Below are 55688 nucleotides of genomic sequence, written 5' to 3' on the forward strand. Positions count from 1 at the left end.
CGGCGTGAGCAGCGCCGACCAGGTCGACGAGCCGCATGCCGAGCGCGCGGCACACCGCGCCGAGCACCTCGGACGACGCCTCCTTGCGGCCGCGCTCGACCTCGGACAGGTACGCGACCGAGACGCGCGCCGACTCCGCGACGTCGCGCAGCGTGCGGGACTGCTCCTCCCGGCGCGCCCGGAGCAGGGTGCCGACGAGGCGGCGCAGCAAGGGCTCGTCGCGTCCGTCGTGGGTCATCGCCCGTCCTCCTGTCGTCCCTGCGTGCCGTCCCTCGGCGACGGCACCGTCCGCCCGCACCCGCGGGAACGCGGCGACCCGTCCGCCGTCCCTCGTCACGCTAGCCGCGGCCCGGACGACGACGGGGCCGCGCACGTTCTGCCCGTAGCAGAACGGCGCGGCCCCGTCGGCCGGCCGGCTCAGGGAGACGTCAGTCGTCGCCCTCGAGCGCCGGGATGATCGTCGTCGGCAGCATGAACGCGAGCGTGACGATCGCGAGGCCGCCCGCGAACGTCCACGCGCGCCACGCCTCGTCCACCTCGAACGCGAGCGCGAACAGGCCGAGCCCGACGAGGAACAGGATGAACGAGGTCACGACGGCGACGGCCTTGCCCGCGGCGCCGGAACGCTCCTCGTCGCGCGGCTCGATCACGGGGTAGGTCATGGCGTGCTCCACAGGTGCGTCGGTGCTTCGAGTGTCGACCGCGCGGACCGATCCGTCCACGCGCCCGGTCAGGACCCTACTGGTCGTCCGTCCGCGTCGACCTCCAGCGGCCAGAACGGCCGGATCTCGATGCGGCCGAACCGTGCCATCGGGTGCTGCGACGCCGCCTCGATCGCCTCGTCGAGATCTGTGCAGTCGAGGATGTCGTAGCCGGCGATCTGCTCCCGCGTCTCGGCGAACGGGCCGTCGGTGACGAGCACCTCTCCGCGGCGCCAACGGACGGTCGTCGCGTCCTCGGGCGGCCGCAGCCGGTCGCCGTGCTGACGCACGCCGCGCCGGTCGAGGTCCTCGACCCACTGGCCGATCGTGTCGAACGCGGGGTCGTAGGGCTCGGCCTCCGGGTCGGTGCAGACGAACAGCATGTACTTCATGGCGACTCTCCTCGGCGCTCCGTCGGGCACTGTGCCCGATCCAACACCGTGACGCCCGGGCCGTCCCGTTCTCGACACAAGCACGCGTGCCGAACGTCCCGTCCGCCGCGCGCCGCCTGCCTGCGCCGGGCGGAGCGCGGCGAGCGCCAGGTCAGACGAGCGGGCGGGCCCGCGGGGCGCGCGGCCCGAACCGCGGCGGGCGCTGCGTCAGCTCGAGCAGGCGGACGACGCGTCCGCGGTGCCCGCGCCACGGCTCGAGCAGCTCGAGCATCCCCGCGTCGTCGGTGCGCACGCCGGTCAGCGCCCAGCCGACGAGGTGCGCGAGGTGGAAGTCCCCGACCGACACGGCGTCGGCGTCACCGAGCGCGCGCGACGCGACCTCCGCGACCGTCCACGGCCCGATCCCGCGCACCGTCGAGAGCCGCCGCCGCGCCTCCGCGAGCGGCAGGTCCGCGCGCAGGGCGTGGGCCACCTGCGCGGCACGGCGCACGGCCCCCGAGCGGGCGCCCTCGACCCCCGCCGAGCGCCACTCCCAGTCGGGCAGCGCGGCCCACACCGAGGCGTCGGGCGGCACGCGCAGCGGCACGGGCGTCGGCCCGGGAGCGGGCGTGCCGTGGCGGCGGACGAGGCGACGCCACGAGTCCTTCGCGTCGAGCCCGACGACCCGCTGCTCGAGCACCGCCGGCACGAGCGCCTCGAAGACGTGGCCGCTGCGCGGCACCCGCAGGCCCGGCAGGCGCCGCGCCGCGTCCCGCACGACCCGGTGCAGCGCGGGGTCGAAGCCGGTCGGGTCGTCGGCCGCACCGAGCAACGCGGGCACGCCCGCGACGGCCCGCTCGGCACCCGGCCCCCACGCCGTGACGCGCACCTCGCCGCGCACGGCGTGCAGGCGACGCGTCGCGGGCCCGTCGGGCGTCGAGGTGGCCTGCCAGACCGCACCGTCCGGCGCCCAGAACCACGCGGGGTCGCCGCCGCCGCGGCGCAGCGCCGAGAGCGTGAGGCGGAGGTCGAGCGGCAGCCGCGGGCGGTACACGTCCTCGACGAGAGGCTCCGCGACGGGCGCGTCGATGGGTGGCACGCACCCACTATGCGCCTCGCGCACCGACCGCCTGACCACCGCGGCCGCGCCTCGCCTCGCCGGCCCGCGCATCGTCCGCCAGCCTGACGGGGTGGCGATCCGGATCGGCATCTCGGGCTGGCGGTACGCGCCGTGGCGCGGCGCGTTCTACCCGCGCGGCCTGCGTCAGGCCGACGAGCTCGCGTTCGCCTCGAGCCGGCTCACGTCCATCGAGATCAACGGCTCGTTCTACGCGCTCCAGCGCCCCGAGTCGTACCGCGCGTGGGCCGAGCAGACACCCGAGGGCTTCGTGTTCTCGGTCAAGGGGCCGCGGTTCGTCACACACATGAGGAAGCTCGCGGATGTCGAGACGCCGCTCGCCAACTTCTTCGCGAGCGGCCCGCTCGCGCTCGGCGCGAAGCTCGGCCCGGTCCTCTGGCAGCTGCCGCCGACGCTCGGGTTCGACCCCGACCGGATCGCCGCGTTCGCCGCGCTCCTGCCGCGCACGACGGCCGCCGCCGCGCAGCTCGCCGCCCGGCACGACGAGCGGCTCGACGCCCGCGCGTGGACGACCACGGACGCCGACCGCCCGCTCCAGCACGCGCTCGAGGTCCGGCACGCGACGTTCCTCGACCCCCGCTTCCCGGCGCTGCTGCGCGACCTCGACATCGCGGTCGTCGTCGCGGACACCGCGGGCCGGTGGCCCGTCGTCGAGGACGTGACGAGCGACCGGCTGGTGTACGTGCGGCTGCACGGCGACACCGAGCTGTACACGAGCGGGTACGACGACGAGGCGCTCGACCGCTGGGCCGCGAAGATCGCCGCGTGGGCCGCGGGTGACGAGCCGCCCGACGCGCGACGGCTCGGCCCGCCCGCGCCGCACGAGCCCGCGGGGCGCGACGTCGTCGTGTACTTCGACAACGACGTGAAGGTGCGCGCACCGGTCGACGCGATGGCCCTCGCGCGCCGGCTCGGCGTGGGGCCGTAGCACCGGTACCGCCGGGTCAGTGGCCGCGGAGCCGCTCGATGAGCCGCCGGTCGCGCTTCGTCGGCCGTCCGGCGCCCCGGTCGCGCTGCGCGACGACTGCGACGTGCTCCTTGGGCGGCGGCACCGGCGACCGGTCGAGGTAGCACGCGACCGCGACGGCCGCGCCGACGCGTTTCACCACGAGCCGCTCGACGATCACGATCCGCTCCCGCTCGCCGCCGCGCACGTGCACCTCGTCCCCCGGCACGACGACGGTCGCGGGCTTGGCGCGCTCGCCGTTGACGCGCACGTGCCCGGCGCGGCACGCGGCGCCCGCGGCCGAGCGCGTCGGGAACAGCCGCACCGCCCAGCACCACGCGTCGACGCGCGCCCGCACGACCTCCGCCATGCCCCCGACGATCTCACGCCGTGGTGCGCGCTCCTTCACCCGGGCGGCTGCACCCCACCCGCCCGGGCGACTTTCGTGCTCGTCGGTGCCGCTGCACGGTTCGATGGTGACCGGTCCGGCCGCGAGGCGACCGCAGGGGAGCGGCAGGACACCGGATGATGCCGGTGCGGCGCGCCCGACGCGCGACACGGTGAGAGGGGACTCGATGCCTGGACGCCCGGCCGGCCGCCGGCCCTCGTGGAGCGCCGCGCTCGGCGCGGCTGCTGCCACGGCGGCGCTCGCCGTCGCGTGGACCACGCCCGCGCCCTCCGCACCGAGCGCCCTCGACCGGACGGCCACCGTCGCGGCTGATGCTGCGGCCGGCGACGCGGGTGGTTCGTCCGGCGCGACCCACACCCCGGGTGCGACCGCCCGTGCCGTGCCTGCTCCCGCGACCGCCCGCACGGCCGCCGCACCCGCGCACGGCGTGGCGGCGCCCGCGCCCGCCCGGGCCGCCCGCGCGGCGACGACCGCCACCGTCGACCCGTCCGCGCCGGGCACCACGCCCGCCGTGGTCGGCCCGGACGGCTTCGAGTACGACACGTCGGTCCCGGTCGCGAACCCGCCGAAGGCGCGCAAGCACGTCCGCGTGCTGATCGTTCCCGTGTACTGGAGCTGGAACCCCCGGGACTCGGCCACCACCTCGACGTTGCGGTCGCTGGGCGTCACGCAGCTCGACCGCTACTACCGCGAGGTCTCGCGCGGCCGCGTCGGCATCTCCGGCTCCGTCGCCCCCTGGACCAAGATCTCGGCGACCGGCCTCGCGTGCGAGGGCCTCGAGTCGCGGCTCGTCTCGCGTGCGCTCGCGGCGGCGAAGAAGAAGGGCTACAAGCCGTCGGCGTACGACCGCGTCGAGATCTACCACCCGTCCTGCAGCAGCTACTGGGCCGGCATGGCGCAGCTCGGCACCTCCTCGAGCCCGGGCCGGTACCTCGTGATCGACGGCACGCCGTACCTGTCGGTGTTCGCGCACGAGATGGGCCACACCCTCGGCCTCGACCACGCGAACGCGTACCGGTGCAAGGCGTCCGGCGTGCGCGTGACGCTCGCCGCCTCGTGCTCGGCCGCCGAGTACGGCGACGGCTTCGACGACATGGGCGACATCCCGTCGTCGGGGTCGTTCGCGACGCCGCACCTGGCGCAGCTCCACTGGCTGACGTCGACGCAGACGAAGGTCGTCACGCGCAGCGTCTCGAACGTGCGGCTCACGCCGCTGGTCGGGCCGTCGGCGGGCGTCAAGACGATCCGCGTGAAGGCGAGCCGGACGCGCACGTACTGGGTCGAGCTGCGCCAGCACGCGGGCGTCGACTCGAAGCTGTCTCCCGGCGGCGTCGGCGTCGAGGTACGCATGACGGACTCGCGCGTCCGCGCGGGCACCCGCGGTGCGACGCTCCTGCTCGACCTCCAGCCGCAGAACGCGTGGTCGTCCGTGACGCTCCCGGCGGCCTCCGCGTGGACGTCACCCGAGGGAGTCCGGATCACGGTGTCGCGGCTGACGAGCGCGACGGCGACCGTGTCCGTCCGGTACCACGCACCGAAGCCCACGCGACCGTCGCGCCCGGCCGTCACCGCGACGCCCGGCGACACGACCGCGCGCGTCACGGTCGCCCGGCCGGCCGGCAACGGCTCGGTCGTGCAGAGCTACACGGTCCGCGCGGTCCCGGCAGGCGGCGGCACCACCGTGACGAAGAAGGTCGACGCGGCCGCCGCGGCGTCGCGGTCCGTGGCGCTGACCGGCCTGCGGAACGGCACGGCATACGCCGTCTCGGCGACCGCTCGCAACGAGAAGGGCTCGTCGTCGTGGTCGGCCGCCGTCACGGTGACGCCCCTCGCGCTCCCGCCCGTCGTGACGCTGACCTCTCCGGCGGCCGGCGCGACGGTCGCCGGCGCGACCCTCGCCGTCGCCGGCACGGTCGCCCCGCGCGCGGGGTCGACCGCCACCCTCACGTCGATCGACCTCGACGTCTCGCAGCCGTCGGGCGGCGAGGCGTACTGGTCGACGTCGGGGTGGTGGACCGCGACGCACGCGTTCGGCACGTCGCTCGACGTCAGCTCGCTGCTCGACGGCCCGGCCACGCTGACGGTCACCGCGACGGACTCGAACAACCGGACCACGCGTGTGACGCGCACGGTCACGGTGAGGGGCCACTCGCCGACCCTCGCGATCGACCCGTCGACCATCACGGGCACGGCGGCCGACGGCTTCGACATCGCCTACACCGCCACACCGGCGACCGGCCGCTCGCTGACCTCGATGGAGGCGACCCTGACGGGGTCGGACGGGTTCAGCGTGTGGTCCGACTGGTGGCTGCCCGGCGGCGGTACGGAGACGTTCCACGCCGACCTCGGCGGCTGGTTCGTGGAACCGGGCTCCTACACGCTCGAGCTCGTGCTCTCCGACGGGTGGGCCACCGTGACGGTCGACGTCCCCGTGACGCTGACCTGACCGCGGGCCGCACGGGTCACGCGCGCCCGCTGTCCGGCGTCGGCGTCAGGCTGCCGGCAGACGCGTGATGCGCACGTGCCACGCGTCAGGGCCGTCGACGAGCACGACGTACTCGATCGGCGCGCGCTCGGCGAGCTGCGCGAGCAGCGGCCTCGGCAGGTGCGGCGCGACGACCACGAGCGCGTCCCCCTCCGCGATCGCGTCGAAGGCCCCGAGCACGGTCGCGTGGCGGATCGCGTGCGGGATGGCGCGCACGTCGAGCACGGGGTCGCCGTGGTCCTGCGCGCCGCAGTCGCACGTGTGCGGTCCGCAGCGCTCCTCGGTCGCAGCGGCGGACGTCAGGATCTCGACGGGCTCGGGCATGGTGCCTCCTCGGGGTGCGTGCCGACGATCGTCGCCCGGGTCGCCGCCGCGCAGCCAGGGCAAGTGCCGTGAAAAAACGTTCGTGTCGTCATGGCCGGGGGCCGTCTCGCGCGCCGTCGAGGTGCTGCGCGCGGACCGGGGCCGTGGGGACCGGACCGGCCGCCGGGGTCCGCGTGCCGGGCCGCCGGTCGAGCTCGAGGATGCAGTGTCGCTCGGCGACCCAGGGCTGGATCGCCACCGCGCGGACCGGGCCGCCCGCCGCCTCCAGCACGCCCGCGGCGAGTCCCAGGTGGACGTTGCACACGACCTCGGGCCGGGACCGGGCGAGCGCCAGGAACGGGCACCGCCACATGTGGAAGCGCGGCGCGGACTCCTCGAGCTCGGGGTCGAAGCCCATGCTGTCGAGGTGGTGCTCGAGCGCCAGCAGCTGGCGTGCCTCCGGCGTCGTGGCGGACGTCAGGTCGGCGTCGTCGACGGTGCCCCGCGCATCGGCAGCAGCCCGTTCGAGCGCCGTGTCGCGACCCGCGCGGACGGCCGTCTCCGCAGGTGACGCGGCCGATCGGCCGTAGTCGCGGAGCAGCGCCTCGGTCAGCGCGGCGCTCGCGATCGCATCCTCGAGCCGGCGTCGCGCGACGGGGTCGGCGCGCACGTCGTCGGCCGTGCGCGCCCGGTAGATCATGCGCGGCCGGCCACGCACGGTGCGGTGCTCGGGCGTCCGCACGGCGTAGCCCTCGTCCACCAGCCGCTGCAGGTGCTCGCGCGTCGTGTTCTCGTGCAGACCCGTCGCCGCGGCCAGCTCGCCGACCGTCGCCGGCCCGCGCTGCTGGAGCAGGTCCAGCAGCTCGACGCGGCTGACCGACGCGAGCGTGCGCGCGGCCGGCGTCCGGCGGGTCGTCATGCGCCGAGTATCACGCGGCCGCGGGGGCGCGAACCGGGACCTCGTCCGGGACCTCCGCGCGGCACGCGGCGGGCGTGGAAAAACCCGACCGCCGGTCAGCCGCGCAGCCGCAGGTAGGTCTCGATCAGCGACCGTGTCGACGCGTCCTGCGCCTCGAGCGCCGCGTCGTCCCCGGTCAGTGCGGGTGCGATCTCGAGCGCGAGCTTCTTGCCGAGCTCGACGCCCCACTGGTCGAACGAGTCGATGCCCCACACGACGCCCTCGACGAACGTGATGTGCTCGTAGAGCGCGATGAGCTGGCCCAGCACCGACGGCGTCAGCGCGGGCGCGAGGATCGAGGTCGTCGGCCGGTTCCCCGAGAACACGCGCGCCGGGACGATGTCCTCCGCCGTGCCCTCCGCGCGCACCTCGTCGGCCGTCTTGCCGAACGCGAGCGCCTTCGTCTGCGCGAAGAAGTTCGCGAGGAACAGCGAGTGGACGTCGGTGTCGCCGTCCTTGAGCGGGTGCGCCGGGTTGGCGACGGCGATGAAGTCGGCCGGGATGAGCCGCGTGCCCTGGTGGATGAGCTGGTAGAACGCGTGCTGCCCGTTGGTGCCGGGCTCGCCCCAGAACACCTCGCCGGTCTGCGTCGTCACGGGGGAGCCGTCCCAGCGGACCGACTTGCCGTTCGACTCCATCGTCAGCTGCTGCAGGTACGCCGGGAACCGGTGCAGGTACTGGGCGTAGGGCAGCACCGCGTGCGTGTGCGCCCCGAGGAAGTTGACGTACCAGACGTTGAGCAGGCCCATCAGCACGGGCACGTTCTGCTCGAGCGGTGCCGTCGCGACGTGCTCGTCGACCGCGTGGAACCCGGCGAGGAAGTCGCGGAACCCGTCCGGACCGATCGCGATCGCCAGCGACGTGCCGATCGCCGAGTCGACCGAGTACCGGCCGCCGACCCAGTCCCAGAACCCGAACGCGTTCGCGGGGTCGATGCCGAACGCCGCGACCTTGTCCAGCGCGGTCGACACGGCGACGAAGTGCTTGGCGACGGCCTCGCGGCGCGCGTCCTCGTCGTCCGGCGTGCCGAGCATCTCCCAGAGCCAGTCGCGAGCGAGGCGCGCGTTGGTCAGCGTCTCGAGCGTGCCGAACGTCTTGCTCGCGACGATGAACAGCGTCGTCTCGGGGTCGAGGTCCTTCGTCTTCTCCGCGATGTCCGTCGGGTCGATGTTCGAGACGAACCGCAGCTCGAGGCCTTCCTGCACGGACGGCCTGAGCGCCTCGTACGCCATCACCGGCCCGAGGTCCGAGCCGCCGATGCCGATGTTGACGACCGTCTCGACGCGCCGCCCCGTGACGCCCGTCCACGCGCCGCTGCGCACCTGCTCGGCGAACGCGTACACCTTCTCGAGCACCTCGTGCACGTCGTGGTCGACGTCCTGCCCGTCGACGACGAGCGCGGGCTGCACGCCGCGCGGGCGGCGCAGCGCGGTGTGCAGGACCGCGCGGTCCTCGGTGACGTTGATGTGGTCGCCGCGCAGCATCGCCGCGAGCCGGTCCGCGACGCCGACCTCGCCCGCGAGCTGGCGCAGCAGCGCGAGCGTGTCGTCCGTCACGAGGTTCTTCGAGAGGTCCACGTGCAGATCGGCGACGCGGAGCGTGAGGCGCTCGGCACGGCCCGGGTCGTCCGCGAACCACGCGCGCAGGTCCGGCGTCAGGGTCGTCGCGTGGTCGGTCAGGGCCTGCCAGGCGCTCGTGGTCGTGGCGTCGATGGGCTGCGTGGACACGGTCGATCCCTCTCGTCGAAAGGTGCGGTGGTCCCACCGTATTGCCCTGCCGGGGCGCGCTGCACAGGACGTTCGAGCACGTAGGGTGACGCCATGTCGCGCGTGCCCACGGCCCTGGTCGCCGCCCTCAGCATGGGGGTCGCGTTCGCCGTCGCGCAGGGCACCGGCAACCGTGCGCTGGGCGGCGTGGTGCTGCTCGCCGGCGCCGCGTGGTGCGCCGTGCGGGCATGGCGTCCGGCCGGTGCGGCGCGCACCGTCGCGGTGCTCGCCGCCGGGCTCGTCTGCTTCGCGGGCGCCCACCCGCTCGGCCACGTGATCGGTGCGTGGCCCGCCGTCGCGGTCGCCGCGCTCGTGCTCGGCGCCGTCACGTACGCGCTGGTCGACCGGCCGGCGGCGCGCACGGTCACGGCCTGAGGCGTCGCATGACCCCGAGGCGCGCCCCGCAGCGTCCCGCCCGTCTCGTGTGCTGCGGCCTCGCGACCCTCGACGTCGTGCAGGTGGTGGACGCGCTGCCCCGTCCCGACGAGAAGGTCGTCGCGCGTGACGCCGCGGTCACCTTCGGCGGCCCCGCGGCCAACGCGGCCGCGTCCGCCGTCGCGCTCGGCGTCCCGACCCGGCTCGTCACCGCGATCGGCGCCTCACCGCGCGGCGCGCTCGTGCGCCGCGCGCTCGAGGTCGCAGGCGTCGAGGTGCTCGACCTGCTCGACGCCGACCGCGACGCGGACCCGCCGCTCTCGACCGTCCTCGTGACGCGGTCCACCGGCGAGCGGGCGGTCGTGTCGATGAACGGCACCGCCACCCCCGACGCGGCCGACCTCGCCCGCGCCCGGCTCGACGACGCGCTCGCGGGCGCCACGGCGCTGCTCGTCGACGGCCACCACCTCGGCGCGGCCGTCGTGCTCGCCGCCGAGTCGCGCGAGCGGGAGCTGCCCGTGCTGCTCGACGGCGGCTCGTGGAAGCCCGGGCTCGACGCGCTCCTGGCGCAGGTCGAGCAGGCGGTGCTCTCGGCCGACTTCCGTCTCCCGGCGGGGCTCCAGGGCTCCGCCTCGTCCGGTGAGGTCGGCGACGTGGATGCCCTGCTCGACGCGGTCGCCGCGTTCGGACCGGCCGCCGTCGCGCGCTCGGCCGGCGCGGGACCGGTGCGCGTCCGGAGCGTCGCCGAGCTGCGGCCCGGCGGAGACCCGTACGCGTTCGCCGTCGAGGTCGACCGGTACGCGGTGGTGCCTCCGCAGGTGCCCGCGAGCGAGGTCGTCGACACGCTGGGCGCGGGCGACGTGCTGCACGGCGCGCTCGCCGCGGCACTGGCGCGGGGGGAGACGTTCGACACCGCGCTGACCGAGGCGATCGGCGTCGCGAGCATGTCGGTGCGGTACGCCGGCGCGCTCGGCTGGGTCCCGCACGCCCCGCGCTGACGGGCTCGCCTGACTGCTGCGGGCGCCTGCCAGGAGCTGTGGCCGCGGCACGACGGGCAGCCCTGGGATGGCATGTGGCCAGGTCAGAGCCCCGTCGGCCGGCAGGCGCGTGTCCGACCTGTTTCCGTGCCCGCCGCGTACGTCGGTCGTGTGAACGGTTCATCACGATGTGATCACGGTCACCGACCGGGCTTGACTCGGATTAGTAAGGAAGGTCTACTAACAAACGTGACAGCGACGACGCAGCCGCTCGCCGCCCCGACGCAGGGGGTGGGACGAGCCCTCCGCCCCACCGCCAAGGTGCTCCCCGAGCACGCCCGTGCGCACAACCGGTCCCTCGTCCTCGCGCACCTGTTCCACGAGGGCCCGTCGTCCCGCGCCGACATCGCGCGGAGCACCGGCCTCACGCGCGTCACCGTCTCCGGCCTCGTCGCGGATCTGCTGGGCGAGGGCCTCGTCGAGGAGCTCGGCCAGCGCACGGAGAGCCGCGTCGGCAAGCCCGCGACCCTCGTCGGGATGCGGACGCAGGACTTCAGCATCGTGGCGGTCGACCTCACGGACGAGGAGCGCATGCACGGCGCGGTGCTGACGCTCACGGGCGCCGTCGTGCTCCGCCGCGACGAGCCGCTCGAGGGGCGCACGGGCCAGGCGGCGCAGGACCAGCTCGAGGCGCTGTGCCGGGAGCTGCTCGCCGGCGCGCCCGCCCCCGTCATCGGCGTCGGCGTCGCGTCGCCGGGTGTCATCGACCCCGACGGTCGCGTCGTGCAGGCGCCCAACCGGGGCTGGTACGACCTCCCCCTCGCGGAGGTCCTCACCGCGAGCCTCGGCGTCCCCGTCCACGTCGCCAACGACGCCAACACGCGCGCCCTCGCCGAGTTCACCTACGGCGGCGCCGCGGGCTCCGGCTCGATGGTCGTCACGGTGGGGGAGGGCGTCGGCGCCGGCATCGTCGTCGACGGCGCGCTCGTCCGCGGCCGGCACCACGCGGCCGGCGAGCTCGGGCACGTCACCGTCGTCGACGACACGACGCCGGGCGAGGACCCGCGCGCCTGCGCGTGCGGCCGCCGCGGCTGCCTCGAGACCGTGCTCAGCGTCCCGGCCCTGCGCCGGCGCACCGCCGGCCTCACCCCCGAAGACTCCGACGCCGCGCTGGCGTCGGTAGGACGGTTGCTGGGCGTCGCCCTCGCACCCGTCGTCAGCGCCCTCGACCTCGCCGAGGTCCTGCTCTGCGGCCCTTCGGAGCTGCTGGACGGGGCTTTGACCGAGGCGGCGCTGGATACCGTCCGCAGCCGGACCATGCCGGTGATCGGTCAGGAGCTGGCCCTGCGGATGGGCTCGCTCGACGAGGACGGGACGCTCGCCGGTGCGGCGGTCCTGGTCCTGTCAGGTCAGCTCGGGGTCACGTGACGACCCCGAGCCGACCCCTAGCAGGTCGGAAGCACCACCCTCGGCGGGCGCCGTCCGGCGACCGCCTCGCTCACGGGAGGAACCCCAACGTGAAGATGCTACGTTTCGCGGCCGTCGGCGTGGCGGCGGCGCTCGCGCTGACCGCCTGCAGCTCCGGCGGCGACAAGGGCACGCAGTCGACGTCGACGGGCGGCGCGACCAGCGCCGCGCCGGAGGCCGCCACCATCAAGCTGTGGCTGAACGGCACCGACACCCCGCAGGCGCTCCGCGACTACCTGGTCTCGGAGTTCGCCAAGGAGAACCCGGGCTCGACGCTCGTCATCGAGCAGCAGGACTGGAACGGCCTGGTGCCGCGTCTGCAGACCGCCCTCACCTCGGCGGACCAGACCCCGGACGTCGTGGAGATCGGCAACACGCAGTCGGCGACCTTCACCTACGCCGGCGCGTTCAAGGACATCTCGGACCTGTACCAGCCCCTGGGCGGCGACAAGCTGCTCCCCGGCTTCGTGGCGGCGGGCAAGGCCGACGGCAAGCTCTACGCGGTGCCCTACTACTCGGGTGCGCGCGCCGTGTTCTACAACAAGGACATGTTCAAGAACGCCGGTGTCGACGTCCCGACCACGCTGGACGAGTTCACGGCCGCGGCGAAGAAGCTCACGAGCAGCAAGGTCTCGGGCTTCTGGTTCCCCGGTCAGGACTGGTACAACGGCGCGGCCTGGATCTACACCAACGGCGGTGACCTGGCGACGCAGGACGGCGACACCTGGAAGGGCGCGCTCTCGTCCGACGCCTCCATCAAGGGTCTGACGACGGTCCAGGACCTGTTCAAGAACGCGAACCACGCGCCGGCGGACAGCGACTCGAACAACCCGTGGGTCGCGTTCAACGCCGGCCAGGCCGCGATGTTCTCGGCGCCGACCTGGGCGCGGTGGAGCATCAACCTGACCGAGTGCGACAAGAAGGTGGACCCGAAGGACACCTCCGACGCCGCCAAGGCCAAGCTCGCCGACCAGCAGAAGTGCAACGAGGCGCACACGGGCGTCTTCCCGCTGCCGGGTCTGACGGCCGGCACGTACGCGACGGCCTTCGCGGGCGGTTCGAACCTGGGCATCTCCGCGAAGTCGAAGCACCCCGAGCTCGCCAAGAACCTGCTGAAGATCATCTTCTCGGCGGACTTCCAGAACCAGCTCGGCAAGAACGGCCTCATCCCGGGCAACACGGACTACGCCGCCTCGATGGGTGACGACGTCTACGCCAAGGCCGCCGTCGCCGCCGCGCTCAACGCCAAGCTCACCCCGGCCGCCGAGAACTGGGCGACCGTCGAGGGCGACCGCGTCCTGGAGGACTTCTTCCAGAAGATCGCGACGGGCGCGGACATCAAGTCGTCCGCGCAGAACACGGACAAGCAGATCGAGGACATCCTCAACGGCTGATGCTCCTCGGGCCGGTGGCCGGCCGTCGCTCACGACGTACCGGCCGGCCACCGGCTCCACGTGCCACCGCACGTGCCCCCGCGCCGGGCCCTCCGCCCGGCGAGCTGAACCCGGTGCGGCCGGGCCGCCGCGACACGGCGGGTCCGGCCGCACCACCAGACAGGAGCCTCCGTCATGGCAGCCACCGCTCCCAGCCTCCCGGACCGGGCACCGACGCCCGACGGGCGCCGGCGCCGGCGCCCCCGCTTCGGCGTGTACGCCCTGCTCGTCCCCGCGAGCGCCGTCATCGCCGTCGCCCTCGGCTACCCGCTCGTCCGCCAGTTCGTCATCTCCTTCCAGGAGTACGGCCTGCGCCAGCAGTTCGGCGCGCCCGCCGAGTGGGTCGGCCTCAAGAACTACCGCGAGCTGCTCACCGACTCGTACGTGTGGACCGTCATCGGGCGATCGATCGCCTTCTGCCTCGTCAACGCGGCCCTCACGATGCTCATCGGCGTGGCCTTCGCCGTGCTGATGACCCGCGTGACCCGTGGTGCGCGCATCACGATGCAGGTCGCGATGCTGCTCGCCTGGGGCACGCCGGTGCTGGCCACGATGACCGTCTGGCAGTGGCTGTTCGACACCAAGTACGGCGTCATCAACTGGGTGCTGAGCAACGTCTTCGGCCTTCACGGCATGGAGGGGCACTCCTGGATCATCGATCCGACGTCGTTCTTCTTCGTCGCGACCGTGATCGTCGTCTGGATGTCGGTGCCCTTCGTCGCGTTCTCCGTCTACGCGGGCCTCACGCAGGTGCCCGGCGAGACGCTCGAGGCCGCCGAGATCGACGGCGCGTCGGCGCGTCAGCGGTTCTGGAACATCACGATGCCGATGATCCGGCCGGTCCTGTCGATCGTCGCCCTGCTGCAGGTGATCTGGGACCTCAAGGTGTTCACGCAGATCTACACGCTGCAGCGCGCGGGCGCCCCGACGCACGACACCAACCTGCTCGGCACGCTCATCTACTCGTTCGCCCGCGACTTCGCCAAGGCCGGCGCGCTCGCGACGATCATGCTCGTCATCACGCTCGCTCTCACCGGGTTCTACATCCGGCACATGCTGAAGGAGGACGAGCTGTGAGCACGCTGTCCGCCACCACCGCCCCGGGCCGCACGCGCCGCGCGGACGGCGCCGTCAAGTCCCGGGCGCCGCGCGAGGCCTCGACCGGACGCACCCAGCCGCGGACCTCGCGCACGATCTGGAGCGTCGTCGCGGTCCTCGTCTCGCTCGCGTGGGTCTTCCCGATCTACTGGATGATCAACAGCGCGTTCCTGCCGCTCGACAAGATCGAGAACCCGACGCCGACGTTCCTGCCGTTCGGCGGCACGTTCTCCAACGTGCGGCGCGTGCTCGACGACGACTCGTTCTGGGCCGCCATGCGCATCTCGGTGACCGTGGTCGTCATGGTGCTCGTCGCGGCGCTGCTGTTCGCGTTCGTCGCCGCGCTCGCCATCAGCCGGTTCCGGTTCCGCGGCCGCAAGGCGTTCATCCTGACGATCCTCATCGTGCAGATGATCCCGGCCGAGGGTCTGTTCATCTCGCAGTACAAGGTGCTCGACGGCTGGGGCCTCGTGAACCGCTCGGCCGGCCTCGCGCTCGTCTACACGGCCGCGATCCTCCCGTTCACGATCTGGATGCTGCGCGGCTTCGTCGCGGGCGTGCCGATCGAGCTCGAGGAGGCCGGCATGGTCGACGGGCTGTCCCGCGTCGGCGCGTTCTTCCGGATCACGTTCCCCCTGCTCGCCCCCGGGCTGGTCGCGGCCGGCGTGTTCGGGTTCCTCCAGGCGTGGAACGAGTACACCCTCGCCCTCGTGGTCATGACGGACCCGTCCCAGCGGACGCTCCCGCTGTGGCTGCAGGGCCTGGTCGAGACGAACAAGGCGACCGACTGGGGCGTGGTGATGGCGGGTGCCGCGGTCATCGCCGTCCCGGTGATCGTGTTCTTCCTGTTCGTGCAGGGTCGGATGACGTCGGGCCTGGTGTCCGGGGCGGTGAAGGGCTGACGTGAACGCCTACGACGAGGCATCCCTGGACGGGATGCCGGGCCGACCGCGCGCGGCGACGCCGCTCGCCGGACGGTCGGGGGGCTGGGCCGTAGGCCTCGACATCGGCGGCACGAAGGTGCTCGGCGTCGCGGTGGACCCCGACGGCGTGCCGCGCCACGAGGTCCGCACCGCGACGGTGCGGGGGCTCGACGGCGTGGTGACCGGCGCGGCCGACGCGGTCGAGCGGCTCGCCGCGCTCGCGGGGATCGGGGTAGGCGAGCTCGTCGGCGTCGGGATCGGCGTGCCCGGCGTGGTCGTCCCCGGCGACGGCAGCGTCGAGCACGCGGTCAACCTCGGCATCGCCGGGCGCGTGCCGCTGGCGGCGCACCTGCATGACCGCCTCGGCGGCGTCGTGCCGGTGCGCGTCGAGAACGACCTCAACGCCGCCGTCGTCGGCGCTGCGGCCGCGACCGACGGCGCGCACGGGCTCGCGCCCGACGTCGCGTTCCTCGCGCTCGGCACCGGCGTCGCGGCGGGTCTGCTGCTCGACGGCCGCCTGCGCCGCGGCGTGCGCGGGTCGGCGGGGGAGATCGGCCACCTGACGCTCGTGCCCGACGGGCTCCCGTGCAAGTGCGGCCGCGCGGGGTGCCTCGAGCAGTACGCGTCGGGCTCGGCGCTGGACGCCGCCTGGCCCTCGACGGACGGCCGGCCCTCGCCGGCGCTGGTCTTCGAGGCCGCCGAGGCGGGGGACGCGGTCGCGGTCGCGCTGCGCGACCGGTTCGCGTGGGCGGTCGGATCCGCGGTCCGCATCCTCGTCCTGACCTGCGACGTCGGCCGCGTGGTGATCGGTGGTGGCGTCGCCGCGATCGGGGAGCCGCTGCTCGACGTCGTCCGCGCCGCGCTGCTGGCCGAGTCGCGGCAGTCGCCCTTCCTCGCTTCGCTGGACCTCGCGGAGCGCGTCACGCTCGCGCCCGCCGGGGTCCCGGTCGGGGCGCTGGGCGCGGCGCTCGTCGGACGCGGCACGTACGCGTGAGCCGCCGGGTGGTCCGCGGCGCCCGCGTGGAAGAGGAGGTGCGCTGATGGAGGTCGTCATCGCGCCCGGGCCCGCGCTCGCGCGGCTCGCGGCTGACGCGATCGAGGCGCTGCTGCGCCACCGGCCGGACGCCGTGCTCGGGCTCGCGACGGGCTCGAGCCCGCTCGCGGTCTACGACGAGCTCGCCCGGCGGCACGCCGAGGACGGCTTGTCGTTCGCGGATGCGCGCGCGTTCATGCTCGACGAGTACGTCGGGCTGCCGGCCGGGCACCCGGAGCGCTACCGCAACGTCATCGACCGCGAGATCGCGTCGCGCGTCGACTTCGCGCCCGACGCGGTGCAGGGCCCGGACGGTCTGGCGGCCGACCTCGCCGACGCGTGCGCGCAGTACGAGCGCGCGATCGCCGACGCCGGCGGCGTCGACGTCCAGCTGCTCGGCATCGGCACCGACGGGCACGTGGCGTTCAACGAACCGGGCTCGTCGCTCGCGTCGCGCACGCGCATCAAGACGCTGACCCGGCAGACGCGCGAGGACAACGCGCGGTTCTTCGACGGCGACCTCGACCAGGTGCCGACGCACTGCCTCACGCAGGGGCTCGCGACGATCATGTCGGCCCGTCACCTGGTCCTGCTCGCGACGGGACGGGGCAAGGCCGAGGCCGTGCACCAGCTCGTCGAGGGCCCGGTCAGCGCCATGTGGCCCGCGACGATCCTGCAGCACCACCCGCACGTGACCGTGCTGGTCGACGACGCGGCCGCGTCGCGGCTGCAGCTCGCGGACTACTACCGCGAGACCTACGCGGCGAAGCCGGCCTGGCAGGGCCTCTAGCGCGGCAGCCCGCCCAGTAGCCCGCCCAGTAGCCCGTCCGGGACTGCCTCGAGCTCTGTGCTCCCTGCCGGGACCTGTGGTCGCGACCACCGAACTCGGCGCGGAGCACAGAGCTCGTCGCGCTTCCGCGCCGGCCGCCCGGCGGACGGGTGCCTGGTCGGGACGCGATCGCGTGGCCGGCCTGGTCGGCGGCGCGGGCGGACGGGCGGCTGTCGTGTCGGTGGGGCTACGTAGACTCGCCCGCATGAGTGAGCCGCTGTCGCCGAGCACGCCGACCCCCGAGCCGCAGCCGGCGCCGATCGGGCCGGACCAGCAGACCGCGACGAGCGTGCTGGAGCGCGAGGAGACGCGCGAGCAGGTCGAGCCCGGCGACCACGAGCGGTTCGCGCACTACGTGCGCAAGGAGAAGATCCTCGAGTCGGCGATGTCCGGCAAGCCGGTCGTGGCCCTGTGCGGCAAGGTCTGGGTCCCCGGGCGCGACCCGAACAAGTTCCCGGTCTGCCCCGTCTGCAAGGAGATCTACGAGGGCCTCCGGGAACCGCAGGACGGCGAGGGGCAGGGCGGCCAAGGCGGCCAGGGCGGTGCCGAGGGCGGCGGCGGCTCGGGCGGCGGACGACGCTGGGGCTTCGGCCGCGGCTCGTCCGGCAAGTGAGCGCGGCACAGCGGCCGTCCTCCAGCACCTCGCACGCCTCGGCGTCGGCAGCCTCGAACCTGCCGCCGGCGTTCCCTGCGCGTGCGCCGTGGGGGACGGCGGGCAAGCTGCGGGCCTGGCAGGCCGAGGCGCTCGAGCTCTACCGGGAGCGCTCGCCGCGCGACTTCCTCGCCGTGGCGACGCCGGGCGCCGGCAAGACGACGTTCGCCCTGCGCATCGCGACCGAGCTCCTCGAGGCGCGGGTCGTGCGGCGGGTCACCGTCGTCGCGCCCACCGAGCACCTCAAGCGCCAGTGGGCGGACGCGGCGGCGCGGGTCGGCATCCGGCTCGACCCCCACTTCACGAACGCGCAGGGTCGGCACGGCCACGGGTTCGACGGCGTCGCCGTGACGTACGCGCAGGTGGCGAGCAAGCCCGCGCTGCACGCCGCGCGCACCGCGGCGGCCCCGACGCTCGTCATCCTCGACGAGGTGCACCACGGCGGCGACGCGCTCTCGTGGGGTGACGCCGTCCGCGAGTCCTTCGAGGGCGCGACCCGCCGGCTGTCCCTCACCGGCACGCCGTTCCGCTCCGACACCGCCGCGATCCCGTTCGTGGTCTACGCGCCCGACGGCGACGGCATCCGGCGAAGCGTCGCGGACTACACGTACGGGTACGGCGACGCCCTGAGAGACCACGTGGTCCGGCCGGTGCTGTTCCTGACGTACAGCGGCTCGATGCGGTGGCGCACGAAGGCCGGCGACGAGATCAGCGCGCGCCTCGGCGAGCCCCTCACCAAGGACATGACGGCGCAGGCGTGGCGCACCGCGCTCGACCCGAACGGCGAGTGGATCCCGAGCGTGCTCGCCGCGGCCGACCGCCGGCTCACCGAGGTGCGGCGGACCGTGCCGGACGCGGGCGCGATGGTCATCGCGACCGACCAGACCGACGCGCGCGCGTACGCCGGCCACCTGGCGCGGATCACGGGGAAGTCGCCGACGGTCGTGCTCTCGGACGACGACGGCGCGAGCGACCGGATCGACGAGTTCTCCGCGAGCGACTCCCGCTGGCTCGTCGCGGTCCGCATGGTCTCCGAGGGCGTCGACGTGCCGCGGCTCGCGGTCGGCGTGTACGCGACGAGCACGGCGACGCCTCTGTTCTTCGCGCAGGCGGTGGGCCGGTTCGTCCGCGCGCGCAGGCGGGGCGAGACGGCGTCGGTGTTCCTGCCGAGCGTGCCGCAGCTGCTGGTGCTCGCGAACAGCCTCGAGGCCGAGCGCGACCACGCGCTCGACCGGCCCAAGACGGCCGAGGAGGAGGGCGCCCTGTACAACCCCGAGGACGCGCTCGTCGCCGAGGCGAACACGGAGCGCCACGGGGCCGACGCGCTCGGGCCGGACGGCAAGCAGGGCGCGTTCGAGGCGCTCGAGGCGCAGGCGTCGTTCGACCGCGTCCTGTTCGACGGCGGCGAGTTCGGCACGGGCGCCGAGGTCGGCTCGGACGAGGAGCTCGACTTCCTCGGGCTGCCCGGCCTCCTCGACCCCGACCAGGTGTCCGAGCTGCTGCGGCAGCGACAGGCGGACCAGCAGGCGGGCAAGAAGCGCGCACGGTCCGGGCCGACGCCCGAGGAGATGGACCACCGCCGGCAGGCCGAGCTCCGCAAGGAGCTCGCGCAGCTGGTGGGCGCGTGGGCGCGCCGCAGCGGTCAGCCGCACGGCTCGGTGCACAGCGAGCTGCGCCGGCGCTGCGGCGGGCCCGAGGTCGCGCTCGCGGACCCCGGGCAGCTCGAGGCGCGCGTCGAGATGCTGCGCGGGTGGTTCGTCGGGCGGCGCTGAGCGCCGCGGGTCGCGCGCGATACGCCTCGCGTCACCCCCGTCACAAGGTCCGTCTCGCGATGTGGACGCATCGAGCGATTCTCATCCGTGCAGGTCAGCGCGCTGGACACGTGTCTGCATAACACCTGGCGCGATTCGTGCAACCGCACGTTCGGCGCGCGCACGGCGGTCGGCGCTGCCACTCTCGAATCAGGTCGACGGCCCCCCGAACCCGCGGGGGACGCCGCTTCCGGACCTCGACACAAGGAGGCTCGACATGCCGCTGTGGCTCACTCTCATCGTCGTCGGCATCGTGATGATCGTTCTCGGCGTCGCGACCAGCATCGGTTCGTTCCTGCTGTGGCTCGGAGTCATCGTGCTCGTCGTGAGCCTGATCATGACCTTCGTGACGCGCAGCCGGACGACTGTCTAGCCCACAAGGCGTACCACCAGGCGGCGGGGCGTCTCCCCTCTGCATCCCGCCACCGCACAGCGGCCCGCGGCCTCCCGGCCCGGGCCGCTGTGGTGCGTGCGGGGACTCTGCGGTGCGTGCGGGACGCTGCGGGGGAGGACGCCGTCGACGTCCGGCGGGCGAAGCGTCGGCGTCGCGCCGTCACCCGACGCGGAGCGTGCCGGTCGGCACCGCGGCCTCGTCGGCGGAGAGGCGTCGCGCACCGCGCGGCAGCTCGTCACGCGACGTCCGGTGCCGCAGCCGCGCGGCGTCGACCCCCGCCGCGCCCGCCCACCGCTCGTCGACCACGCCGTCGGCCACGAGCGGCACGTGCAGGGCGCGCACGCCGTCGCCCGGCTCCCACGCGCGCACCGCGTCGTCCGGTCCGACGACGAGCAGCTCCTCGGTGGCCCGTCCGTCCGGCCCGAGCCGCCGCCCGGCAGACTTGCGGCCGCCGACCGACGTCTTGGACGTCGACGCCTTCGCGACCGGCTCGAGCGCGCCGGAGCGCCCCTCGCGGGCCACGAGCTTGTAGACCATGCCGCACGTCGGAGCGCCCGACCCTGTCACCACGGAGGTCCCGACGCCGTACGAGTCGACCGGCGCGACGGCGAGCGACGCGATCGCATGCTCGTCCAGGTCGGACGTCACGACGATCTGCGTCGCGCGTGCTCCCGCCGCGTCGAGCTGCGCGCGGACCTCGTGCGCCAGCACGCCCAGGTCGCCCGAGTCGAGCCGCACGGCCCCGAGCGACGTCCCCGCCGCCGCGAGCGCGCGCTCGACGCCGCGCCGCACGTCGTACGTGTCGACCAGCAGCGTCGTCCCCGTCCCGAGCGTGGCGACCTGCGACGCGAACGCCGACTCCTCGTCGTCGTGCAGCAGCGTGTACGCGTGCGCTGCGGTGCCGATCGTCGGCAGCCCGTACCGCCGGCCGGCCTCGAGGTTCGACGTGCCGGCGAAGCCCGCCACCACCGCCGCGCGCGCCGCCGCGACGGCTGCCTCCTCGTGCGCGCGGCGGGAGCCCATCTCGAGGCAGGGCCGGTCGACGGCCGCGCTCGTCATGCGGGAGGCGGCGGACGCGACGGCCGAGTCATAGTTGAGGATCGACAGCACCAGCGTCTCGAGCACGACGGCCTCGGCGAACGTGCCCTCCACCACCAGCAGCGGCGACTGCGGGAAGAACGCCTCGCCCTCGGCGTAGCCCACCATCGAGCCGCCGAACCGGTAGGCGGCGAGGTACTCGAGGGTCGCGTCGCCGACCACGCGCTCGCGCGCGAGCCACTCGAGCTCGTCGGCGCCGAACGTGAAGTCGGCGAGCCGCTCGAGAACGCGGCCCGTCCCCGCCACCACGCCGTAGCGGCGTCCGGCCGGCAGGCGCCGGGTGAAGACCTCGAACACGCACCGCCGGTGCGCGGTGCCGTCGGCCAGCGCGGCCTCCAGCATGGTGAGCTCGTACCGGTCGGTGAGCAGCGCCGCGCTCGTCATGGGCGTCACGCTAGGCCCGGTGGCCGACCCGCGCGCTGCCGACGCGGCGCGCTCGCGGGCGCGCTGCCTACAGTGGGACGCGTGCCGGCCGGGACCTCGACGCAGGAGCGCGAAGAGACGCGCGAGGAGGCCGCCGTCGCCGATCCGTGGGTGACGATCGTGTGGAACGACCCCGTGAACCTCATGACCTACGTGACGTACGTGTTCGAGACGTACTTCGGCCACCCGCACGCCAAGGCGGAGAAGCTCATGCGCCAGGTCCACGAGGAGGGCCGCGCCGCGGTCTCCAGCGGGTCCCTCGAGCAGATGGAGGTCGACGTCGAGGCCATGCACGGGTTCGGCCTGTGGGCGACGCTCCAGCGCAGCGGCCAGTGATGCGCGCGTTCAAGGAGCGGCGCGGCGCATTCGTCGCCCGGGTCGGGCGCGACGAGCGCGAGGTGCTCGCGTCGCTCGTCGCTGACGTCGCGGAGCTGCTCGGTGGTGTGCGGCTCGAGGGCCTGGGCAGGGCCGAGCTCGACGCGCTCGTGGCGAGCGGGGACGACGCCCCGCGCCTGCGCACCGCGCCCGTGCCTGCGCCGGACGACCCCGCGGTCCGCCGCCTGCTGCCCGACGCGTCGCGCGAGAACCCCGAGGTGTCGGCCGAGTTCCGCCGGCTCACCGAGGACGACCTCCGGGCGCGCAAGGTCGCCCGGCTCGCACGGCTCTGGTCGGACCTGTCCGACCCCGCGGGCGACGACGCGCTCCGCGTGCCGCTCGACCGCGCGCCCGAGGTCGCGGCGACGTTCACCGACGTGCGGCTCGTCGTCGCGGAGCGGCTCGGCGTCACGACCGACGACGACGCGGAGCGCCTGTACGAGGAGGCGGCCCGTCCCGGCACCGACGCGACGCGGCACTACCTCGTCTCGGTCTACGCGGCGCTCACGTGGCTCCAGGAGTCACTGGTCACACTCATGCTCGAGCGGCACCGGCGCGGCGATGACGACGATTAGGCTCGCCCCGTGAACGACGCCCCCATCGGCATCTTCGACTCCGGCGTCGGGGGGCTCACGGTGGCCCGCTCGATCCTCGACCAGCTGCCGCACGAGTCCACGCTCTACATCGGCGACACGCTCAACACGCCGTACGGCCCGAAGCCGCTCGCCGTCGTGCGCGCCTACGCGCTCGAGGTCATGGACGACCTCGTCGACGCCGGGGTGAAGGTGCTCGTCATCGCGTGCAACACGGCGTCGTCGGCGATGCTGCGCGACGCGCGCGAGCGGTACACGCTGCGCCGGGGGATCCCGGTGGTCGAGGTGATCCTGCCCGCCGCGCGGCGCGCGGTGGCGGCGACGCGGTCGGGGCGCATCGGCGTCATCGGCACGCGCGCGACGGTCGAGTCGCGGTCCTACGACGACGCGTTCGCCGTCGCCCCGGGCATCACGCTGACGACGCAGGCATGCCCGCGGTTCGTCGAGCTCGTCGAGGCGGGCATCACGTCGGGGCCCGACGTGCTCGACGCGGCGCGCGAGTACCTCGCGCCCATCCAGGCGGCCGACGTCGACACGCTCGTGCTCGGCTGCACGCACTACCCGCTGCTGACGGGCGCGATCTCGTACGTGATGGGCGAGGGCGTGACCCTGGTCTCGAGCGCCGAGGAGACCGCGAAGGACGTGTACCGCACGCTCGTGGCGCACGGCCTCGAGCGCGACCCGTCGCTGGGCCCGGCCGAGCACCGGTTCCTCGCCACCGGGGACCCCGTCGACTTCCAGCGCCTCGCGCGCCGGTTCCTCGGGCCCGAGGTCGAGGCCGTCGAGCCCGCGGGGGTGCTCCGGTGAGGCTCGTCGTCGTCGGCTGCTCGGGCTCGTTCCCCGGGCCGGACTCGGCCGCGTCGTCGTACCTGGTCCAGGCGGAGGACGCCGAGGGTCGGACGTGGTCGGTGCTGCTCGACCTCGGCAGCGGCGCGCTCGGGCCGCTGCAGCGGCACGTCGACCCGCGCACGCTCGACGCCGTCGCGCTGTCCCACCTGCACGCGGACCACGTCGCGGACCTCGCGGTGCTCAACGTGCTGCTCCGGTACCACCCGGAGGGCCCCCGCGGGCTGCTGCCCGTGCACGGTCCGGCGGGCACCGCGGAGCGCGTCGCGCACCTCGCCGGCAAGGACCCCGCCACCGCGGTCGACGGCCAGTTCGAGTTCCACGACTGGCAGCCGGGCGCGCCGGTGCAGGTCGGGCCGCTGACCATCGAGCCGATCCCGGTCGCGCACCCGATCCCGTCGTTCGGCATGCGCGTCACCGGCCCGTCCGACGGCGACCCCTCCCGGCGCGTCACGCTCACCTATACCGGCGACACCGACGACTGCGCAGGGCTCGACGTGCTCGCGCGCGACGCCGACCTGCTGCTCGCCGAGGCCGGGTACGTCGAGGGGCGTGACGACGCGCTGCGCGGCGTGCACCTGACCGGACGGCGCGCCGCGGACCTCGCGCAGCGCGCTGGCGCCAAGCGGCTCGTCCTGACGCACGTCCCGCCGTGGAACGACCCGGCCGTCCCCGCGACGGAGGCGATGGCGGTGTACGACGGCCCGATCGCCGTGGCCGCGCCGGGCGCCGTCTACCCGCTCTGACGCACCGGGCTGGCGGACGCGCCGGGCTCGGGGCAGCCGTCCGGACGTCAGAGCGTGTCGCGACGTCCGGGCCCGTCCCGCCGCCGTGGGCCGCCGTGGACCGCCGAGGGTCGCGTCGGAGCCCGCCGGTAGGGTCGGCCGCATGACGAACGCCTCTGCCGCCCAGCCCGCCGGTGCCCTGCGCGCCGACGGTCGCGCCCCCGACCAGCTGCGCCCGGTGACCCTCACGCGCCGCTTCCTGGAGGCGGGCGAGGGCAGCGTCCTGGTCGAGTTCGGCGGCACCAAGGTGCTCTGCGTCGCCTCGTTCACCGAGGGTGTGCCGCGTTGGAAGAAGGGCTCGGGCGAGGGCTGGGTCACAGCGGAGTACTCGATGCTGCCGCGCGCGACGTCCACGCGGTCGGACCGCGAGTCCGTCAAGGGCCGCGTCGGCGGCCGCACGCACGAGATCTCGCGCCTCGTCGGCCGGTCGCTGCGCGCGATCATCGACGTGGCCGCGCTCGGCGAGAACACGATCGTGCTGGACTGCGACGTGCTCCAGGCCGACGGTGGCACGCGCACCGCGTCCATCACGGGCGCCTACGTGGCGCTCGCCGACGCCGTCACGTGGGCGACGCAGCGGGGCCTCGTCGCGCCCGGTCGCACCGTGCTGCGCGACTCGGTCGCGGCCGTCAGCGTCGGCATCGTCGACGGCGTTCCCGTGCTCGACCTGCCCTACGTCGAGGACGTGCGCGCGGAGACGGACATGAACGTCGTGGTGACGGGCTCCGGCACGTTCGTCGAGGTGCAGGGCACGGCGGAGCACGCGCCGTTCGACCGCACCGAGCTCGACGCGCTGCTCGACCTCGCGGTCGCGGGCACGGCGCAGCTCGCGGCGCTGCAGGAGGCCGCGCTCGCGGCCCCGCCGGCGGACGGCTCGGCGACGCGGTCGGTCGTCGTCGCAGGGCAGCCCGCATGACGGCCCCGCGGCTGGTGCTCGCCACGCACAACGCGCACAAGATCGGCGAGCTCCGCGCGATCCTCGCGCCCGCGCTGCCCGACCTCGACGCCGACGCGGTCGTCGGCGCGCGCGACGTCGGCGCGGCCGAGCCGGTCGAGGACGGCGTGACGTTCGCGGAGAACGCGCTCATCAAGGCGCGTGCCCTGGCGGCGTTCACCGGGCTGCCCGCGGTCGCGGACGACTCCGGCCTCGCCGTCGACGTGCTCGGCGGCTCGCCCGGCATCTTCTCGGCGCGCTGGGCCGGCCGGCACGGCGACGACGCCGCCAACCTCGCGCTGCTCGTCGCGCAGGTGGCCGACGTCCCGGAGCGGCACCGCGGCGCGCGGTTCGTGTGTGCCGCCGCGCTCGTGACGCCGGACGGCCGCGAGGTCGTCGAGACGGGCACGCTGGAGGGGACGCTCGCGTTCGCGCCGCGCGGCGAGCGCGGCTTCGGGTACGACCCGATCCTCGTGCCGGCGGGCGAGACCCGGACGTGCGCCGAGCTGACGGCCGGCGAGAAGAACGCGATCAGCCACCGCGGCCAGGCGTTCCGCGCGCTCGCCCCGGCGATCGTGGCGGCGCTGCGCGGATGACGGCGGTGCGCCGGTGCGCCGGTGCGCACCTGACCGGCGGGACGGGCTCCGCCCGCGGGGCCGGTCCGTGGACGTGACGGGGCACGCCTCGTGACGGCGACCACGCCGAGCGCGGCGACGGTCCAGCTCGTCGCCGACGCCGTGACCTTCGGGTACCCGGGCCGCCCAGTCCTCGACCGGCTCGACCTCGTGGTCAGCGCGGGCGACCGGGTCGGCCTCGTCGGCGAGAACGGCGCCGGAAAGACCACGCTGCTGCGCGTGCTCGCGGGCGACGTCGCGCCCACGTCGGGCGAGGTGCGCCGCGTCGGGACGCTCGCGACGGTCGAGCAGGAGCTCGTCCCGCAGCGCGGCGCGACGGTCGGGACCCTGGTCGAGTCGGCCCTCGCCGCGGTGCGGCACGCTGCGGACGAGCTGCAGGCCGCGGTGGCCGCGTTTGACCACGAGAGCGGTGACCTGTCCGCGCTGGAGCGTGCCGTCGCGCGGTTCGAGCACCTCGCGGCCTGGGACGCGGACCGCCGCGTCGACGAGGCGCTGACCCGGTTCGGCGCGCCACGGGACCGCGGCCGCGCGCTCGACGGCCTGAGCGTGGGGGAGCGGTACCGGGTGCGGCTCGCGTGCCGCCTCGCGGAGCGCACCGACCTGCTGCTGCTCGACGAGCCGACCAACCACCTGGACGCCGCGGGCATCGACTACCTCACGGAGCAGCTGCGCGACTGGCCGGGCGCGCTCGTCATCGTGACGCACGATCGCGCGCTGCTCGACGCGGTGATGACGGCGATCCTCGACCTCGACCCCGCGATGGACGGCCGGCCCGCGCTCTACGGCGCGACGCGGTACGCGGACTACCGGTTCGCGAAGGACCAGATGCTCCGGCGGTGGCGCGCCCGTTTCCGCGCCGAGCGCAAGCGCGCCGACCGCCTCGCGGAGCGGCTCGACGCCGCGTACGAGGGACTCTCGGACGAGTGGCGGCCGCCCAAGGGCTCGAACAAGCACCGCCGCGCGACGGGCGCCCGCCTGCACGTCAAGGCTGCGGACCGGCTCATCCAGCGGCTCGAGGCCGACGCCGTCGAGGTGCCCGTGCCGCCGCCCGCGCTCGCGTTCCCGGACCTGCCGTCGATCCCGCGCCCGACGGTCGACGGCGCGGTCGAGGCGCCCGCGGGCTCGGGGCTGCTCGGCCCGCTGCTCGAGCTGCGGGCCCCGCGCGTCGACGGCGGCCCCGGTCGCCCCCGCCTCGACCTGCCCGGCGTGCGCGTCGACGTGCCGCCGTGCGGGCGGCTGCTCGTCACTGGCCCGAACGGATCAGGAAAGTCGACGCTGCTCGCCGCGCTGTCAGGGTCCGTCGCGCTGGACCGCGGCGTGCGCACGGTCGCTCCGGGCGTCCGGCTCGGCGTGCTGGCGCAGGAGGGCCCGACCGAGCACGCCGACGCCGAGGAAGAGCGTCGGTCCGCGTTCGACGCGTACGCGCGGCACGCGCTCGACCTGCTCGCCGCGGGCGCGCTCGACCCGCAGCAGCTGGTTCCCATCGCCGCGCTCGGGCTGCTCGCCGACGACGACCTCGACCGCCCGCTGCGCGAGCTGTCGGTGGGCCAGCGCCGGCGCTTCGACCTGGCGTGCGCGCTGCTCGCCGCACCACACGTGCTGATCCTCGACGAGCCGACCAACCACCTGTCGGTCGGGCTGGTCGACGAGCTGACCGAGGCGCTGCGCGTCACGTCCGCCGCCGTGGTCGTCGCGACGCACGACCGGCGGATGCGCGCCGACCTCGCCGACTGGCCGGAGCTGAGGCTGGACTAGGGCATGCGCCCGACGAAGGCCATCGCCTGCCGCAGCAGCAGCCCCTGACCGCCGTTCATCTCGACCTGGACCTGCTCGGCGCACGCCTCCTCGGGCGTCAGCCACGCGAGGTCGATCGCGTCCTGCTGCGGGCGGCAGTCGCCGAGCACCGGCACCACGAACGCGAGCGACACGGCGTGCTGGCGCGGGTCGTGGTACGGCGTCACGCCCGGAGTCGGGAAGTACTCCGCGACGGTGAACGGCTGCGGCGACGCGGGGATCTGCGGGAGGGCGACCGGCCCGAGGTCCTTCTCGACGTGCCGCACCAGGGCGTCGCGCACGCGCTCGTGGTACATCACGCGGCCGCTGACGAGCGCGCGGGACATCACGCCTTCCGGCGTCACGCGCAGCAGAAGGCCCACCGCGACCACGTCGCCCGAGTCGTCGACGCGCACCGGCACCGCATCCACGTACAAGATGGGAAGCGTCGTCCTGATGCGGGCGATCTCTGGGGCGGGGAGCCAGCCGGCAGGGCGCTCCGGCTCGCGGGGGAACTCGGCGGACGCGGTCACCGTGTCTTTCTACCCCCCGGCGCGTCGGCGGGCCGAACGGCTCGCAGGGCGGCGCCTGTGACGCGGCCCACCGGGAATACCCGCGGGGCCGCGCTTGCTCTACCGCGTGGACACCGACGACAGGAGGAACCATGGCGACCAGCCACCTGACCGCTGAGACGATCGGCCAGACGATCAACGAGAACGACATCGTGCTGGTGGACTTCTGGGCGGAGTGGTGCGGGCCGTGCCAGCGCTTCGGTCCCGTCTTCGAGGCGTCGTCCGAGCAGCACCCCGACGTGGTGCACGCGAAGGTCGACACCGAGGCGGAGCAGCAGCTTGCGGCCGAGCTCCAGATCTTCTCCATCCCGACGCTGATGGCGTTCCGCGAGGGCATCCTGGTCTTCAACCAGGCGGGTGCCCTGCCGGCGCCGGCGCTCGAGCAGGTCGTGAAGGCCGTCAAGGACCTCGACATGGACGAGGTCCGGGCCAAGATCGCGGAGCGCGAGACCGCCGACGCCTGATCGACGGCGCGAGCCACACAGCCACACCGGCGAGGCCGGGTCCCCTCGGGGGCCCGGCCTCGTGGTCTTGCGGCGGCGGTGCTCGCGTCGGCCGGGGACCTCGAGGCCCGGCGCGATCCGCGGCTGACGGCGCGGTCTCAGCCGCGGATCTCGAACCCCGTCGGCGCGCCCCCGGGCTCGTCCTCCTGGGTGAGTGCCTCGACGCGCGCCCCGGGCGGCCCGGACCGCAGCCAGGAGACGAGCGCGCGCAGTGCGGCGTCGTCGCCGTGCGCCGACACCTCGACGGATCCGTCGGCCACGTTGCGCACCCAGCCCGTCACGCCGAGCCGCTCCGCCTCGCGGCGGCACGCCCAGCGGAAGCCGACGCCCTGCACGTCGCCCGTCACGCGGATCCGGCGGCCAGTCATCGGGCCAGTGTGCCGCCGGCCGACGGCGCCACGCGCGTCGGGCGACGGCGCTGTCGTGCGCGGCCGCTCGCGCTCCCCGCTCGTGCTCGGCCGCGCGGACCCGGCGTCGGGTGCGCGAGGCGGGACTTGAACCCGCACGCCCTCGCGGGCACCAGGACCTAAACCTGGCGTGGCTGCCGTTTCACCACTCGCGCGCGGTGCGAGTGTCCCACAGCGATCCGGCGCGCGGCCGTCAGGCGGCCGCGTCCACCCCCAGGTCGCGGCGGAGCTTCGCCACGTGCCCCGTCGCCCTCACGTTGTACTGCGCGAGCCGGACCCGCCCCTCGGGATCGACCACGACCGTCGACCGGATGACGCCGACCACCTTCTTGCCGTACAGCGTGCGCTCGCCCCACGCGCCCCACGCCTCGAGCACCGAGTGGTCGGTGTCGGACGCGAGCGGGAACGTCAGCTGCTCCGCCTCGACGAACGCCGCGAGCCTGTCGACGCCGTCGGGCGAGACGCCGACCACCTCGTAGCCCGCGCCCTGGAGCGACGCGAGCGAGTCGCGGAAGTCGCACGCCTCCTTGGTGCAGCCCGGCGTCATCGCCGCGGGGTAGAAGTACACGATCACCTCGCGTCCGCGCAGGTCGGACAGCGTGACGGAGCCACCGTCCGCGGTCGGGAGCGTGAAGTCGGGAGCGAGGTCGCCGGGGGCGAGTCGGGGCACGGGAACCTCCAGGGTCGCGGCGCGAGCGGCGCCGCCGGACGGACGGGGACGCGTGCGTCAGCCTATGTCGCGCGAGGTACGGTCGGGCCGTGACCGCCCCCGCCTCGGACGCCCGCTCCGGCCCGCCGATCCGCATGCTCAACGACCGGCTGCTGGTCTCGCTCGACGGTGACCAGGCCGAGCGCCGGTCGTCCGCCGGCATCGTCATCCCGGCCACCGCCGTCGTCGGCAAGCGGCTCGCGTGGGCCACGGTCGTCGCGATCGGCCAGCACGTGCGCCAGGTCGAGATCGGCGACCGCGTGCTGTTCGACCCCGACGAGCGCGCCGAGGTCGAGCTCGAGGGCGCGACGTACCTGCTGCTGCGCGAGAAGGACGTGCACGCCGTCGCTCAGCCTCGCGGCGGGGGCGAGGGGACCGGGCTGTACCTCTGACGCGGTCGCTGCGCGCAGCCGCGACGGCGGCGAGGCACCGCGCTGTCTCTCGGACGCCGTCTGGTCGCGGCCGGCGGCGGCGGCTGCCGGTGCGTCCCGGCGTCTCGTACCGCGGTGTCCGGAGCACGCGGCGCGTGCGCGGCGTGGGGTCTTGCGCCGGGTTCGTCTCGGTGTTGCCCTGAACGTGGTGGGGGTGAGGCGTGGATGACGAGAAGCCGGATGTCGGCGTCGTGCACGAGCCCGACGGCGACCCCGCGGACGAGGCGGGTGATGGGTCGCGCGACGACGCGGCCGACGCCGTCCGACGCGTGCGCGAGCTGCTCGCGCAGCACGTCCCGCTCGCGCTGATCGCCGACCTCACCGACGACCTCCCGCCCACCGCGGCCGACCTGGCGCACGACGAACGGGACGCGCCGGACGAGTCGCCCGGGGGCGCGAGGCACTCGCGCGGATCGGGCCGGGGAGAGGGCGCGTGAACCGCGTCACGTCGGCCCGGTCGGCGCCACCCCGATTTCCGTCCACCGCCAAGAGCCTGTAACGTTCTGCACCGCGCGCACCGCTAGCTCAATTGGCAGAGCAGCTGACTCTTAATCAGCGGGTTCAGGGTTCAAGTCCCTGGCGGTGTACAGCAGAAGGCCCCTGACCAGCGAAAACGCCCGGTCAGGGGCCTTCGTCATGTCCGTTGCCTCACCCCGTTGCTGACCACCGTGGCCACCGACCGCCTCGCGCGTCGAACCGTGGCACGCCCGAGGCGCGCGAAGCGGGTGCTGCCGTCCTGTCGAACCACGGTCCGGCCGCGCGTCATACGGTCGTCAGAGGAGCACGACCCGAGGAGAGCGAAGATGCCCCGATACCTGCTGATCGTCGACTTCCAGCCCGGGTGGGACGACACGCCCATGTCGCAGTGGGCGCCCGAGGAGATCGACGCCCACCTGGCCTACTACGGCGCACTCAACGACGAGCTGCGGGCGTCGGGCGAGCTCGTCGGCGGCGAGATCCTCGCCGGCCCCGACCACGCGGCCGTCGTGCGGTCGGACGGCGCGCGCTCGACGGTCAGCGAGGGGCCGTTCGCCGAGGTGTCGGAGTGGATCGCCGGGTACCAGATCGTCGAGGTGGCGTCGCGGGAGCGGGCTCTCGAGATCGCGGCCCGGGTCTCCGCCGTGCCGGGTCGAGGCGGTCGTCCGCTCGGGCAGCCGATCCAGGTCCGCGAGGTCGTCGGCGAGCCGCCGTCGAGCTCCGCCGAGATGGACGACTACCTGGCCGGCGCGACGTCCGCCGAGGGCTGAGCGGCTCGCGCTCTCGGCCGCTCCGACCGGGGTGCGGGCGCGCTGATTGGCTGCCCCGAGCTGCGGGTCGGACTGCGGGCACGGCGGCGGCGCGTGACGATGTCCCTGCGCGCCGGTCGGCGCCGCGACGGCGACGATCGGAGCGCACCATGACGGAGCAGCAGCACGGCGAGCAGTTCGACGTCGTGGTCGTCGGCGGGGGAGCGATCGGGGAGAACGTCGCCGACCGCGCCGGACGGACCGGTCTCCGCGTCGCGCTCGTGGAGCACGGTCTCGTCGGGGGCGAGTGCTCCTACTTCGCGTGCATGCCGTCGAAGGCGCTGCTCCGTCCCGGTGGCGCGCTGGCCGCCGCGCGTGCCGTCCCGGGGGCCGCGGGTGCAGTGTCGGGCGGCGTCGACGCCGCCGCCGCGTTCGCCTGGCGCGACGAGACGACGCACGGCTGGGACGACAGCTCGCAGGTCGCGTGGCTCGACTCCACCGGGATCACGCTGCTGCGCGGTCACGCCCGCTTCGTGGGGCCGCGGACGCTCGAGATCGCCGGTGGAGACGCGCCGCGCCGGGTCCAGGCGCGTCACGCCGTCGTGCTGGCGACGGGCTCGTGGCCGGTCATGCCCGACATCCCCGGGCTCGCCGACGTCGAGCCGTGGACGAGCCGCGACGCCACCTCGGCACACGCTGTGCCGCCCCGGCTCCTGGTGCTGGGCGGCGGCGTGGTGGGCGTCGAGATGGCGACCGCGTACACCGAGCTCGGCAGCCAGGTGACGCTGGTCGTCCGCGGTCCGCGGCCGCTCGCGGGCGCCGAGTCGTTCGCCGGCGACCAGGTCGTGACCGCGCTCCGGGAGCGCGGCGCTCGCGTGCTGCTCGGTTCGGAGGTCGCGTCGGTCCAGAAGACGCCGACCGGCATCGCCGTCACGGTGACCGGCGACGGCGCCGGGACGGTGGAGGTCGACCGCGTCCTCGTCGCCGCGGGCCGCCGCCCGGGGACCACCGAGCTCGGCGTCGAGACGATCGGCCTCGAGCCGGGACGGCCGATCCAGGTGGACGACGCGCTGTGTGCGACCGGCGTCGACGGTGGCTGGCTCTTCGCCGCGGGCGACGTCACCGGCCGCACCGGGACGACCCACCAGGGCAAGTACGACGCCCGGGTGGCGGGTGACGTGGTGGCCGCGCGGTTCGGGGGTGAGGACGACGGGCGCGCCGCCGAGTCGGGCGCGAAGCCGTGGAGCAGGTTCCGGGCGTCCGCCGACCACCAGTCCGTGCCGCAGGTCGTGTTCAGCCACCCGGAGGTCGCGTGGGTCGGGCTGACCGAGGCCGGTGCGCGCCAGGCGGGGCTCGACGTGCAGGTCGTCGACTACGACCTGGCCGACATCGCCGGCGCGTCGGTGTTCGCGAAGGACTACACCGGCCAGGGCCGGCTGGTCGTCGACCGCGCACGTGGGGTGGTGGTGGGCGCGACGTTCGTCGGCCCCGAGGTGGCGGAGATGCTGCACGCGGCGACGATCGCCGTGGTGGGCGAGGTACCGCTCGACCGTCTGTGGCACGCGGTCCCGGCGTACCCGACGGTCAGCGAGGTCTGGCTCCGCTTCCTCGAGTCCGCAGGACTCTGAACCCGGCGGACGCCTGAGCCGGCGCCCAGCCGCCCCGGCGTCGAGGCACCCAGGCCACCCGAGCGGCGGCCCAGGCCACCCGAGAGGCGCCCAGGCCACGCGAGCGGCGCCCCGGCCACCCGCCGAGGCGCGGCCAGGGCACCAGAGGCGCGGCCGGGCCGCCAGAGACGCGGCCAGGCCGCCAGAGACGCGGCCGGGCCACCGACGGGCGGTCGCGCGGCCCACGGGACGGCCGGTCGGCGCGCGATCCGCGTCGTCCGGCCGCCCCGGGGCGGAGCGTCAGCCGGCCAGCGCGCCGTCGCTCGAGAGCACCAGTCCGATCGCGGCGTCGCCCTTGAGGATGGCGGCGTCGATCAGGCCGAAGTCGTACGACTTGAACTGCGAGAACGTGAGGCCGTACGTCTTCTCGAGGCCGGGCTGGCAGAACGGACGGTCCGGGCACTCCGCGGGACCGGCGAGCACCAGCGAGCCGCACGCGGAGGCGAGGTCGCTGAGGGTCTTGACGTTGTGCTGCGTCGCGAACTTGTCGGTGACCGCGAAGGCGTTCTGGTCCTGCGCCGCCGACGCCTTGCCGACCGTGAGGCCGGCCTTGTCGGCGAGCGGGGTCAGCGCCGCGACGGTCTTGTCGATGTCGGAGGACGCGACCGACGGCGCGCTGGCGCCGTTCTCCTTCGTGTTGAGGAAGTCGGCGAGCGTGGCGGCGTACTCCGGCACGACCGAGATCGTGCCCTTCTCGAGCGCCGGGAGGTACGTCTCGCGGTTGCCGATGGTGCGGACGTCGACCTTGTAGCCCGCCGACTTGAGCACCTCGCCGTAGATCTCGGCGAGCGTCGAGCTCTCCGAGAAGTTCGCCGCGCCGACTGTCACCGAGACGCCCTTGCCGGACTTGTCCGTCGCCGCGAGGTTCTTGTCCGTCACGAACTGCTTGGCGACGTCGCTCGAGGTCTGCCGGTCGATGTCGACGGACTTGTTCAGCGAGATCAGCGTGGGCGTGTCGAGGACGTCCGAGACGGAGTTGAGCAGGTCGATGATCGCGGGGCTGTTCGTCGCCGCGGCCTTGTTGACCGCCGGGATGATGTTGTCCGAGTTCTGCAGGCCCTTGTCGTCGGTGAGGACGACGAGCTTGTCGCCCGCGACGGGCGCGCAGGCCGCGGCGGCGGTGGCGCCGGCGCTCGTCTCGGGGGCGGCGGCCTGGGTCTTGCCCCCTCCCGAACCCGGCGATCCGCAGCCGGCGAGCAGGAGGGCGGCCGTCGCCACCACGGTCACGGCAGAAAGTCGTGCGACACGCATGAGGTGCTCCTCAGGATGGGGACGGTCGAAGGGGAGTGGTCCATTCGAAACCGGACAAGGGCAGTCCGGCAACTGTTTGACGTGCGCAATCACCGCGACACGCCGTGCGCGGCGGAACTCGGCCGCCGACGCGGGGCCTCGCGGTGGGCCGACTGGCACTCGGCCGCCGCGCGGACACCGAACGCCATGCGCCGCCCTGCGTCATGCGTGCACCGTCTCGGCGTCTGCCGGAGACTCGGCGGCCACGTGCCGCCGCCTGCTCCACGGCGACCGTCGGCCGGCGCGCGGGAGGCCGTCGCGGCCCAGGGCGCGCAGCCCCGGGGGGGTGACGACGCGCTGCACGATCGCGAGCAACCCTTCCGCCACCAGGCACAGCGCGGCAACGAGCAGACCGCCGGCGAGCACCTGCCCGTACCGCTGCGTGCCGAAGCCCTCGACGACGATCGACCCGAGCGAGCGCCCGCCCACGAGCGCCGCGAGCGGGACCGTCGCGAGCACCTGCACGGCACCCGTCCGGATCCCGGCGGCGAGCTGCGGCACGGCCAGTGGCAGCTCGACCGACCACAGCACGCGCGACCCCGCCATGCCGACGCCACGCGCGGCGTCCCGCACGTCGGCGTCGACCTCGCCGAGCCCGACGACGGCCCCGGAGAGCAGCGGCGGCACCGCGAACACCGCGCACGCGAGGACTGTGGCGGTGTTGCCGAACAACCCGCTCGCGGCCAGCAGCGTCAGCAGCGCGAGCGTGGGCAGCGCGCGGGTCGTGTTCGCCACGACCACGCCCGCCACCCCGCCGCGTCCGCGGTGACCGAGCCAGAGCCCGATCGGCAGCGCGACGGCGGCGGCGAGCAGCACCGCGAGCACCGACACCTCGACGTGCGCGATGGCGAGCGCGATCACACCGTCGGGCCCCTGCCAGTTGAGGGGGTCGTTCAGCCAGCGGAAGGCCTCCGTCAGCACGTCCACGGCACACCCCCGAGCAGGCGTCCGGCCCTCGTCGCGCGCGTCATACCGGCCTCGTCCCCCGCGTGCCGCGGGTCCACGGCGTGAGCCCGCGCCCGATCGCCGCGATGGTGAGGTCGAGCACGAGCGCGAGCACGAGGCACAGCACCGTGGCCGTCATGATCTCGGCGTGGTAGTCGCTGCGGAACCCGCGGAACATCAGCTGACCGAGGCCGCCGTACCCGACCACGACGCCGACCGTCACGAGCGCCACGGTCGTGACCGTCGCGAGCCGCACGCCCGCGACGATCGTCGGCACCGCCTGCGGCAGCTCGACGCCGAACAGGAGGCGAGCGCGCCCGTAGCCCATGCCGCGGGCCGCGTCGCGCACCGCGGGGTCCACCCCCTGCAGCCCGACGAGCACGTTGCGGACCAGCACCAGGAGCGCGTACGCGACGAGGCCGATCAGCACCGTGGTGCGGCCGATGCCGGTGTACGGGGCGAGCACGGCGAACAGCGCGAGCGACGGGATCGTGTAGAGCACGCCCGCGGTGCCGAGGAACGGACCGGCCAGGCGCGGACGCAGGTGCGCGAGCGCGCCGAGCGGCAACGCGACGACGAACGCGATCGCGATCGCCTCCAGGGTCAGCGAGACGTGCTGCTCGAGGGCCTGGCGGATGTCGTCGGCGTTGCGCGTGACGTACTGCCACGAGAACCACGGGTTCGGTGGCGCGTCGGCGAGCACGGCGATCAGCACCCGGCGAACGTACCCACCCGGTCCGACACGCGCTGGCCGACAGGACGTCCTCGCAGGTCACGGGCTTGCGTGCCCGACCGGTGGACCGGAACGACCATCCCGAGCGGCGCCTGTCGGTGGCTGCGGCTAGCGTCCGGCGGGTGAGCACCGAGCCGACCATCAGCTTCGAGCACGTGCGCAAGGAGTACGACTCCGCGCGCGCCGCCGCCCGAGGCGCAGCCGTCGACGACCTGAGCCTCGACGTCCGCCCCGGCGAGGTGCTCGTGCTCGTCGGCCCGTCGGGCTGCGGCAAGTCGACCACGCTGCGGATGGCGAACCGGCTCGTCGAGCCCACGTCAGGCCGCATCCTGCTCGAAGGGGAGGACGTCACCCACGTCGATGCCGTCGCCCTGCGTCGGCGCGTCGGGTACGTGATCCAGCACGTCGGTCTGTTCCCGCACCGGACTGTCGCGCAGAACGTCGCGACGGTCCCGCGGCTGGTCGGGTGGGACCGCAAGCGCACCGCGAGTCGTGTCGACGAGCTGCTCGCGCTCGTGGGGCTCGAGCCCGCCCGGTACGCGCGTCGGTACCCGCACGAGCTCTCCGGCGGCGAGCGCCAGCGGGTCGGCGTGGCCCGCGCGCTGGCCACCGACCCGCCGGTGCTGCTCATGGACGAGCCCTTCGGTGCGGTGGACCCCGTCGGCCGGCGCCGGCTGCAGGCGGAGTTCGCGCGGATCCAGCGCGAGGTGGGCACGACGGTGATGCTCGTGACCCACGACATCGACGAGGCCGTGCGGATGGCGGACCGGGTCGCGGTGCTGAGCCGGGGCGCCCACATCGAGCAGCTCGCGTCGCCGCTCGACATCGTGGCGCGGCCCGCCACGGACGCCGTCGCGGACCTCGTGGGGCGGGGGCGGATCGCGCGCCTGCTCGCGCTCGGCCGGCTCGACCGTGCGGATCTCGACGCACCGGCGTCCGGTGGCGCCGGTGACGGGGTCGAGCTCGGTGCCGAGCTGGGCGACGTGCTCGCGGCGTTCGTCACCGGCGACCGCGCGTCCGTGCCGGTGCGCGAGGGCTCGACGGTCGTCGGCTCGGTGACACCGGCCTCGGTGCTGCGCGCGCTGCGGCGCCTGACGGACGACGCGCCCGACACCACGGGCGCCGCGGAGACGGGTGCCGGACCCACCGAGGGCGCCGACGAGCCCGTCGGTACGCTGCCCTCGTGACCACCGCCGCGGGCTCGACCCACCAGCGCACGGCACGTCTGGCGTTCGCGACCTGCGCCGGCCTGCCCGACCTCGACCCCGACGACCACGAGCTGCGCGAGGCGCTCGACGCCCAGGGCTTCCCGTCGGACGTCAAGGTCTGGGACGACCCGACGGTCGACTGGGCCGCGTACCCGCACGTCGTCATCCGCTCGACGTGGGACTACACCGACCGGCCCACGCAGTTCGCCGACTGGGCCCGCCGCGTGCAGCGCACGAGCACGCTGCTCAACCCCGCGGCGGTCGTCGCCTGGAACCTCGACAAGACGTACCTGCGCGACCTGGAGCGCGCAGGGCTGCCGATCGTCCCGACCATCTGGCTCGACCCGGAGCGCAACCTCGACGCGCGCGCGATCCACACGCGCTTCCCGGCGTTCGGCGACTTCGTCGTCAAGCCGACGATCAGCGCCGGCTCGCGCGACACCGGCCGGTACGAGGCGGGTCAGACGCAGTCGCGCTCCCTGGCGATCACGCACGCGAAGAACCTGCTCGGAGTCGGGCGCCGCGTCATGATCCAGCGCTACCTCCAGCGCGTGGACACCGAGGGCGAGACCGCGCTGATCTTCGTGGAGGGCGAGTTCAGCCACTCCGTGCGCAAGGGCGCGCTGCTCGAGGGGCCGTACCGAGCCGAGGAGCACGAGGGCACGCTCTACCGGCAGGAGGCGATGACGGCGCGCGACGCGAGCGAGGCCGAGCTCGAGGTGGCCAAGCGCGTGGTCGCGGCGCTGCCCGAGGTCGTCCCCGGCGTCGACGGCCCGCTGCTGTACGCGCGCGTCGACCTGATCCCCGACGCCGACGGCCACCCCGTGGTGCTGGAGCTCGAGCTGATCGAGCCGTCCTTCTTCTTCCACCTCGCGCCGGGCTCGGCGCAGCGTTTCGCCGACGCGATCGCCGCGCGCCTCGGCTGACCCGCGGCGGGGAGCCGGACCCGGACGGCGATTCGGAGGCGGTCCGTCGAGCCGGTACACTTCTCGACGGCTCGCGGCGTACGCGCCGGGTTCCGATGGTGGCTATAGCTCAGTTGGTAGAGCACCTGGTTGTGGTCCAGGGGGTCGCGGGTTCAAGTCCCGTTAGCCACCCCACACCTTCGAAGGGCGTCGACATCGCGGTCGGCGCCCTTCGTCGTCGGTGCCAGTCGTCGTCTGTGCGCGGCGGGGTGCTCAGGCCTCCGGCAGGACGCCCCGCTTGACCGTGGTGGCCACGACCTCGGCCGCGATCGCGCGCGCCGACGCCGAGTCCGGCCCCGGCGAGGCGGGCATCAGGGCCGCACGGTAGTAGCGCAGCTCGTCGATGCTCTCCAGGATGTCGGCCAGCGCGCGGTGACCGCCGACCTTCGGCGGCGACGCGAAGTAGACCCGCGGGTACCAGCGCCGGGCGAGCTCCTTGATCGACGACACGTCGATCACGCGGTAGTGCAGGTGGCCGACGAGGCCCGGCATGTCCCGGTCGAGGAACGCCTTGTCGGTGCCGACCGAGTTCCCGGCGAGCGGCGCTTTGCGGGGCTCCGGCACCCAGCGGCGGACGTACTCGAGCACCTGGGCCTCGGCGTCCGCGAGGCTCGTGCCCGACGCGAGCGCGTCGAGCAGTCCGGACGTCGTGTGCATGGTCCGCACGAAGTCGCCCATCTGGGCGAGCGCGGTGGCCGGCGGCGCGATCACCACGTCGACGCCCTCGCCGAGCACGCGCAGCTCCGAGTCCGTGACGACGGCCGCCACCTCGACGAGCGCGTCGGCGCCGAGGTCGAGCCCCGTCATCTCGCAGTCGACCCACACGATCCGGTCGGCGCTCTCGTGGCCGTTGGTCTGCTGCGGCACGGCGGCCGCGGACGGATCGGGCGTCGCTGCGCTTGTCACGCCGGTCAGCCTAGGGGCTGCCACCGCTGCGCGCGGGCCGGGGTCGTGTCGGTGGCCGGGTCTAGCGTCGCGTCATGGCCTACGACGAGGTGCTGCTCGGTCGGCTGCGTGACGAGCTTGCCGACGTGCTGGACGTGAGCGAGAAGCGGATGTTCTCGGGCGTCTCGATGCTGGTGGCCGGTCGCCTCGCGGTCGCCGTCACCAGTCAGGGGCTGCTCGTCAGGGTCGGCCCGGACGGCGCGACGGAGGCGTACGCGCGGGGCGCCGAGCCCTTCGTCATGCGCGGACGGCCGATGACGGGCTGGGTGCTCGTCACCGACGAGGGCCTCGACGACGACGCCCTGCACGCGTGGGTCACGCAGGCGCGAGCGGTGGTGGCCGAGCTCCCGCCGGAGCCCGAGCGTCGCCAGCGCCGTGCGCCGGCGTCCGGCTAGTGGTGCCGGTCGGAGGCGTCGTCGGACGAGCCGTGCGCGTGGCCCGGCACCGTCGACGCCACCCACGCGAAGAGCGGGACGGCGACGAGCGCCGCGCCGCCCACCAGCAGGGCGGTGCTCCAGCCGACGTCGGCCCACCGCAGCACGAGCAGCGTCACCGCACCGGCCGCGACTCCGAGCCCGGCGCGCTCGAGCCAGGTGACGACCTGCGCCCGGCGCCGGCTGCGCGGGTCCGCGACCGGCTCGGCGCCCGAGGCGTGCCGACCCATCAGCCCTCCCGCGGGGCAGCGCAGGGGCGGGCGGCACGCGGCATGGCGTCATGGTGGCACGTCGACCGCGAACCCGACGCGTGGACGGGTCGCGTCGCGGCGGTGCCGCCCGATCAGGGCCTCGCGGACGCGCCCCCGGCAGGACTCGAACCTGCAACCGACGGATTAGAAGGCCGTTGCTCTATCCGTTGAGCTACGGGGGCTGTGCTTCGGCGACCAGCGTAGTGGGCGGCGGTCGCCGGCCCGCCCGCCTCGAGGCCTCGTGGGACGCCACGAGCGCGGTCGTCCGAGGCGTCGGCAGACGACAGATCCCGACAAACCGTGCCTCTCACCCGCGTGGCATGTTTTGCCAGGTCAGGCCGCACCGGGAGAATGGCGGGTGTGAGCGTGCAGCCAGGGACCGCGGCGCCGCCGGAGCCCGTGCACCCCCGGCACGTCGCCGACGACCCGCGTGCCGTGCTCGCTCGACCGCTCGCCGCCACCTCTCTGCTCGACGCGGTGAAGGACCTGCGTCGCGACGTCGAGGCGACGTCGTTCCCGCTCGACCTGCCGGGCACCGACTCGGCGCGGGCGTCACGCGCCCGGCTCGTGGACCAGCTGGGGGAGCACCTGATCCCGCGGCTCACGCAGCTGTCGGCGCCCGCGGTCGTGGTCGTTGCCGGCTCGACGGGCGCGGGCAAGTCGACGCTGGTGAACTCGCTGGTCGGCGCCGAGGTCAGCGCCGCCGGGGTCCTGCGGCCGACGACGCGCCGGCCCGTCCTGGTGCACCACCCGCTGGATGCCGAGCTCGTGGCGCACCTGCCCATGCTCGACGCCGTCGACGTCGTCACGTCGGACCTCGTGCCTCGCGGGGTGGCCATGCTCGACGCGCCCGACCTCGACAGCGTGCTCGAGTCGAACCGCGACCAGGCGCACCGGCTGCTCGAGGCGGCCGACCTGTGGCTGTTCGTGACGACCGCCGCGCGCTACGGCGACGCGCTCCCGTGGCGGGTGCTCGAGGCGGCCGTGCAGCGCGGAGCGTCGATCGCGATGGTGCTCAACCGCGTGCCGCCCGCATCGCTGCCCACCGTGCGCGGCGACCTGCTCGACCGGCTGCGGGCGCACGGCATGGACGGCTCGCCGCTGTTCGTGGTGCCGGACCTCGGCCCGCACGAGGGGCTCCTCGACGCGGCCGTCGTCGCGCCCGTGCAGCGGTGGCTGACGAACCTCGCGGGTCCCGACCGGTCGCGCACCGTGATCGCCCGCACGTTGCGCGGGGCGTTCGCCGCGCTGCGGCCGTGGGTCGACGAGCTCGCGGAGGCGGTCCAGGACCAGGTCGACGCGGCGGCGGGCATCGCGGCGGCGCTGGACGACGCCGTCGTCGCACCCGTCGACGCAGCGCAGAGCTCGCTGCGGGGCGGCGCCGTCGCCGACGGGGCCGTACGAGCCCGATGGGCGGGGCTGACCGCGCCCGGCGCGCCGCTCGCGGGGCTCGTCAAGGGATCCGGCCGGGTGGCGGGCTCGGCGCGCGACGCGACGGCGCGCGCGGCGGCGGTCGAGCCGCTCGTGGACGAGCTGCGGCGGGCCGCGGCGGCGGCGTTCGCTGCTGCGGGCGGCCACGCCGAGGAGGCGCTCGCGGACGTGCTCGAGGGTACGGGCGCTCCCGTCGGGGCGGCGTCGGTGCGTGGCGCGTGGGACCGCCGCGCCGTGCGCGACGACCGAGGTCGCTCGGCCGAGCGCGCGGCACGCGAGTGGACGGCGCAGGGCGTGCGGGCGGTCCGTCTGTCGCTGACGACCGCGGCCGACGACGGTGACCGGTCGCGCGACGCGCAGCGCGCGGCCAAGCGTCGCCGGCAGGTCGAGAAGGCGGTCGGTGTCGACACGCTGGGCGGGATCGCGCTCGCCGCGGCGGCCGGTGTCGACGAGGCCGCGACGCTGCTGCGCACGCTCGTCGGCGACGATGTCGCGGACCGCGCGGTCGCCTCGCTGCGGGACGACCTGCTGGGCCACGTCCCCGCGCTCGTCGCGCAGGAACGCGCCGCGGCCGCCGCGCCGCTCGCGCAGGAGGACCTCGCGGACGACGCCGCCTCGCGGCTGAGACTCCGGCTCGCGGTCCTCAAGGGGCTCACGTGAGCGCCGGGTCGCTGGGCGAGGACGGCGCGGAGCTCACCGCGCGGGTCGGCGCGCTGCGTGAGGCCGTGGCCGTGGGCGGCGACCGCCTCGACGCCGCGGTCGTCGAGCGCGTCACCGATGCGGTCGACCGCGTCCAGGCACGGCTGTCCCTCGGCGTGGACCACACGATCGTCGCGCTCGTCGGCGGCACCGGCTCGGGCAAGTCGACGCTGTTCAACGCCGTGTCGGGCCTCCAGTTCGCCGAGGTGGGCGTCAAGCGTCCGACGACGTCGGAGGTCACCGCGTGCGTGTGGGGCGGCGACGCGCCCGAGCTCCTCGACTGGCTCGGCGTGGCGCGCGACCGGCGCATCCGCCGCGAGAGCGAGCTCGACGGGGAGACCGAGGCGCCGCTGCGCGGGCTCGTGCTCCTGGACCTGCCCGACCACGACTCGATCGCGCCCGAGCACCGCGAGGTCGTGAACCGGCTGCTGCCGCAGGCCGACCTGCTGATGTGGGTCGTCGACCCGCAGAAGTACGCGGACGACGCGCTGCACACCGGGTACCTGCAGCGGCTCGTGGGCCACGAGGGGTCGATGGTCGTCGTGCTCAACCAGCTCGACACCGTGCCGGAGGAGCAGCGCGAGGAGCTGCTCGCCGACGTCGAGCGGCTGCTGCTCGCCGACGGCCTGACGGGTGTGCCCGTGATCGCCGCGTCGGCACGCACCGGCACCGGGGTCGGCGCGCTGCGGGGATCGCTGACGAACGTCGTCGCGTCCCGCTCCCTGGCCGCGCAGCGCGTCGGGGCGGACGTGCGCGACGCGGCGGACGAGCTCGCGACGCAGGTCGCGGACCGTGAGCCACCGCCCGGGGCTCTGGTGACGAACGACGCGGTCGACACGCTCGCCGGGGCGACGGGCCTCCCGGCCGTGGCGTCGGCGGTGGCCGCCGGCGTGCGCGGCGTGGACGCCCCCGGACGCGGGTTCGGCCCGGTGTCGCACGACGTCGCGGCCCTCGCGCGCGCGCAGTGGCTCGGTGCCGCGACGAGCGGGCTGCCACGCCGGTGGGCGGGCGATGCCGACGCGCGCGCGGCGAGCGCCGCCGAGCTGCGGGACGCGGTGACGGCCGAGCTCGCGAGCGTGTCGCTCATGGCGCGGCGATCGGGGCTCGCGCTCGGCCTGACCGTGCTCGCTGTGCTGCTCGGGGTCGTCGCGCTCGGGTTCGCCGCGGTCGGGGTCGGGTCGCGCCTCGGCGGGGGTGGCGGCGCGTGGTGGCCGCTCGTGGCGGCCGGGGTCGCGCTCGTCGCGGGGGTGGCCGCCCTGCTCGGGGCCGCGGCAGTCCGGCGCGCGGCGGCGGGGCGGCGGGCCGCGGCGGTGCTGCGGGACGGGCGCGCGGCGGTCGAGCGCGCGGTTCAGGCGCGCCTCGTGGCGCCCGTGCGGCAGGTGGTGGACGAGCACCGGCGTGTGCGGGAGCTGACGGACCGCGCGCGCGGCTGACGGAACGCCCAGGCCGGCGGACGCCGCACGACGCTGACGGAAGGCCACGCGGCGCGAGGCGACGTGGACGACGACGGATCGCGGGCAGGGTGCGGCTGCCACGCGGCGCACGAGCCGCCCACAGCCCCGTGATCGCGTGCCCGCTCCACGGATCGGGCACGCGCGCCGAGGCGATCGGGCCCGCGCTCCGAGGCTGGCATCACGAGCCCCGCACCGGTCGGGGCACCGGTCAGCGGAGGACTCCATGAGCAAGAACGACGTCGACCTGACGGTCGCGGGCGTGGTCGGCAGCGAGGTGCGCATCTTCCACGCGGACGACGGCGGCACGCCGTTCGCGATGTTCCGCATGGCGCACACGGCGCGTGTGCGCGACGCCGCGGGCGGGTGGCGCGACGGCGAGACGCTGTGGTTCACCGTCAAGGTGTTCAGGCAGGCGGCGCGGAACGCCGCGCAGTCGCTGCGCACGGGCGACGCGGTCCTCGTCCACGGCCGCCTCTCCACCGAGGAGTGGACGAACGACAGCGGCTCGCACTTCGGCGTCGTCCTCACGGCCACCTCGTTCGGCCACGACCTGACGCGCGGCACCGCGCACTTCGCGAGGACCTCGGCGACCCGGAGCGCGGACGGAGCCACCGAGGCACCCGGCGACGGGCCCGGCACCGACGGGCAGCCCGTGGACCTGTCGGGCTTCGTGGCGGTGGACGACGACGGCGAGCCGGACGAGCTGGAGGAGGAGACGGACGACGGGACGCCCGACGCCTCCGTCGCGGTGCTCGCTGCGGGCCGTCCGGCGCTGGCCGCGGCGCACTGATCGCCTAGGCTGGGGGACCGGCATCCCGGCGACCTCCCGACGCGCGCAGCATGCTGTGCCGCGCGTCGGGAGGGGCGCCGCGGCCCACGAACCCCGACCGACGCGACACCGAGGCGGACGACGAGCCAGTGGCTGAGTTCATCTACACCATGTACAAGGCGCGCAAGGCGCACGGAGACAAGGTCATCCTCGACGACGTCTCCCTGAACTTCCTCCCCGGCGCCAAGATCGGCGTCGTCGGCCCGAACGGCGCCGGAAAGTCCACGATCCTCAAGATCATGGCCGGGCTCGACCAGCCGTCGAACGGCGAGGCGCGCCTGAGCCCGGGCTACACGGTCGGGATCCTCCAGCAGGAGCCGCCGCTCAACGACGACAAGACGGTGCTCGGCAACGTCGAGGAGGGCGTGGCCGAGATCAAGGGCAAGCTCGACCGCTACAACGAGATCTCGGCGCTCATGGCGGAGCCCGACGCGGACTTCGACGCCCTGCTCGCTGAGATGGGCCACCTGCAGGAGGCCATCGACGCGGCCGACGCGTGGGACCTCGACGCGCAGCTCGAGCAGGCGATGGACGCGCTGCGCTGCCCGCCCGCCGACGCCGACGTGAAGGTCCTCTCGGGTGGCGAGCGCCGCCGCGTCGCACTGTGCAAGCTCCTGCTCGAGAAGCCCGACCTGCTGCTGCTCGACGAGCCGACCAACCACCTCGACGCCGAGTCGGTGCAGTGGCTCGAGCAGCACCTCAAGAGCTACCCGGGCGCGATCCTCGCGGTCACGCACGACCGGTACTTCCTCGACAACATCGCCGAGTGGATCTGCGAGGTCGACCGCGGCCGCCTCTACCCGTACGAGGGCAACTACTCGACGTACCTGGAGAAGAAGCAGGAGCGCCTGCAGGTCCAGGGCAAGAAGGACGCCAAGCTCGCGAAGCGCCTGAAGGACGAGCTCGAGTGGGTGCGGCAGAACGCCAAGGGCCGCCAGACCAAGTCGAAGGCTCGTCTCGCGCGCTACGAGGAGATGGCTGCCGAGGCCGAGCGGACGCGCAAGCTCGACTTCGAGGAGATCCAGATCCCGCCGGGCCCCCGCCTGGGCAGCGTGGTCCTCGAGGCGAACGACCTGGTCAAGGGCTTCGACGGGCGCACGCTCATCGACGGGCTCAGCTTCACGCTGCCGCGCAACGGCATCGTGGGCGTCATCGGCCCGAACGGCGTCGGGAAGACGACCCTCTTCAAGACGATCGTCGGCCTCGAGCCGCTGGACGCGGGCAACCTCAAGGTCGGCGAGACCGTCTCGATCTCGTACGTCGACCAGAGCCGTGGCGGCATCGACCCGAAGAAGACCCTGTGGGAGGTCGTCTCCGACGGCCTCGACTTCCTCAAGGTCGGCAACGTCGAGATGCCCTCACGCGCCTACGTCGCGGCCTTCGGCTTCAAGGGCCCGGACCAGCAGAAGCCGGCGGGCGTCCTGTCGGGTGGCGAGCGCAACCGCCTCAACCTGGCGCTGACCCTCAAGCAGGGCGGCAACCTGCTGCTGCTGGACGAGCCGACCAACGACCTCGACGTGGAGACGCTCGGCTCGCTCGAGAACGCGCTGCTCGACTTCCCGGGCTGCGCGGTCGTGGTCTCCCACGACCGCTGGTTCCTCGACCGGGTCGCGACGCACATCCTGGCCTACGAGGGCACGGAGGAGGACCCCGCGAACTGGTACTGGTTCGAGGGCAACTTCGCGGCCTACGAGGAGAACAAGGTCGCCCGCCTGGGCGCCGATGCCGCGCGGCCGCACCGCGTGACGTACCGCAAGCTGCGCCGCGACTGACGCGGCCGAGCGCCCGCTCCCACCGGCCGGGGGCGGGCGCTCGCGCTGTCCCGGCCGGGTGACGCCCGGCCCTGGGGGCTGGGTCGCGACGAGGAGTCCGATGGCCCGGCTCGAGGTCCCGGTCCAGCTGCGCTGGTCCGACCTGGACGCGTACCAGCACGTCAACAACGCAGAGATGCTGCGCCTGCTCGAGGAGGCCCGGATCTCGGCGTTCTGGAGCCACCCGGCCGGCCCCGACGGCCAGCGGCCCGAGGCGCTGTACCCGACCGCCGTGCTCGACGCGGGGCCCGGCGCGGTCGTGTCGACGCTGATCGCGCGGCAGGAGATCGAGTACCTCAAGCCGCTCGGCTACCGCCGTACGCCGATCGTCGTCGAGACGTGGCTCGGGCACCTCGGGGGAGCGAGCCTCGACGTCTGCTACGAGGTCCGTGACGAGCCGTCGTCGTCGCCCACGAGCACGGTGTACGCCCGCGCGACGACGACGATCGTGCTGGTCGACGCGACGTCGGGCGACCCGGTGCGGATCGGCGCCGCCGAGCGCGATGCCTGGCAGCCCTACGTGGGGGAGCCGATCCAGCACCGCCGTCGCGGGCGCTGACGTCAGGGCAGCCTCGGCCCGGTCCCGGCTGCTCACCCACCGAGCCGAGGCGCCGCCGCGGGCGGCCCCCGGTCAGGCACGGCGATGCCCGCCCTTCTGGGGCCGGGCATCGCCGCTCCGGTCATCGGCCGGCGGTGACCACGCGGTCCTCGTCGTGCGGCGCGGCGGAGAGCTCCGCGTCGACGCCACTCGGCGCCGTGGTCGCGGCCGCGGTGGCTCCGATCTGGGCCTGGGCCCGGGCCGCGCCGCGGCGACTGCGGAGCAGTGCCACGAAGGCGACGGCTGTCAGCGCCACCACCGCGGCGCCGTACTCGATCACGGTCTGGCGCAGCCCGCTCCCGTGCACGACGAGGTAGCCCGCCACGATCGCCGGGATGCCGAGCCCGACGTACGACGCGACGTAGACGACCGCGAGCACCCCGGCGCGCTCGTGCGGCGCCGCCAGCGGGACCGTCGTGCGGATGCTTGCGCTGAACACGCCGCCGAACGCGATGCCGGCCACGACGCTGCCGGCGAAGAACAGCGGCTGGCTCTCGGCGACGACCCCCGCGAGCGTGATCGCGACGCCGACGGCCATGAGCGGGATGACCACCGCCAGCGTGCGGCCCGGCTCGACACCGCGCAGCACGTACACCCCGAGCGCCGCGGTGCCCGCGACGACCGCGAGCGACGCGCCACCGGCGACCACCGACGTCGAGTGCCCGAGCTGGCGCACGATCGCCGGGCCGAGTGCGCCGTAGAGGCCCGCGATCGACCAGCCGGCGAGGAGCGCCGGGACGGCGACGGCCAGTGCGCGGCGGGTCGCGGCGGGTGCGTTCACGGTCGGCCGCAGCGACGCGCGGGCGCCGGGGCGCGTCGCCACCGTCTCGGCCATCAGGAGCACGCCGAGGCCTTGCAGCAGGAAGACGGCGGCGAGGACGTCGTAGACGAGGTGCGTCGGAGCGGGCAGGTGTGCGACGAGCAGCGCGCCGCCGATCGACCCGAGCGCCGTGCCGAGCGGCGCCGCCACCGCGTTCGTCAGCGCGCCGTGGCGCGTCGAGACGTCCACCAACGCGGCGCCGACAGCTGCCGCCGCGGCTCCCGTCGCGAGCCCCTGGACGACGCGGGCGACGAGCAGCTCGGTGACGCCGCTCGCTGTGGTGAACACGGCCATCGCGACGAGCTGGCCCGCGACGCCGGCGAGCAGCACCGGCCGGCGCCCGACGTGGTCCGAGAGCCGGCCCGCGACGAGGAGCGAGGCCAGCACGGCGATCGCGTACACCCCGAAGACGACCGTCGTGGTGCTCGCCGTGAAGCCCCACTGCGCCGCGTACCGGCCGTACAGCGGCGTCGGCGCGCTCGAGCCGGCGAGGAAGAACAGCACGATCGAGGCGAGCAGGACGAACGTGGCGCCCGCGGGGAGCGTCCGCCGAACGGGGACGGCGACTGCGGTCATGACGACTCCTGGAGCTCGGGCCGCTGGGAGCGGCTGTGGCAGAACAGACAGGTCTGTCTGGGCCATGTCCTGACAGTAGACAGACCTGTCTGTTATCGTCAAGTCATGGCCGGAACCCAGACCGTCGAACCCCTCGCGGGGACGCCGCGCGAGCGCCTCCTCGCCGCAGCGGACGAGCTCTTCTACGCCGAGGGCGTGCACACCGTCGGCATCGACCGCGTCATCGAGCGCGCGGGTGTCGCCAAGGCGTCGCTGTACAGCACGTACGGCAGCAAGGACGCGCTCGTGCGGGCCTACCTCGAGTCGCGCCACGAGCGGATCCGCGCACGTCTGGAGCAGGCGCTCGGTCGCGCCACGACACCGCGCGACCGGCTGCTCGCCGTGTTCGAGACGCTCGCGGACCGCATCACCGCCCCCGACTACCGCGGGTGCGCGTTCGTCCGCGCGAGTGCCGAGTCCGACGGCGACGACGTCGCGATGCAGACGTCCCGCGAGTTCCGCGGCTGGCTGGTCGACCTGCTGGTCGGGCTCGCGCGCGACGCCGGTGCGTCCGACCCCGACACGCTCGCGCGGCAGCTCGTCATGGTGTACGACGGCGCCGGGCTCGGGGTCCGCATGGACCGGAACGGCGAGTCGGGCCGGCAGGCGGTCGCCGCGGCGCGCGCGCTCGTCGACGTGGGGCTGGCCCCGGCCGGCTGAGCCGTCCACCGACCACTGCCGGCGGCACCGCGCCGAGCCGCGCGGAGGGACTCACGGCGGCGCCGCGCGGGTGTGCGCGGGTTCGGCGTCAGGTCAGGCCAGCAGCTCCAGCGTCCGCCGCTCGGCGACCGCCTGCGACCGCGTCGGCCGGATCGTCTCGCCGTGCGCCCACAGGTCGACGATGCGCGGGTCGATGTACGACGCCCGGCAGACGGCGGGCGTGTTCCCGAGCTCCTCGGCGACCGCGCGGACGACCTCGGTGACGGCCCGGCGGCGCGCGCGCTCGCTGGCCGGCGGTGGCCCCGCGTCGGCGAGGCCGCGCGCGGCGAGCACGGTCGCGTGCCACGTGCGGAAGTCCTTGGGCGTCGCCTCGTCGCCGAGCCGCGCCTTGACGTCGGCGCCGACGTCCGCGCTCGTCACGTCGTGCCACGTGCCGTCGTCGTCGAGCCAGGCGAGCAGCTCCTCGCCGACGTCGTCGCGTCGCACGAGGTGGCGCACGGTCGTGGCGACGACGTCGTCCTCGACGATCGTGTCCCGCACCTGCCCGGACTTGGCGGGGAAGTGCAGGTGGACTCGGCCCTCGTCGCCGTCGCTCGCGGGCGGCAGGACCTCGACGTGCGAGCGCAGGAGGGTCGCGAGCCCGTACGAGCCGTGCTGCAGCGCGTAGCCCTCGCCGCCGACGCGCAGGTAGGCGAGGTCGAGCAGCCGGAACGCGAGCGCGAGCACCTTGGCGCGCGGCATGCCGGGGAGGTCGAGGTCGCGGCGGACGGTCCGCCGCGCCGCCGGCAGGCGCCGGGCGATCTCGAGCACGCGGTCGTGCTTGAGCCGGTCACGTCGCAGCCGCCACTGGTCGTGGTACAGGTACTGGCGGCGCTCGGCCGCGTCGAGGCCGGCCGCCTGGATGTGGCCGTTCGGGAACGGGCTGATCCAGACGTCGCGCCAGGCAGGGGGGATCGCCAGGTGGTCGATGCGCTCGAGCGCGAGCTCGTCCGTGATGCGCGACCGGTCGAGGTCGAGGTAGACGAAACCCCGGCCGGCCTGGCGGCGTGTCCAGCCGGGGGAGTCGATGCGCACGCGTCTCAGCCGGACCATGCGCGTCAGTGTCACCCGGCGCCTGGAACCGCGCTCGCCGACGACGAGCGCCCGGCGGCTGCCTTCAGTCCGGGACGCGGACCATCCCCTCCTGCGCGATCGACGCGACGAGCACGCCCTGGCGCGTGAACACGCGCGCCGCGCCCAGCCCCCGGCCGCCCTGCGCGCTCGGCGTCGACTGCACGTAGAGCAGCCAGTCGTCGACGCGCACGTCGCGGTGCCACCACATGGCGTGGTCGAGGCTCGCGATCGACAGGCCGGGCGTCACCCACGACTGGCCCGCGCGGCGCAGGATCGGCTCGAGCATCACCTGGTCGCACGCGTACGCGAGCAGCGCGCGGTGCAGCAGCTGGTCGTCCGGCACGGCGCCGCGCGCGCGGAACCACACGAGCTGGCGCCCGTGGTCGCGCGGCCCGGGCCCGAGGTAGAGCGAGCCGTGCGCGTGCCGCACGTCGAATGCGGCCTCCTGGGTCCAGAACTTGGCGACGGGGTGGTCGAGGTGGCCCATCTCGTCGAACGCCGACGGCACGTCCTCCGGGGCCGGGACGTCCGCGGGCATCTCGTCCTGGTAGTCGATGCCGTCCTGGTGCTCCTGGAACGACGTGATCATCGACAGGATCGGCGCGCCGCCCTGGATGGCGTGCGTGCGGCGCGCGGTGAACGAACGTCCGTCGCGCAGGCGCTCGACGGCGAACTCGATCGGCTCCGCGACCGCGCCGGCGCGCAGGAAGTAGCCGTGCACCGAGTGGGGGAGCCGCCCGTCGGGCACGGTCCGTCCGGCGGCGAGCAGCGACTGCGCGAGCACCTGGCCGCCGAAGACGCGGCCGCCCGGCTGCGGCAGGCTCGCGCCGGTGAACGCGTCGGGCCGGTCGGGGTCGGCGGCGACGTCGAGCACGCCGAGCACGTGCGCCATCGGGTCGGGGGTCGGGCTCGTCATCGTCCGTTCGGCCTCCGGTTCGGGAGCGGGGTTCGACCAGGCCGGCTGTCGGCGCGGCGTCAGTCCTCGAAGGTGTTGAGCATCGAGTGGGCGGCGCGCTCGAGGTAGTCCCACAGCTCGGCGCGGTGCAGCGGCGCGAGGTCGAGCGAGTCGACGGCTGCCCGCATGTGGCGCAGCCAGCGGTCGCGCGCGTCCGGGTTCACCTTGAACGGCGCATGGCGCATGCGCAGCCGCGGGTGGCCGCGCTGGTCGGAGTACGTGGTCGGACCGCCCCAGTACTGCTCGAGGAACATCGTGAGCCGCTGCGCGGCGGGCCCGAGGTCCTCCTCGGGGTACATGTCGCGCAGCACCGGGTCGTCCGCGACGCCGCGGTAGAACTCGTCGACGAGCTTGACGAACGTCTCGTGGCCGCCGACCGCCGCGTAGAACGAGTCGGGTCGCATCACGGCAGCCATCCTCACACGCGCGGACGGCCGCGACGTGCGCCCGACGGCGTGATCCGCGCGGCAGGTCGCGCAGGGCAGCTCGCGGTCGCCGTGGTCAGAGCCCCAGCTCCGCCAGCACCGGGAGCCCGGCCCGCACCACGGCGCGCGCGTCGGCCGCCGAGGGCGCCGCGAGCGCGAGCTGCGCGAGCCGCCGGCACTCGTCGCCGGTCGTGGCGGCGAGCACCGCGGCCACGTCGGGCAGCGCGCGCGACGTCATCGAGAGCGAGGACACGCCGAGCCCCACGAGCACCACGGCGAGCGCGGGCGACGCGGCGGCCTCGCCGCAGACGCCGACGGGGCGCCCCTGCTGCGCACCGCCCGCGCACGTCGCGGCGACGAGCGCGAGCACGGCGGGCTGCCACGGGTCCGACAGCTCGGCGACGGCACCCAGGAGACGGTCGGCCGCCATCGTGTACTGCGTCAGGTCGTTCGTGCCGATGCTGGCGAACGCCGCGCGGGCCAGGATCGGGCCGGACAGGAGGGCCGCACTCGGCACCTCGACCATGACCCCCGCGGTGTCGAGGCCGTGCTTGGCGCAGGTCGTGACGAACTGCTCGGCCTCGTCCACGGTCGCGACCATCGGCGCCATGACCCAGACGGTCGCCGACTCGGCGGCCGCGGCGTCGGCGATCGCGGTCAGCTGCGCGTCGAGGACCTCGGGGTGCTCGACCGCGGTGCGCAGGCCGCGCACCCCGAGGGCCGGGTTGGCCTCGGAGTCGCTCGTCAGGAACGGCATCGGCTTGTCGGCGCCCGCGTCGAGCGTGCGGATCACCACCTTGCGCCCCGGGAACTGCGCGAGCACCTGCCGGTACGCGGCGACCTGCTCGTCGTGCGTCGGTGCCTCGTCGCGGTCGAGGAACTGGAACTCGGTGCGGAACAGGCCCACGCCCTCGGCGCGTGCCTCGGCGGCCGCGCGTGCGTCGGCAGGGTCGCCCACGTTGGCGAGCAGCTCGACGCGCTGCCCGTCGGCGGTCCGGCCCTCGCCGTCGAACGTGCGCACCTGCGCGGCGAGCGCGAGGGCGGCGGCGACCGCGGCCTCGTCCGGGTCGACGGTCACGGTGCCGGCCGACCCGTCGACGACGACGAGCGCGCCGTCCGCGACGGCGGTGTCGACCCCGCGCGCGGCGACCACGGTCGGGATGCCGCGCGCCCGCGCGAGGATCGCGGTGTGCGACGTGGGGCCGCCCGCGCCCGTCACGATCGCGAGCACACGCTGTGCGTCGAGCGTCGCGACGAGCGCCGGTGCGACGTCGGCGGCGACGAGGACGAACGGCTGCTCGCGCTCCGGCACACCGGGCGCCGGGCGGCCCGTCAGCTCGGCGACCAGCCGGTCGCGGACGTCGGCGATGTCGCGCGTGCGCTCCGCGAAGTAGCCGCCGAGCGCCTCGAACTGCTCGGCCACGGCCTCGGCCGCCTCCCACACGGCGCGCTCGGGCACGAGCCGGTCGGTGAGCACGCGCTGCTCGGCGTCCGCGACGAGCGACGGGTCCGCCGCGATCGCCGCGGTCGCCTCGAGGATCTCGGCGGTGTCGCCGGTCGCGCGGGCGGCGGCCGCCTCGAGCGCGGCACGCACGACCTCCGAGGCCGCCGGGATGCGCGCGGCCTGGCCGGCGTAGTCGCTGCCCGGCGGGAGGCGTCGGCCGTGGGGCGGCTGGGCGACGGGTTCGGGCAGGTGTGCCGCGGGCGCGACCACGCGCCCGGGGCTCACGCCGATGCCGGTGATGACCGTGGGGAACTGCCCGCTCACCTCGTGCGACCTCCTCGTCGTCCCCCGCATCCTGGCCCCCGACGGGCGCTCGACGCCAGCCGGGCCTCGGCGCGTGCCGCGGACCCCGGCGCGCGCGGGGACGCTCCCGCCACGATGCGGCGTCGGCACCGGGTCGTGCCGGTCCGAGGGATAACCTTGGCTGGACGCGCCGGTCGGGCGGCGCCACACCAGCCGGGAGTCCACTTGAGCAAGGCAGAGCAGATCCTCGCAGCGCTGGGCGGCGACGGGAACGTCGTCGACCTCGAGCCGTGCATCACGCGGCTGCGCGTGGAGGTGACCGACGCCCACCTCGTGGACGAGGCGGCCCTCAAGGCGAGCGGCGCGTTCGGCGTCGTCCGCTCGGGCCACATCGTGCAGGTCATCGTCGGCCCCGAGGCGGACAACCTCGCGGCCGAGCTCGACAGCCTGCGCTGAGCGGGCGGACGCGGTCATGACGACCCGCGTTCTCGCACCGGTCCCCGGCATCGTCGTCGCGATGGCGGACGTGCCGGACCCGGTGTTCGCCGGCCAGATGGTCGGCCCCGGACTCGCGGTCGAGCCGCTGCGCGCGCAGCGGCAGACGGTCGTCGCGCCCGTCGACGGCCTCGTCGGCGCGCTGCACCCGCACGCGTTCGCGCTCGAGCTGCTGGACGACCGCTCGGTGCTCGTGCACCTGGGCATCGACACCGTCGGGCTCGCGGGCCTCGGGTTCACGCTGCACGTCGCCGTGGGCGACGAGGTGCGCGCCGGCGACCGCGTCATCAGCTGGTCACCCGTCGACGTCGCGGCCGCCGGGCTCGCGACGGTGTGCCCCGTCGTCGCGCTGCAGGGCGACCCGGCGGCCCTGACGCCGCTCGTCGAGGCCGGGGTGACGGTCGAGTCGGGCGCGCCGCTGTTCGACTGGGCCTGACCCCGACCCGTCGACCGGGCCTGACCCCGGCTCGCGCGCAGCACGCCCCGCCACGAGGCGGATGACGAGGCGGAGCGGCCGCCGAGGCGGGGCTCCGACCGTCAGGGCTCGTCGTCCGCCGTCGTCTCGTGCTCCGGGTCGGGGATCGAGCCGGGCTCGTCGTCGGGTGCCGCGCGGCGGGCGTCCCGGTTGTCGCGGGCCTCGTCGACGAAGGTGTCGTGCGGGTCGGGCGTCGTGCTCGAGGTCGGCTCGTCGTCGGCCGCCGGGGCGCGCGCCGCGAGGTCCGCTCGGTGCGCGGCGAGCAGGTCGCGCTGGCCCGCGAGCGGGATGCCGGCGCGCTCGAGCTCCGCGCGCGCCGCGGTCCGCAGCGCCCGCGCCACGTCCCACTGCGTCGCGGGCGACGTGCGGACCCGCACGCGCAGCGTCACGGCGTCGGCCGCGAGGCGCTCGATGCCCGTGATCGTCGGCTCGCCCTGCAGCTTCGGGCCGAGCTCCGGGTCGGCCTCGACCTTGCGCACCGCGGCCATCAGCAGCTCGCGCACCTGGTCGAGGTCGGCGAAGTAGTCGACGTCGACCTCGACGACCGCGGTCGACCAGCCCTGCGTCTTGTTGCCGACGCGGAGCATCGAGCCGTTCGGCACGTACCAGAGCGTCCCGTCGTTGTCGCGGACCTTGGTGACGCGCAAGGTGACCGCCTCCACGGTCCCGGACGCGGGGCCCACGTCGACCACGTCGCCCACGCCGTACTGGTCCTCGAGGAGCATGAACGTGCCGGTGAGGAAGTCCTTGACGAGGCTCTGCGCGCCGAAGCCGAACGCGACGCCGATGATGCCCGCGGACGCGATGAACGGCGCGAGGTTGACCCCGAGCTGGTCGAGCACGAGCAGCAGCGCGATCGAGCCGACGATCACGCCCGCCGTCGAGCGCAGCACCGACCCGAGCGTGCGCGACCGCTGCGAACGCCGCGCCGAGGCGAGCGGGTCGGCCTTGAGCAGCGCGCTGCCGACGCTCGTGTCGGCGAGCGGCCGCGCGGCACGCTCGGTGATGGGCGTGCCCTCCGCGATGTGGTCGGTGATCGTGCGGATCACGATGCGCAGCAGCACGAGGATGAACGTGCTGACGACGCAGATGAGGATCACGTGCAGCGGGATCCCCTTGAACCACTCCCACCACGAGTTGAGCGACGTGACGTCCGCGGGCTTGTAGGCGGGCGTCTCGCTCGGGCTCGGCGTCGGCTCCGGAGCGGCGAGCAGCGCGGCCGCGCGCACGGCGAGGCTCACCGGCCCTCCTCGCCGACGACGACGGGCGCGGGCTCGGCGGCGCGGCGGCCCGGCGCCGCCAGCCCCGTCTGCCACGCGACGTGCTGCAGCTGCTCGACCGTGAGCCCGATCGTCCGCGAGAGCGCCCGGCCGCCGTGCCCCACGCCGGTCTCGCGGCGCACCAGCACCGGCGCGCCCGTCGTCGCCGCCTGCAGCGCGGCAGCGAGCTTGCGTGCGTGCAGCGGGTCGACCCGCGTGTCGCCCTCGAACACGGTGAACAGCGTGGCCGGGTACGCCGTCCCGTCCACCACGTGGTGGTACGGCGAGTAGCCCAGCAGCCAGCCCAGCTGCTCGGCGTCGTCCGCGTCGCCGTACTCCTCGGTCCACGTGACGCCGAGCCCGAACCGCTGGTACCGGACCATGTCGAGCAAGGGGGCGCTGCACACGACGGCCGCGAACAGGTCGGGGCGCTGCGTCAGGGCCGCGCCCACGAGCAGGCCGCCGTTCGAGCCGCCCCAGCACGC

At 74.8% G+C, this 55688-nt stretch carries 60 protein-coding genes and 4 tRNA genes (2 of these 64 only partly in view); 38 read left to right on the top strand and 26 right to left on the bottom strand.

What is annotated here, in order from left to right:
* The 4 genes from QRT04_RS13240 to QRT04_RS13255 all read right to left on the bottom strand — a co-directional run.
* Positions 1-238, bottom strand: partial view of a helix-turn-helix domain-containing protein gene (locus QRT04_RS13240; protein ID WP_289455938.1) — the 5' portion only. It extends 149 nt beyond the left edge of the window; 238 of the gene's 387 nt are visible here — the first part of the coding sequence; its start codon is at positions 236-238; its stop codon lies off the left edge, out of view.
* Between the two features lie 190 nt (positions 239-428).
* Complete coding sequence (locus tag QRT04_RS13245; protein WP_289455940.1) at positions 429-662, bottom strand: hypothetical protein; 234 nt, start codon at positions 660-662, stop codon at positions 429-431.
* 68 nt (positions 663-730) lie between these two features.
* Positions 731-1093, bottom strand: coding sequence for a YciI family protein (locus QRT04_RS13250; protein ID WP_289455942.1), 363 nt, complete (start codon positions 1091-1093; stop codon positions 731-733).
* A gap of 151 nt (positions 1094-1244) precedes the next feature.
* On the bottom strand, positions 1245-2171 hold the full coding sequence (locus QRT04_RS13255) for a DNA-3-methyladenine glycosylase family protein (protein WP_289455943.1): 927 nt from the start codon (positions 2169-2171) through the stop codon (positions 1245-1247).
* 91 nt (positions 2172-2262) lie between these two features.
* On the opposite strand from QRT04_RS13255, the gene QRT04_RS13260 reads away from it, so the two are divergent.
* Positions 2263-3138 (top strand): DUF72 domain-containing protein, encoded by an 876-nt coding sequence (locus QRT04_RS13260; RefSeq protein ID WP_289455946.1) that lies wholly within the window; start codon positions 2263-2265, stop codon positions 3136-3138.
* A 16-nt stretch (positions 3139-3154) separates the two neighbouring features.
* On the opposite strand, the gene QRT04_RS13265 is transcribed toward QRT04_RS13260, so the two are convergent.
* Positions 3155-3526 carry an RNA-binding S4 domain-containing protein gene (locus tag QRT04_RS13265; RefSeq protein WP_289455947.1) on the bottom strand — a complete coding sequence of 124 codons (372 nt, stop codon included), beginning with the start codon at positions 3524-3526 and terminating at the stop codon, positions 3155-3157.
* Between the two features lie 205 nt (positions 3527-3731).
* Between QRT04_RS13265 and QRT04_RS13270 the strand changes: the two genes are divergently transcribed.
* Positions 3732-6011, top strand: a complete 2280-nt coding sequence (locus QRT04_RS13270; protein ID WP_289455949.1) for a fibronectin type III domain-containing protein — start codon at positions 3732-3734, stop codon at positions 6009-6011.
* A gap of 45 nt (positions 6012-6056) precedes the next feature.
* Here the strand turns inward: QRT04_RS13270 and QRT04_RS13275 are convergent, their stop codons facing one another.
* From QRT04_RS13275 to pgi, 3 genes are all read right to left on the bottom strand, one after another.
* Complete coding sequence (locus QRT04_RS13275) at positions 6057-6374, bottom strand: DUF2249 domain-containing protein (protein WP_289455950.1); 318 nt, start codon at positions 6372-6374, stop codon at positions 6057-6059.
* An 88-nt stretch (positions 6375-6462) separates the two neighbouring features.
* Complete coding sequence (locus QRT04_RS13280; protein ID WP_289455952.1) at positions 6463-7272, bottom strand: helix-turn-helix transcriptional regulator; 810 nt, start codon at positions 7270-7272, stop codon at positions 6463-6465.
* Between the two features lie 95 nt (positions 7273-7367).
* Complete coding sequence (gene pgi / locus QRT04_RS13285; RefSeq protein WP_289455953.1) at positions 7368-9038, bottom strand: glucose-6-phosphate isomerase; 1671 nt, start codon at positions 9036-9038, stop codon at positions 7368-7370.
* Positions 9039-9131: 93 nt separating this feature from the next.
* Between pgi and QRT04_RS13290 the strand changes: the two genes are divergently transcribed.
* The 11 genes from QRT04_RS13290 to QRT04_RS13340 all read left to right on the top strand — a co-directional run bounded on the left by QRT04_RS13290 (position 9132) and on the right by QRT04_RS13340 (position 20048).
* Positions 9132-9452, top strand: coding sequence for a hypothetical protein (locus QRT04_RS13290; RefSeq protein WP_289455954.1), 321 nt, complete (start codon positions 9132-9134; stop codon positions 9450-9452).
* Between the two features lie 8 nt (positions 9453-9460).
* The gene (locus QRT04_RS13295) at positions 9461-10450 is read left to right on the top strand and encodes a PfkB family carbohydrate kinase (RefSeq protein WP_289455955.1); all 990 of its coding nucleotides are present in this window, start codon (positions 9461-9463) and stop codon (positions 10448-10450) included.
* 228 nt (positions 10451-10678) lie between these two features.
* The gene (locus QRT04_RS13300) at positions 10679-11857 is read left to right on the top strand and encodes an ROK family transcriptional regulator (protein WP_289455956.1); all 1179 of its coding nucleotides are present in this window, start codon (positions 10679-10681) and stop codon (positions 11855-11857) included.
* 95 nt (positions 11858-11952) lie between these two features.
* Entirely contained in the window at positions 11953-13290 is a 1338-nt protein-coding gene (locus tag QRT04_RS13305) for an extracellular solute-binding protein (protein ID WP_326522476.1), read from the top strand.
* A gap of 174 nt (positions 13291-13464) precedes the next feature.
* Positions 13465-14406 (top strand): carbohydrate ABC transporter permease, encoded by a 942-nt coding sequence (locus QRT04_RS13310; protein WP_289455959.1) that lies wholly within the window; start codon positions 13465-13467, stop codon positions 14404-14406.
* The gene (locus tag QRT04_RS13315) at positions 14403-15329 is read left to right on the top strand and encodes a carbohydrate ABC transporter permease (RefSeq protein ID WP_407653622.1); all 927 of its coding nucleotides are present in this window, start codon (positions 14403-14405) and stop codon (positions 15327-15329) included. Before QRT04_RS13310 ends, QRT04_RS13315 begins: the two co-directional genes overlap by 4 nt.
* 1 nt (position 15330) lies before the next feature.
* Positions 15331-16344: an ROK family protein gene (locus tag QRT04_RS13320; protein WP_289455961.1), complete on the top strand. Its 1014-nt coding sequence runs from the start codon at positions 15331-15333 to the stop codon at positions 16342-16344.
* Positions 16345-16390: 46 nt separating this feature from the next.
* Entirely contained in the window at positions 16391-17173 is a 783-nt protein-coding gene (nagB, locus tag QRT04_RS13325; protein ID WP_289455963.1) for a glucosamine-6-phosphate deaminase, read from the top strand.
* Positions 17174-17417: 244 nt separating this feature from the next.
* A complete protein-coding gene (locus QRT04_RS13330) occupies positions 17418-17825 on the top strand; it encodes a DUF3039 domain-containing protein (RefSeq protein ID WP_289455964.1) in 408 nt (135 codons plus the stop codon).
* Positions 17822-19636 carry a DEAD/DEAH box helicase gene (locus QRT04_RS13335; protein ID WP_289455965.1) on the top strand — a complete coding sequence of 605 codons (1815 nt, stop codon included), beginning with the start codon at positions 17822-17824 and terminating at the stop codon, positions 19634-19636. The genes QRT04_RS13330 and QRT04_RS13335 overlap by 4 nt, the downstream gene beginning before the upstream one ends.
* A 256-nt stretch (positions 19637-19892) precedes the next feature.
* A complete protein-coding gene (locus QRT04_RS13340; protein WP_289455968.1) occupies positions 19893-20048 on the top strand; it encodes a hypothetical protein in 156 nt (51 codons plus the stop codon).
* 180 nt (positions 20049-20228) lie between these two features.
* Here the strand turns inward: QRT04_RS13340 and QRT04_RS13345 are convergent, their stop codons facing one another.
* Positions 20229-21551 carry a nicotinate phosphoribosyltransferase gene (locus QRT04_RS13345; protein WP_289455970.1) on the bottom strand — a complete coding sequence of 441 codons (1323 nt, stop codon included), beginning with the start codon at positions 21549-21551 and terminating at the stop codon, positions 20229-20231.
* A gap of 81 nt (positions 21552-21632) precedes the next feature.
* Between QRT04_RS13345 and clpS the strand changes: the two genes are divergently transcribed.
* The 7 genes from clpS (at position 21633) to QRT04_RS13380 (ending at position 27513) form a co-directional block, all read left to right on the top strand.
* Complete coding sequence (gene clpS / locus QRT04_RS13350; protein WP_289455972.1) at positions 21633-21926, top strand: ATP-dependent Clp protease adapter ClpS; 294 nt, start codon at positions 21633-21635, stop codon at positions 21924-21926.
* Positions 21926-22540: a DUF2017 domain-containing protein gene (locus tag QRT04_RS13355; RefSeq protein WP_289455974.1), complete on the top strand. Its 615-nt coding sequence runs from the start codon at positions 21926-21928 to the stop codon at positions 22538-22540. Before clpS ends, QRT04_RS13355 begins: the two co-directional genes overlap by 1 nt.
* 9 nt (positions 22541-22549) lie before the next feature.
* Positions 22550-23365 (top strand): glutamate racemase, encoded by an 816-nt coding sequence (murI, locus tag QRT04_RS13360; RefSeq protein ID WP_289455976.1) that lies wholly within the window; start codon positions 22550-22552, stop codon positions 23363-23365.
* Positions 23362-24150, top strand: coding sequence for an MBL fold metallo-hydrolase (locus QRT04_RS13365; RefSeq protein WP_289455977.1), 789 nt, complete (start codon positions 23362-23364; stop codon positions 24148-24150). Before murI ends, QRT04_RS13365 begins: the two co-directional genes overlap by 4 nt.
* 142 nt (positions 24151-24292) lie before the next feature.
* A complete protein-coding gene (gene rph, locus QRT04_RS13370) occupies positions 24293-25105 on the top strand; it encodes a ribonuclease PH (protein ID WP_289455981.1) in 813 nt (270 codons plus the stop codon).
* Positions 25102-25719 (top strand): RdgB/HAM1 family non-canonical purine NTP pyrophosphatase, encoded by a 618-nt coding sequence (gene rdgB, locus QRT04_RS13375; RefSeq protein ID WP_289455983.1) that lies wholly within the window; start codon positions 25102-25104, stop codon positions 25717-25719. Before rph ends, rdgB begins: the two co-directional genes overlap by 4 nt.
* A 90-nt stretch (positions 25720-25809) precedes the next feature.
* On the top strand, positions 25810-27513 hold the full coding sequence (locus QRT04_RS13380; protein WP_289455985.1) for an ABC-F family ATP-binding cassette domain-containing protein: 1704 nt from the start codon (positions 25810-25812) through the stop codon (positions 27511-27513).
* Here QRT04_RS13380 and QRT04_RS13385 read toward each other — a convergent pair.
* Positions 27510-28064 (bottom strand): NUDIX hydrolase family protein, encoded by a 555-nt coding sequence (locus QRT04_RS13385; protein WP_289455987.1) that lies wholly within the window; start codon positions 28062-28064, stop codon positions 27510-27512. The two genes, QRT04_RS13380 and QRT04_RS13385, sit on opposite strands and share 4 nt — an antisense overlap.
* Before the next feature lie 131 nt (positions 28065-28195).
* Here QRT04_RS13385 and trxA point away from each other — a divergent pair, with 131 nt between their 5' ends.
* Complete coding sequence (gene trxA / locus QRT04_RS13390; protein WP_289455990.1) at positions 28196-28567, top strand: thioredoxin; 372 nt, start codon at positions 28196-28198, stop codon at positions 28565-28567.
* A gap of 137 nt (positions 28568-28704) precedes the next feature.
* Here the strand turns inward: trxA and QRT04_RS13395 are convergent, their stop codons facing one another.
* The 3 genes from QRT04_RS13395 to bcp form a co-directional block, all read right to left on the bottom strand.
* Positions 28705-28974 carry an acylphosphatase gene (locus tag QRT04_RS13395; RefSeq protein WP_289455992.1) on the bottom strand — a complete coding sequence of 90 codons (270 nt, stop codon included), beginning with the start codon at positions 28972-28974 and terminating at the stop codon, positions 28705-28707.
* A 111-nt stretch (positions 28975-29085) separates the two neighbouring features.
* A tRNA-Leu gene (locus QRT04_RS13400) sits at positions 29086-29168 on the bottom strand.
* A gap of 38 nt (positions 29169-29206) precedes the next feature.
* The gene (gene bcp, locus QRT04_RS13405) at positions 29207-29683 is read right to left on the bottom strand and encodes a thioredoxin-dependent thiol peroxidase (RefSeq protein ID WP_289455993.1); all 477 of its coding nucleotides are present in this window, start codon (positions 29681-29683) and stop codon (positions 29207-29209) included.
* 134 nt (positions 29684-29817) lie between these two features.
* Between bcp and QRT04_RS13410 the strand changes: the two genes are divergently transcribed.
* The 5 genes from QRT04_RS13410 (at position 29818) to QRT04_RS13430 (ending at position 33007) form a co-directional block, all read left to right on the top strand.
* A complete protein-coding gene (locus QRT04_RS13410; protein WP_289456358.1) occupies positions 29818-30114 on the top strand; it encodes a GroES family chaperonin in 297 nt (98 codons plus the stop codon).
* 200 nt (positions 30115-30314) lie between these two features.
* A complete protein-coding gene (locus QRT04_RS13415; protein WP_289455994.1) occupies positions 30315-30590 on the top strand; it encodes a hypothetical protein in 276 nt (91 codons plus the stop codon).
* 77 nt (positions 30591-30667) lie between these two features.
* Positions 30668-30740 (top strand) — tRNA-Lys (locus QRT04_RS13420).
* Between the two features lie 216 nt (positions 30741-30956).
* Positions 30957-31400, top strand: coding sequence for a YciI family protein (locus tag QRT04_RS13425; RefSeq protein ID WP_289455996.1), 444 nt, complete (start codon positions 30957-30959; stop codon positions 31398-31400).
* 149 nt (positions 31401-31549) lie between these two features.
* Positions 31550-33007: a dihydrolipoyl dehydrogenase family protein gene (locus QRT04_RS13430; RefSeq protein WP_289455997.1), complete on the top strand. Its 1458-nt coding sequence runs from the start codon at positions 31550-31552 to the stop codon at positions 33005-33007.
* A 279-nt stretch (positions 33008-33286) separates the two neighbouring features.
* Here the strand turns inward: QRT04_RS13430 and QRT04_RS13435 are convergent, their stop codons facing one another.
* From QRT04_RS13435 to QRT04_RS13445, 3 genes are all read right to left on the bottom strand, one after another.
* Positions 33287-34297 (bottom strand): glycine betaine ABC transporter substrate-binding protein, encoded by a 1011-nt coding sequence (locus QRT04_RS13435; protein ID WP_289456000.1) that lies wholly within the window; start codon positions 34295-34297, stop codon positions 33287-33289.
* Positions 34298-34498: 201 nt separating this feature from the next.
* Positions 34499-35263 (bottom strand): ABC transporter permease, encoded by a 765-nt coding sequence (locus QRT04_RS13440; protein ID WP_289456003.1) that lies wholly within the window; start codon positions 35261-35263, stop codon positions 34499-34501.
* A gap of 40 nt (positions 35264-35303) precedes the next feature.
* A complete protein-coding gene (locus QRT04_RS13445) occupies positions 35304-35996 on the bottom strand; it encodes an ABC transporter permease (RefSeq protein WP_407653625.1) in 693 nt (230 codons plus the stop codon).
* Positions 35997-36136: 140 nt separating this feature from the next.
* On the opposite strand from QRT04_RS13445, the gene QRT04_RS13450 reads away from it, so the two are divergent.
* The 3 genes from QRT04_RS13450 (at position 36137) to QRT04_RS13460 (ending at position 38322) form a co-directional block, all read left to right on the top strand.
* The gene (locus QRT04_RS13450) at positions 36137-37201 is read left to right on the top strand and encodes an ABC transporter ATP-binding protein (RefSeq protein ID WP_407653626.1); all 1065 of its coding nucleotides are present in this window, start codon (positions 36137-36139) and stop codon (positions 37199-37201) included.
* Positions 37198-38148 carry an ATP-grasp domain-containing protein gene (locus QRT04_RS13455; RefSeq protein WP_289456006.1) on the top strand — a complete coding sequence of 317 codons (951 nt, stop codon included), beginning with the start codon at positions 37198-37200 and terminating at the stop codon, positions 38146-38148. The genes QRT04_RS13450 and QRT04_RS13455 overlap by 4 nt, the downstream gene beginning before the upstream one ends.
* A 98-nt stretch (positions 38149-38246) precedes the next feature.
* Positions 38247-38322 (top strand) — tRNA-His (locus QRT04_RS13460).
* A gap of 78 nt (positions 38323-38400) precedes the next feature.
* Here QRT04_RS13460 and orn read toward each other — a convergent pair.
* Positions 38401-39054 (bottom strand): oligoribonuclease, encoded by a 654-nt coding sequence (gene orn / locus QRT04_RS13465; RefSeq protein ID WP_289456363.1) that lies wholly within the window; start codon positions 39052-39054, stop codon positions 38401-38403.
* Between the two features lie 113 nt (positions 39055-39167).
* On the opposite strand from orn, the gene QRT04_RS13470 reads away from it, so the two are divergent.
* The gene (locus tag QRT04_RS13470; RefSeq protein WP_289456007.1) at positions 39168-39527 is read left to right on the top strand and encodes a TfoX/Sxy family protein; all 360 of its coding nucleotides are present in this window, start codon (positions 39168-39170) and stop codon (positions 39525-39527) included.
* Here the strand turns inward: QRT04_RS13470 and QRT04_RS13475 are convergent.
* Both QRT04_RS13475 and QRT04_RS13480 read right to left on the bottom strand, forming a co-directional pair.
* Entirely contained in the window at positions 39524-39796 is a 273-nt protein-coding gene (locus QRT04_RS13475) for a hypothetical protein (RefSeq protein WP_289456010.1), read from the bottom strand. The genes QRT04_RS13470 and QRT04_RS13475 overlap by 4 nt on opposite strands.
* Before the next feature lie 130 nt (positions 39797-39926).
* Positions 39927-39999, bottom strand: a tRNA-Arg gene (locus tag QRT04_RS13480).
* Positions 40000-40168: 169 nt separating this feature from the next.
* Between QRT04_RS13480 and QRT04_RS13485 the strand changes: the two genes are divergently transcribed.
* The 5 genes from QRT04_RS13485 to QRT04_RS13505 all read left to right on the top strand — a co-directional run bounded on the left by QRT04_RS13485 (position 40169) and on the right by QRT04_RS13505 (position 46600).
* Positions 40169-41908: a dynamin family protein gene (locus QRT04_RS13485; RefSeq protein ID WP_289456012.1), complete on the top strand. Its 1740-nt coding sequence runs from the start codon at positions 40169-40171 to the stop codon at positions 41906-41908.
* Positions 41905-43380 carry a GTPase gene (locus QRT04_RS13490; RefSeq protein WP_289456013.1) on the top strand — a complete coding sequence of 492 codons (1476 nt, stop codon included), beginning with the start codon at positions 41905-41907 and terminating at the stop codon, positions 43378-43380. The genes QRT04_RS13485 and QRT04_RS13490 overlap by 4 nt, the downstream gene beginning before the upstream one ends.
* A gap of 244 nt (positions 43381-43624) precedes the next feature.
* Positions 43625-44191, top strand: coding sequence for a single-stranded DNA-binding protein (locus QRT04_RS13495; protein WP_289456015.1), 567 nt, complete (start codon positions 43625-43627; stop codon positions 44189-44191).
* Positions 44192-44319: 128 nt separating this feature from the next.
* Positions 44320-46002: an energy-dependent translational throttle protein EttA gene (ettA, locus tag QRT04_RS13500; protein ID WP_289456016.1), complete on the top strand. Its 1683-nt coding sequence runs from the start codon at positions 44320-44322 to the stop codon at positions 46000-46002.
* 100 nt (positions 46003-46102) lie between these two features.
* A complete protein-coding gene (locus tag QRT04_RS13505) occupies positions 46103-46600 on the top strand; it encodes an acyl-CoA thioesterase (protein WP_289456017.1) in 498 nt (165 codons plus the stop codon).
* A 121-nt stretch (positions 46601-46721) separates the two neighbouring features.
* Here QRT04_RS13505 and QRT04_RS13510 read toward each other — a convergent pair whose 3' ends face one another.
* Positions 46722-48035: an MFS transporter gene (locus tag QRT04_RS13510; protein WP_289456019.1), complete on the bottom strand. Its 1314-nt coding sequence runs from the start codon at positions 48033-48035 to the stop codon at positions 46722-46724.
* Positions 48036-48140: 105 nt separating this feature from the next.
* Here QRT04_RS13510 and QRT04_RS13515 point away from each other — a divergent pair, with 105 nt between their 5' ends.
* Entirely contained in the window at positions 48141-48734 is a 594-nt protein-coding gene (locus QRT04_RS13515; RefSeq protein WP_289456020.1) for a TetR/AcrR family transcriptional regulator, read from the top strand.
* Positions 48735-48827: 93 nt separating this feature from the next.
* Here the strand turns inward: QRT04_RS13515 and QRT04_RS13520 are convergent, their stop codons facing one another.
* The 4 genes from QRT04_RS13520 to ptsP form a co-directional block, all read right to left on the bottom strand.
* Complete coding sequence (locus tag QRT04_RS13520) at positions 48828-49826, bottom strand: DNA topoisomerase IB (RefSeq protein WP_289456021.1); 999 nt, start codon at positions 49824-49826, stop codon at positions 48828-48830.
* Between the two features lie 64 nt (positions 49827-49890).
* Positions 49891-50763, bottom strand: a complete 873-nt coding sequence (locus QRT04_RS13525; RefSeq protein WP_289456022.1) for an acyl-CoA thioesterase — start codon at positions 50761-50763, stop codon at positions 49891-49893.
* A 59-nt stretch (positions 50764-50822) separates the two neighbouring features.
* Positions 50823-51206 (bottom strand): globin, encoded by a 384-nt coding sequence (locus QRT04_RS13530; protein ID WP_289456364.1) that lies wholly within the window; start codon positions 51204-51206, stop codon positions 50823-50825.
* Between the two features lie 97 nt (positions 51207-51303).
* Entirely contained in the window at positions 51304-53025 is a 1722-nt protein-coding gene (ptsP, locus tag QRT04_RS13535) for a phosphoenolpyruvate--protein phosphotransferase (protein ID WP_407653627.1), read from the bottom strand.
* 174 nt (positions 53026-53199) lie between these two features.
* Here ptsP and QRT04_RS13540 point away from each other — a divergent pair, with 174 nt between their 5' ends.
* Entirely contained in the window at positions 53200-53430 is a 231-nt protein-coding gene (locus tag QRT04_RS13540) for a PTS glucose/sucrose transporter subunit IIB (protein WP_289456024.1), read from the top strand.
* A 16-nt stretch (positions 53431-53446) separates the two neighbouring features.
* Entirely contained in the window at positions 53447-53905 is a 459-nt protein-coding gene (locus tag QRT04_RS13545) for a PTS sugar transporter subunit IIA (protein WP_289456025.1), read from the top strand.
* Between the two features lie 101 nt (positions 53906-54006).
* Here QRT04_RS13545 and QRT04_RS13550 read toward each other — a convergent pair whose 3' ends face one another.
* On the bottom strand, positions 54007-55185 hold the full coding sequence (locus tag QRT04_RS13550; protein ID WP_289456026.1) for a mechanosensitive ion channel family protein: 1179 nt from the start codon (positions 55183-55185) through the stop codon (positions 54007-54009).
* On the bottom strand, positions 55182-55688 hold the end of the coding sequence (locus QRT04_RS13555) for a prolyl oligopeptidase family serine peptidase (RefSeq protein WP_289456027.1). Its footprint extends 1674 nt past the window's final position; only the last 507 of its 2181 coding nucleotides appear in the window; its start codon lies beyond the right edge, outside the window; its stop codon occupies positions 55182-55184. The genes QRT04_RS13550 and QRT04_RS13555 overlap by 4 nt, the downstream gene beginning before the upstream one ends.

It is taken from the genome of Cellulomonas alba (assembly GCF_030362835.1).
Lineage (GTDB): Bacteria > Actinomycetota > Actinomycetes > Actinomycetales > Cellulomonadaceae > Cellulomonas > Cellulomonas alba.

Coding starts and splice junctions, on each gene's coding strand:
- QRT04_RS13245 (WP_289455940.1), bottom strand. CDS start 662: ATGACCTACCCCGTGATCGAGCCGCGCGACGAGGAGCGTTCCGGCGCC.
- QRT04_RS13250 (WP_289455942.1), bottom strand. CDS start 1,093: ATGAAGTACATGCTGTTCGTCTGCACCGACCCGGAGGCCGAGCCCTAC.
- QRT04_RS13265 (WP_289455947.1), bottom strand. CDS start 3,526: ATGGCGGAGGTCGTGCGGGCGCGCGTCGACGCGTGGTGCTGGGCGGTG.
- QRT04_RS13270 (WP_289455949.1), top strand. CDS start 3,732: ATGCCTGGACGCCCGGCCGGCCGCCGGCCCTCGTGGAGCGCCGCGCTC.
- QRT04_RS13275 (WP_289455950.1), bottom strand. CDS start 6,374: ATGCCCGAGCCCGTCGAGATCCTGACGTCCGCCGCTGCGACCGAGGAG.
- QRT04_RS13280 (WP_289455952.1), bottom strand. CDS start 7,272: ATGACGACCCGCCGGACGCCGGCCGCGCGCACGCTCGCGTCGGTCAGC.
- QRT04_RS13290 (WP_289455954.1), top strand. CDS start 9,132: ATGTCGCGCGTGCCCACGGCCCTGGTCGCCGCCCTCAGCATGGGGGTC.
- QRT04_RS13295 (WP_289455955.1), top strand. CDS start 9,461: ATGACCCCGAGGCGCGCCCCGCAGCGTCCCGCCCGTCTCGTGTGCTGC.
- QRT04_RS13305 (WP_326522476.1), top strand. CDS start 11,953: ATGCTACGTTTCGCGGCCGTCGGCGTGGCGGCGGCGCTCGCGCTGACC.
- QRT04_RS13310 (WP_289455959.1), top strand. CDS start 13,465: ATGGCAGCCACCGCTCCCAGCCTCCCGGACCGGGCACCGACGCCCGAC.
- nagB (WP_289455963.1), top strand. CDS start 16,391: ATGGAGGTCGTCATCGCGCCCGGGCCCGCGCTCGCGCGGCTCGCGGCT.
- QRT04_RS13330 (WP_289455964.1), top strand. CDS start 17,418: ATGAGTGAGCCGCTGTCGCCGAGCACGCCGACCCCCGAGCCGCAGCCG.
- QRT04_RS13340 (WP_289455968.1), top strand. CDS start 19,893: ATGCCGCTGTGGCTCACTCTCATCGTCGTCGGCATCGTGATGATCGTT.
- QRT04_RS13345 (WP_289455970.1), bottom strand. CDS start 21,551: ATGACGAGCGCGGCGCTGCTCACCGACCGGTACGAGCTCACCATGCTG.
- QRT04_RS13355 (WP_289455974.1), top strand. CDS start 21,926: ATGCGCGCGTTCAAGGAGCGGCGCGGCGCATTCGTCGCCCGGGTCGGG.
- rph (WP_289455981.1), top strand. CDS start 24,293: ATGACGAACGCCTCTGCCGCCCAGCCCGCCGGTGCCCTGCGCGCCGAC.
- rdgB (WP_289455983.1), top strand. CDS start 25,102: ATGACGGCCCCGCGGCTGGTGCTCGCCACGCACAACGCGCACAAGATC.
- trxA (WP_289455990.1), top strand. CDS start 28,196: ATGGCGACCAGCCACCTGACCGCTGAGACGATCGGCCAGACGATCAAC.
- QRT04_RS13395 (WP_289455992.1), bottom strand. CDS start 28,974: ATGACTGGCCGCCGGATCCGCGTGACGGGCGACGTGCAGGGCGTCGGC.
- QRT04_RS13410 (WP_289456358.1), top strand. CDS start 29,818: ATGCTCAACGACCGGCTGCTGGTCTCGCTCGACGGTGACCAGGCCGAG.
- QRT04_RS13425 (WP_289455996.1), top strand. CDS start 30,957: ATGCCCCGATACCTGCTGATCGTCGACTTCCAGCCCGGGTGGGACGAC.
- QRT04_RS13430 (WP_289455997.1), top strand. CDS start 31,550: ATGACGGAGCAGCAGCACGGCGAGCAGTTCGACGTCGTGGTCGTCGGC.
- QRT04_RS13435 (WP_289456000.1), bottom strand. CDS start 34,297: ATGCGTGTCGCACGACTTTCTGCCGTGACCGTGGTGGCGACGGCCGCC.
- QRT04_RS13470 (WP_289456007.1), top strand. CDS start 39,168: ATGGCCTACGACGAGGTGCTGCTCGGTCGGCTGCGTGACGAGCTTGCC.
- QRT04_RS13475 (WP_289456010.1), bottom strand. CDS start 39,796: ATGGGTCGGCACGCCTCGGGCGCCGAGCCGGTCGCGGACCCGCGCAGC.
- QRT04_RS13485 (WP_289456012.1), top strand. CDS start 40,169: ATGGCGGGTGTGAGCGTGCAGCCAGGGACCGCGGCGCCGCCGGAGCCC.
- QRT04_RS13495 (WP_289456015.1), top strand. CDS start 43,625: ATGAGCAAGAACGACGTCGACCTGACGGTCGCGGGCGTGGTCGGCAGC.
- QRT04_RS13505 (WP_289456017.1), top strand. CDS start 46,103: ATGGCCCGGCTCGAGGTCCCGGTCCAGCTGCGCTGGTCCGACCTGGAC.
- QRT04_RS13510 (WP_289456019.1), bottom strand. CDS start 48,035: ATGACCGCAGTCGCCGTCCCCGTTCGGCGGACGCTCCCCGCGGGCGCC.
- QRT04_RS13515 (WP_289456020.1), top strand. CDS start 48,141: ATGGCCGGAACCCAGACCGTCGAACCCCTCGCGGGGACGCCGCGCGAG.
- QRT04_RS13520 (WP_289456021.1), bottom strand. CDS start 49,826: ATGGTCCGGCTGAGACGCGTGCGCATCGACTCCCCCGGCTGGACACGC.
- QRT04_RS13525 (WP_289456022.1), bottom strand. CDS start 50,763: ATGACGAGCCCGACCCCCGACCCGATGGCGCACGTGCTCGGCGTGCTC.
- QRT04_RS13530 (WP_289456364.1), bottom strand. CDS start 51,206: ATGCGACCCGACTCGTTCTACGCGGCGGTCGGCGGCCACGAGACGTTC.
- ptsP (WP_407653627.1), bottom strand. CDS start 53,025: ATGCGGGGGACGACGAGGAGGTCGCACGAGGTGAGCGGGCAGTTCCCC.
- QRT04_RS13545 (WP_289456025.1), top strand. CDS start 53,447: ATGACGACCCGCGTTCTCGCACCGGTCCCCGGCATCGTCGTCGCGATG.